At 63.1% G+C, this 57,671-nt stretch carries 48 protein-coding genes (1 of these 48 running past the window's edge); 35 read left to right on the plus strand and 13 right to left on the minus strand.

Annotation, left to right across the window (positions count from 1 at the left end; translation table 11 throughout):
• Positions 1–168: 168 nt before the first annotated feature.
• On the minus strand, positions 169–561 hold the full coding sequence (locus D1Y85_RS13445) for a lysozyme inhibitor LprI family protein (RefSeq protein WP_124151566.1): 393 nt from the start codon (positions 559–561) through the stop codon (positions 169–171).
• A gap of 529 nt (positions 562–1,090) precedes the next feature.
• Positions 1,091–1,936, minus strand: a complete 846-nt coding sequence (locus D1Y85_RS13450) for a hypothetical protein (RefSeq protein WP_124151567.1) — start codon at positions 1,934–1,936, stop codon at positions 1,091–1,093.
• Positions 1,937–2,543: 607 nt separating this feature from the next.
• On the opposite strand from D1Y85_RS13450, the gene D1Y85_RS13455 reads away from it, so the two are divergent.
• Both D1Y85_RS13455 and D1Y85_RS13460 read left to right on the plus strand, forming a co-directional pair.
• Positions 2,544–3,713: a DUF2167 domain-containing protein gene (locus D1Y85_RS13455; protein WP_221410284.1), complete on the plus strand. Its 1,170-nt coding sequence runs from the start codon at positions 2,544–2,546 to the stop codon at positions 3,711–3,713.
• Positions 3,714–3,723: 10 nt separating this feature from the next.
• Positions 3,724–4,446: a site-2 protease family protein gene (locus D1Y85_RS13460; protein WP_124151568.1), complete on the plus strand. Its 723-nt coding sequence runs from the start codon at positions 3,724–3,726 to the stop codon at positions 4,444–4,446.
• Positions 4,447–4,601: 155 nt separating this feature from the next.
• Here the strand turns inward: D1Y85_RS13460 and D1Y85_RS13465 are convergent, their stop codons facing one another.
• A complete protein-coding gene (locus tag D1Y85_RS13465; protein ID WP_124151569.1) occupies positions 4,602–5,489 on the minus strand; it encodes a hypothetical protein in 888 nt (295 codons plus the stop codon).
• 747 nt (positions 5,490–6,236) lie between these two features.
• On the opposite strand from D1Y85_RS13465, the gene D1Y85_RS13470 reads away from it, so the two are divergent.
• Genes D1Y85_RS13470 through D1Y85_RS13505 form a run of 8 tightly spaced genes read left to right on the plus strand, consistent with a single transcriptional unit; the run spans position 6,237 to position 14,119 of the window.
• The gene (locus D1Y85_RS13470; RefSeq protein WP_246024905.1) at positions 6,237–7,406 is read left to right on the plus strand and encodes a fatty acid desaturase family protein; all 1,170 of its coding nucleotides are present in this window, start codon (positions 6,237–6,239) and stop codon (positions 7,404–7,406) included.
• The gene (locus D1Y85_RS13475; protein WP_124151570.1) at positions 7,399–8,400 is read left to right on the plus strand and encodes a 3-oxoacyl-[acyl-carrier-protein] synthase III C-terminal domain-containing protein; all 1,002 of its coding nucleotides are present in this window, start codon (positions 7,399–7,401) and stop codon (positions 8,398–8,400) included. Before D1Y85_RS13470 ends, D1Y85_RS13475 begins: the two co-directional genes overlap by 8 nt.
• Positions 8,397–9,410, plus strand: coding sequence for an NAD-dependent epimerase/dehydratase family protein (locus tag D1Y85_RS13480; RefSeq protein ID WP_124151571.1), 1,014 nt, complete (start codon positions 8,397–8,399; stop codon positions 9,408–9,410). The genes D1Y85_RS13475 and D1Y85_RS13480 overlap by 4 nt, the downstream gene beginning before the upstream one ends.
• On the plus strand, positions 9,388–10,194 hold the full coding sequence (locus D1Y85_RS13485) for an MBL fold metallo-hydrolase (protein WP_124151572.1): 807 nt from the start codon (positions 9,388–9,390) through the stop codon (positions 10,192–10,194). Before D1Y85_RS13480 ends, D1Y85_RS13485 begins: the two co-directional genes overlap by 23 nt.
• Complete coding sequence (locus D1Y85_RS13490) at positions 10,191–11,477, plus strand: F390 synthetase-related protein (protein WP_124151573.1); 1,287 nt, start codon at positions 10,191–10,193, stop codon at positions 11,475–11,477. The genes D1Y85_RS13485 and D1Y85_RS13490 overlap by 4 nt, the downstream gene beginning before the upstream one ends.
• Positions 11,477–12,127: a phosphatase PAP2 family protein gene (locus D1Y85_RS13495; protein ID WP_246024906.1), complete on the plus strand. Its 651-nt coding sequence runs from the start codon at positions 11,477–11,479 to the stop codon at positions 12,125–12,127. The genes D1Y85_RS13490 and D1Y85_RS13495 overlap by 1 nt, the downstream gene beginning before the upstream one ends.
• A gap of 5 nt (positions 12,128–12,132) precedes the next feature.
• Positions 12,133–13,260 carry a sterol desaturase family protein gene (locus D1Y85_RS13500; protein WP_246024911.1) on the plus strand — a complete coding sequence of 376 codons (1,128 nt, stop codon included), beginning with the start codon at positions 12,133–12,135 and terminating at the stop codon, positions 13,258–13,260.
• A gap of 13 nt (positions 13,261–13,273) precedes the next feature.
• The gene (locus D1Y85_RS13505; RefSeq protein WP_221410285.1) at positions 13,274–14,119 is read left to right on the plus strand and encodes a metal-dependent hydrolase; all 846 of its coding nucleotides are present in this window, start codon (positions 13,274–13,276) and stop codon (positions 14,117–14,119) included.
• A 211-nt stretch (positions 14,120–14,330) separates the two neighbouring features.
• Here the strand turns inward: D1Y85_RS13505 and D1Y85_RS13510 are convergent, their stop codons facing one another.
• Positions 14,331–14,864 carry an NlpC/P60 family protein gene (locus D1Y85_RS13510; RefSeq protein WP_124151575.1) on the minus strand — a complete coding sequence of 178 codons (534 nt, stop codon included), beginning with the start codon at positions 14,862–14,864 and terminating at the stop codon, positions 14,331–14,333.
• A gap of 347 nt (positions 14,865–15,211) precedes the next feature.
• Here D1Y85_RS13510 and creD point away from each other — a divergent pair, with 347 nt between their 5' ends.
• From creD to purF, 20 genes are all read left to right on the plus strand, one after another.
• Positions 15,212–16,699: a cell envelope integrity protein CreD gene (gene creD, locus D1Y85_RS13515; protein ID WP_221410286.1), complete on the plus strand. Its 1,488-nt coding sequence runs from the start codon at positions 15,212–15,214 to the stop codon at positions 16,697–16,699.
• Between the two features lie 182 nt (positions 16,700–16,881).
• Positions 16,882–17,391 carry a hypothetical protein gene (locus D1Y85_RS13520; protein WP_124151576.1) on the plus strand — a complete coding sequence of 170 codons (510 nt, stop codon included), beginning with the start codon at positions 16,882–16,884 and terminating at the stop codon, positions 17,389–17,391.
• A 50-nt stretch (positions 17,392–17,441) separates the two neighbouring features.
• Positions 17,442–17,936 (plus strand): hypothetical protein, encoded by a 495-nt coding sequence (locus D1Y85_RS13525; RefSeq protein ID WP_124151577.1) that lies wholly within the window; start codon positions 17,442–17,444, stop codon positions 17,934–17,936.
• A gap of 127 nt (positions 17,937–18,063) precedes the next feature.
• The gene (locus D1Y85_RS13530) at positions 18,064–18,528 is read left to right on the plus strand and encodes a DUF2628 domain-containing protein (protein WP_221410287.1); all 465 of its coding nucleotides are present in this window, start codon (positions 18,064–18,066) and stop codon (positions 18,526–18,528) included.
• A 337-nt stretch (positions 18,529–18,865) separates the two neighbouring features.
• The gene (gene leuC, locus D1Y85_RS13535) at positions 18,866–20,275 is read left to right on the plus strand and encodes a 3-isopropylmalate dehydratase large subunit (protein WP_124151578.1); all 1,410 of its coding nucleotides are present in this window, start codon (positions 18,866–18,868) and stop codon (positions 20,273–20,275) included.
• 4 nt (positions 20,276–20,279) lie between these two features.
• On the plus strand, positions 20,280–20,420 hold the full coding sequence (locus D1Y85_RS13540) for a lipoprotein (RefSeq protein ID WP_124151579.1): 141 nt from the start codon (positions 20,280–20,282) through the stop codon (positions 20,418–20,420).
• A gap of 79 nt (positions 20,421–20,499) precedes the next feature.
• Positions 20,500–21,150: a 3-isopropylmalate dehydratase small subunit gene (leuD, locus tag D1Y85_RS13545; RefSeq protein ID WP_124151580.1), complete on the plus strand. Its 651-nt coding sequence runs from the start codon at positions 20,500–20,502 to the stop codon at positions 21,148–21,150.
• Between the two features lie 50 nt (positions 21,151–21,200).
• A complete protein-coding gene (leuB, locus tag D1Y85_RS13550; protein ID WP_124151581.1) occupies positions 21,201–22,268 on the plus strand; it encodes a 3-isopropylmalate dehydrogenase in 1,068 nt (355 codons plus the stop codon).
• Between the two features lie 373 nt (positions 22,269–22,641).
• Positions 22,642–23,763: an aspartate-semialdehyde dehydrogenase gene (asd, locus tag D1Y85_RS13555; RefSeq protein ID WP_124151582.1), complete on the plus strand. Its 1,122-nt coding sequence runs from the start codon at positions 22,642–22,644 to the stop codon at positions 23,761–23,763.
• 155 nt (positions 23,764–23,918) lie between these two features.
• Positions 23,919–26,228: a FimV C-terminal domain-containing protein gene (locus tag D1Y85_RS13560; RefSeq protein WP_124151583.1), complete on the plus strand. Its 2,310-nt coding sequence runs from the start codon at positions 23,919–23,921 to the stop codon at positions 26,226–26,228.
• A gap of 19 nt (positions 26,229–26,247) precedes the next feature.
• On the plus strand, positions 26,248–27,063 hold the full coding sequence (gene truA, locus D1Y85_RS13565) for a tRNA pseudouridine(38-40) synthase TruA (RefSeq protein WP_124151584.1): 816 nt from the start codon (positions 26,248–26,250) through the stop codon (positions 27,061–27,063).
• A gap of 55 nt (positions 27,064–27,118) precedes the next feature.
• Positions 27,119–27,796, plus strand: coding sequence for a phosphoribosylanthranilate isomerase (locus tag D1Y85_RS13570; RefSeq protein WP_124151585.1), 678 nt, complete (start codon positions 27,119–27,121; stop codon positions 27,794–27,796).
• 65 nt (positions 27,797–27,861) lie between these two features.
• Entirely contained in the window at positions 27,862–29,055 is a 1,194-nt protein-coding gene (gene trpB / locus D1Y85_RS13575) for a tryptophan synthase subunit beta (RefSeq protein ID WP_124151586.1), read from the plus strand.
• Between the two features lie 11 nt (positions 29,056–29,066).
• A complete protein-coding gene (locus D1Y85_RS13580; RefSeq protein ID WP_124151587.1) occupies positions 29,067–29,996 on the plus strand; it encodes a DNA-methyltransferase in 930 nt (309 codons plus the stop codon).
• 52 nt (positions 29,997–30,048) lie between these two features.
• Complete coding sequence (trpA, locus tag D1Y85_RS13585) at positions 30,049–30,864, plus strand: tryptophan synthase subunit alpha (protein WP_124151588.1); 816 nt, start codon at positions 30,049–30,051, stop codon at positions 30,862–30,864.
• A gap of 128 nt (positions 30,865–30,992) precedes the next feature.
• Positions 30,993–31,865, plus strand: a complete 873-nt coding sequence (accD, locus tag D1Y85_RS13590) for an acetyl-CoA carboxylase, carboxyltransferase subunit beta (protein ID WP_124151589.1) — start codon at positions 30,993–30,995, stop codon at positions 31,863–31,865.
• 213 nt (positions 31,866–32,078) lie between these two features.
• Positions 32,079–33,389, plus strand: coding sequence for a bifunctional tetrahydrofolate synthase/dihydrofolate synthase (gene folC, locus D1Y85_RS13595; protein ID WP_124151590.1), 1,311 nt, complete (start codon positions 32,079–32,081; stop codon positions 33,387–33,389).
• A 106-nt stretch (positions 33,390–33,495) separates the two neighbouring features.
• On the plus strand, positions 33,496–34,467 hold the full coding sequence (locus D1Y85_RS13600; protein ID WP_124151591.1) for an SPOR domain-containing protein: 972 nt from the start codon (positions 33,496–33,498) through the stop codon (positions 34,465–34,467).
• A gap of 7 nt (positions 34,468–34,474) precedes the next feature.
• The gene (locus tag D1Y85_RS13605) at positions 34,475–34,969 is read left to right on the plus strand and encodes a CvpA family protein (RefSeq protein ID WP_124151592.1); all 495 of its coding nucleotides are present in this window, start codon (positions 34,475–34,477) and stop codon (positions 34,967–34,969) included.
• Positions 34,970–35,085: 116 nt separating this feature from the next.
• Positions 35,086–36,633 carry an amidophosphoribosyltransferase gene (gene purF, locus D1Y85_RS13610; protein WP_124151593.1) on the plus strand — a complete coding sequence of 516 codons (1,548 nt, stop codon included), beginning with the start codon at positions 35,086–35,088 and terminating at the stop codon, positions 36,631–36,633.
• Positions 36,634–36,687: 54 nt separating this feature from the next.
• Here the strand turns inward: purF and D1Y85_RS27035 are convergent, their stop codons facing one another.
• Positions 36,688–36,939 (minus strand): hypothetical protein, encoded by a 252-nt coding sequence (locus D1Y85_RS27035; protein WP_185218978.1) that lies wholly within the window; start codon positions 36,937–36,939, stop codon positions 36,688–36,690.
• Between D1Y85_RS27035 and D1Y85_RS13615 the strand changes: the two genes are divergently transcribed.
• The 3 genes from D1Y85_RS13615 (at position 36,938) to D1Y85_RS13625 (ending at position 39,691) form a co-directional block, all read left to right on the plus strand.
• Complete coding sequence (locus D1Y85_RS13615) at positions 36,938–38,134, plus strand: O-succinylhomoserine sulfhydrylase (RefSeq protein WP_124151594.1); 1,197 nt, start codon at positions 36,938–36,940, stop codon at positions 38,132–38,134. The genes D1Y85_RS27035 and D1Y85_RS13615 overlap by 2 nt on opposite strands.
• Positions 38,135–38,232: 98 nt before the next feature.
• Positions 38,233–39,093 (plus strand): MOSC domain-containing protein, encoded by an 861-nt coding sequence (locus D1Y85_RS13620; RefSeq protein ID WP_124151595.1) that lies wholly within the window; start codon positions 38,233–38,235, stop codon positions 39,091–39,093.
• Between the two features lie 76 nt (positions 39,094–39,169).
• A complete protein-coding gene (locus D1Y85_RS13625) occupies positions 39,170–39,691 on the plus strand; it encodes a DUF2867 domain-containing protein (RefSeq protein WP_124151596.1) in 522 nt (173 codons plus the stop codon).
• A 64-nt stretch (positions 39,692–39,755) separates the two neighbouring features.
• Here D1Y85_RS13625 and D1Y85_RS13630 read toward each other — a convergent pair whose 3' ends face one another.
• Positions 39,756–40,568: an AraC family transcriptional regulator gene (locus D1Y85_RS13630; RefSeq protein ID WP_124151597.1), complete on the minus strand. Its 813-nt coding sequence runs from the start codon at positions 40,566–40,568 to the stop codon at positions 39,756–39,758.
• A gap of 35 nt (positions 40,569–40,603) precedes the next feature.
• Positions 40,604–40,957, minus strand: a complete 354-nt coding sequence (locus D1Y85_RS13635; RefSeq protein ID WP_124151598.1) for an FKBP-type peptidyl-prolyl cis-trans isomerase — start codon at positions 40,955–40,957, stop codon at positions 40,604–40,606.
• Positions 40,958–41,142: 185 nt separating this feature from the next.
• Here D1Y85_RS13635 and D1Y85_RS13640 point away from each other — a divergent pair, with 185 nt between their 5' ends.
• Positions 41,143–41,904, plus strand: a complete 762-nt coding sequence (locus D1Y85_RS13640) for a sensor histidine kinase (protein WP_124151599.1) — start codon at positions 41,143–41,145, stop codon at positions 41,902–41,904.
• 157 nt (positions 41,905–42,061) lie between these two features.
• Positions 42,062–43,414 carry a hemolysin family protein gene (locus D1Y85_RS13645; RefSeq protein WP_124151600.1) on the plus strand — a complete coding sequence of 451 codons (1,353 nt, stop codon included), beginning with the start codon at positions 42,062–42,064 and terminating at the stop codon, positions 43,412–43,414.
• A 25-nt stretch (positions 43,415–43,439) separates the two neighbouring features.
• Here the strand turns inward: D1Y85_RS13645 and treY are convergent, their stop codons facing one another.
• From treY to treS, 6 genes are all read right to left on the minus strand, one after another.
• Entirely contained in the window at positions 43,440–46,319 is a 2,880-nt protein-coding gene (gene treY / locus D1Y85_RS13650; RefSeq protein WP_124151601.1) for a malto-oligosyltrehalose synthase, read from the minus strand.
• Positions 46,316–48,556 carry a 4-alpha-glucanotransferase gene (gene malQ, locus D1Y85_RS13655; protein WP_124151602.1) on the minus strand — a complete coding sequence of 747 codons (2,241 nt, stop codon included), beginning with the start codon at positions 48,554–48,556 and terminating at the stop codon, positions 46,316–46,318. Before malQ ends, treY begins: the two co-directional genes overlap by 4 nt.
• Positions 48,553–50,478, minus strand: a complete 1,926-nt coding sequence (gene treZ, locus D1Y85_RS13660; protein ID WP_124151603.1) for a malto-oligosyltrehalose trehalohydrolase — start codon at positions 50,476–50,478, stop codon at positions 48,553–48,555. The genes malQ and treZ overlap by 4 nt, the downstream gene beginning before the upstream one ends.
• Positions 50,479–50,516: 38 nt before the next feature.
• Positions 50,517–52,709: a glycogen debranching protein GlgX gene (gene glgX / locus D1Y85_RS13665; RefSeq protein WP_124151604.1), complete on the minus strand. Its 2,193-nt coding sequence runs from the start codon at positions 52,707–52,709 to the stop codon at positions 50,517–50,519.
• A 66-nt stretch (positions 52,710–52,775) separates the two neighbouring features.
• Positions 52,776–54,992 carry a 1,4-alpha-glucan branching protein GlgB gene (glgB, locus tag D1Y85_RS13670; protein ID WP_124151605.1) on the minus strand — a complete coding sequence of 739 codons (2,217 nt, stop codon included), beginning with the start codon at positions 54,990–54,992 and terminating at the stop codon, positions 52,776–52,778.
• On the minus strand, positions 54,985–57,671 hold the 3' portion of the coding sequence (gene treS / locus D1Y85_RS13675) for a maltose alpha-D-glucosyltransferase (protein WP_124151606.1). Its footprint extends 775 nt past the window's final position; only the last 2,687 of its 3,462 coding nucleotides appear in the window; its start codon lies beyond the right edge, outside the window; the stop codon is at positions 54,985–54,987. Before treS ends, glgB begins: the two co-directional genes overlap by 8 nt.

Raw genomic sequence — 57,671 nt, forward strand, 5'->3', positions numbered from 1 at the left:
CATCGCTTGATGTCTTCTTCCATCTTCACGCTCATCGCCACGTTCCTTCAATTATGACTTGAGCAGGTTTTCACTGGGTCAATACAGTGCCGGCATGTACGGCCGTTAGACATGCCAGCCACGCAGCAAGCAGCACACGGCACCAGACGGCGGTTGCCGTACGGTGAATCAGCGCCATGACTGCTTCGCGATTTCCTCGTCGCGGCAGGTGCCGGCTTTGCATTCACGCAAACGGTCGCGCAGGTATTCAGTACGTTCGCGATTCACGCGATAGTTACAGGCTACGTCGATCGTGCCCTCTTGCGAGCAGGATGCGTCACGATACTGTATCCATGCCATTTCCGTGCTCTTGAGCCGCTTCTGCACGTCCGCTTTGATGACCTTGCTCAGATCACCGTAAGCCTGATTCAGCTCCTTGTCCGATTCGAGAAACAACTTCGAGAAACAATAGGTTTGGTCATAAGCGCTTTTGTACCGGTCGCATTCACCTTCCGCGTGAGCCACGAACGACGCGAGTCCGAGCGTTGCGAGGAGCAGTGCGGGAAGAAGATTTCTTTTCATGGGTTGTGTAAATGTAAAATGATTTGAACATCAGTAATAAAATAAATTCACGCTACTAATTATTGGAATTCGTCGTGAAATTATGCTTTTTTGTAGTTCGAAAAAGTGGGGCGACCTACTAAACGATTAGCAGAAGATTGGCTTGCAGATTACCCGGGACTCTGCCGAATACGATACCTATGCTGAAGCGATTCGACGCCATCTCAAACAACAAGGGAAATGCGTCTTGATGGACATCAAGCTCATACGGTATGTGCAGCCGGAGGTTGCAAAAACACTACCACCAATCCACGGGTATCCAAATCGGGTACTCGAACTTTGCCTCGCATACACGCGAATACATCGACGAACGCAAGGGTGGGTTCGATGCCGGGCGATGAGGGCGGCGCTTGCGTGAGTATCCTGGAGTGTTTCACTTCATAGTCTTCGATGTTTCGACGCCCGGACATCCTGCCAACCTGACGTCAGGTTGGCGAAACCAGATCTTTCGAATCCGAAGGCGTGAGACGTGCGACCAGTTCGTCGTAAATCAGTGCTGGCATGAGTACTTTATTGACAACCGAAGCCGTACGTTTTTTCCTTTGGCATTCGTGTAGTGTTCAACCGACATCAGATCAATCACACGCAATTGAGGATCATCGGGGTCATCAATCAGTGTGATTTCATAACACTTGCGTTCTTCGCCATTCGCATTGATTGCGGGGGCAAAATACGGAACTGCAGCGTCCAATACCGAAAAATCTCCGTGCTCGAGGGCAATACGCAACTTGTCCGGCGTGTCGACGATTCCACTGATCTCGATTTTTAGACGTTGCACAGCCCAACGTTTCATTTTCTCGGAGTAGACACGGTCACGGAAGCTCATCGAGGAAGTCAACAATGCTATTCCGACAATGAGGATTGCCTTGATGCTCCACTTCAGGGCAAACTCCGTCGGCGTCGTGGGAGCGGATTTACTGCCTGCACCGAAATAGCGGCTGACGGTTTCATATCGGTGGTGTGCCAGCCAATCCAGAAAGCCGTACCACTCGGTTGGCGTTGCGCGAACCATCTCCATGGATTGATCCACGCCATTCTCAGACGATAGTGCTATCCAGATCAGCCACGACACCCATAAAGCAAAAATCCCGAGAACAAGCGCGCTAGCCAGATCAAATGCGACGGAACGTGAGTGACAAGCTTTGCCGAAGGATTCGGTGATAGGGCCAATGCAAACGCCAAACAACAACGTGGCCACAATAGAAAAATAGATGAAAGGGTTATAGCGAATGAACAGTGCGTATAGACCGGCCAAAACGATGATCACCGGAACGCCGACGAACAGCAGATGCTTTGGTGAGAGTGGACCGATGCGTCCGGTATATCTATGGTGCATAGTATATTCTTCTGCTAATAGAAATTCAGAGAGTTATTAATCGCTATGAACTTCCAGCGCGGAGTCATACAGCAATAGTCATCATCTACAGCTAGACTTGACGGTCAGCATCGTGTCTTCCAGGCGCTTGCCGCAACGGAGATATGTCCAGGGCAAGAACGACCATTGACAGTAGCCACGGTCAAGATTTGGTTGCGCAGCGATGCGCGCATCCCGGGAATATCTCGGATTTGTGCCCTGCTGACTCTCTTGATGCGACTCAAAGGTTGTTGAACAGATCGCCCTGACCGTTTGGAGTGACCCTCGGCGGCGATTCGCGTGTCATTCAGGCGGATAAATCTCATTTTTCTGTGCCGGGTAGATCGCGCACGAGATCTGGCTCTTTTCGATTTTGTGGGCGCACGAACACACCATGGTCTGCGCTGGAATAAATGTCGGGTGCAAATTTAGTATGCCAGATTAATGGAAATGTAATATTGCCGACCCTTCGAGGAATGTCAAATAATTGAGATGCGTGGAGAATGCCACGGATCGCGGAATGCAAAATGCTTAGAAGTATTTTTTGGTGGTGAAGGATCATTTCCGAGATCGGAAATGAAACCACGCGATGGCATCGTCATTCGAGGTAGTGCGATCGCGAGCGTCCGCTGCGTGTTACGTTGGTTTTCAGCAAAGCGTACAAAATCTCGAAGGCGGCGAATTTGGCGGCGTAATTGCCAACTACTCTGGATATTGGAGGAAATTTATGGTCCGAAAACTATGGGTACCAGTGCTTGCGATTGCAGCACTTTTCGTGTTCGCATCGCCAGCATGGTCAGCGTCTGATGATGCGAATGCCGGCACAGAAATGACAGCAGAGCAATTTGTGGCGTCGCTGCACCCGATCACGGGGAACGTCCATATTGCGCCGGCGAATGCAACACTGAAGATGGGTACCAGCTACAGCTATCTTGAAGCAAAGGATGCGCAGCGTGTGCTCACGGATCTTTGGAATAATCCGCCTGACAAGGACGTGCTGGGCATGATCTTGCCTGGCACGGACCCGCACGTTGTGCTCAAGCAGGATGCCTGGGCCGTGATTGTGTACTTTGTCAACGACGGATATGTGTCGGATGAAGACGCACATAAAATCGACTACGACGAAATGTTGCGGGACATGCAAAAAGGCACGCGGGATTCCAACGCGGAACGGGTCAAGGAAGGCTATCCGGCTCTCGAACTCCGGGGCTGGGCCGAACCGCCTCACTACGATGCCAAGGCCCACAAGCTGTACTGGGCGAGTGACCTGGCGGTCAAGAAGGAAGACGGTTCGCTGTCGGCCGGTACCCTGAACTATGGGATCCGTGTGCTTGGTCGCAAGGGCTACCTGTCGCTGAACGCCGTGGCCCCGATGGACCAGCTTGCCAACGTTCGTGCCGATATGCCACAAGTCCTGGCCATGACGGAATTCGACGACGGCGAGCGTTACACCGACTACAAGGCTGGAACAGACAAACTCGCGGCCTATGGTCTTGGCGCGCTGATTGCGGGTGTGGCGGCGAAAAAACTCGGGTTGCTGGCGATCATCGCGGCATTCGCGGCGAAGTTCTTCAAGGTTGGGATAGTCGCCCTCATTGCGTTCGGTGCGGGGCTCAAGCGTCTGTTCTCACGCAAGCCGAAGGCTGATGCCTCGCCAGCGGCGACGCACGAGTCCACATCGTTACCCGAAGAGTACAAACAGCTGGCGCAGAGCGAAACGACCACTTCGTCGTCAACTGAGTTACCAGAACGAAAGTGACCGGTGCATTGTGACGAAACTGTTTCTACTGCTGATCGGTGGTCTGAAGTTCGGGAAGATCCTCACGACCACCGGCACGATGTTGTTGTCGATTGCCGTGTACGCGATGTTTTATGGCTGGCGATATGCCGTTGGGTTCGTCCTGCTACTGCTGGTGCATGAGTCGGGTCATTATCTGGCGGCCCGGCGACGGGGACTCAACGTCGGTATGCCGACTTTTGTTCCTTTCGTCGGTGCGTGGATTCAGTTGAAGGATATACCGCACGATGCCGAGACCGAGGCTTATGTCGGTCTTGCGGGACCACTCGCGGGTACGCTCGGCGCAGTCGCCTGTTACTTTCTTGCGCGCCGGTACGACAGTAACTTGATGCTTGCGCTGGCCTATTCGGGATTCTTTTTAAATCTGTTCAATCTGATCCCGTTGTCGCCATTCGATGGAGGCCGGATTACCGCTGTCCTGTCGCCACGCATCTGGTTTGCCGGCGTTCCCGTGTTGATCGGTCTTTTCTTCTATCACCCGAGTCCGCTCCTCGTCGTAATGGCTATCCTTGCGCTTCCGCAATTGAAGCAGGCGTGGAATCACAATCCACGGGCTCCGGAAAATGTGCGCTACTACGCGCTGGCGGTTTCCGTGAAACTGTCCTACGCGTTCTATTATCTGGCGTTACTGGCCTTTCTGGCGATGATGACTTTCGGTGTTCACGATATGCTGGAATCGGTTCATGGGAGATAAAGCCGGATCCGCAGAGATTGGTCGTGGTGTGTCGCGTGGATCTGGGCTTGCCACGTCGCAGCAGTCGTTTGCGAAAAACTTGCTAGGGCCCGAGTAGCTGCCGCTTAGGGGCGACTCAGCGGCATTGTGATAAATGTTTGCTCATTGCATTCGGATTATTCGATGGGCTGCATTTCCCCGTTCGCGATATCTAGTGCGTCCGTTTGCATTGCTCCAGTCGCCCGGTTTACCTCGAACGAGAACAAACGGGGTGACGTAGCTGGATCACCGCCGCATTTGGCGTCGTGGTGCTCGAAAACGTCGACCGAATAGCTCTGCGTGGTTTCACCTGAGACGCGTGTCTCCATACATTCGGCTGGCAGTGAGGTCAGGTGATGTTTTCGGATTATGTTGAAGACGCGATCGATCGCAGCCGGATATTCGGCGGGGGCCGAAGCGTTGACCCTTGACGCCTGCGGCGAATTTCCCCGTGCGGCCACAGCGGACTGCTGAGCGTTGGCGATCGCGGCAATTATGTCGTTGCGTGCGGTAATGTCGCGACCCGAAACGCGGCAACCGACTTGGGAAAGTTTCTCGGCAAGCCCTTCACCCACAGCGACGGCGTGCCATCCATCTGCCTGCTTTCGTAACCCCCACATACCGACATCGAAGTCTTCATCGGTACGGCTCAGTTGTCCGCTTACCTGGAACAGTGCGCACAGATATGCGGCATCGCCGTCCTTGATGAGTCTGCGTACCAGAAACTCAAGCTTTCCGTCCCACTTGGCTGCTTCGAGCCTGCGGACGGCATCCAGGATTGACCGCCGGTCTGGATCGTCCTTGGGAAGGTCGCATGCGTGCGATGCATCGCACGGTTCCGGTGCCTGAGCGGCCGGAGGCGGCTCCACAGAGACATCCTTGTCCGAGCAGCCCGCAAGCGCGAGCAGCGAGATAAACACGAATCCAGCGAGTCGCATCGGCGGTGCCGCCGACGGCCGGACTGACGATGGGTGCTCTGTTTGGCTTGGTGAACGCGAACGAGACACGGGCTTGAGAAAATTCATGATATTGCACATTTATTAGCTCAAGGGACTGCACCTCCCCGAGCGGAATCGCGGGCGTTTGCGACCGACGGCCACGCGGCGAGCGCGCTCCGCTGGCCTATATCAATTCACCTTCACACGCGAGGCGTCGTTCACCCAGAACACGCGTTCACACTCTTGCCGCTAGAGCCATACAGGGTCGCATCGAAAACCGCGCGTGCGGATCGTGTCTCGTCGCGCGTTGAGAGTAATTTCAGCCTGTGCGCAAGACCTTGATGTGCAGCCATCATGGGGGAGGCGGCTGGATTTTCGTTCACGACCATGTAGTCGGATTTCGCGGGGTGTCCATTGGGATGGAAATTATGGAGGATAACTATCCATAAATAAATCGTGTTTTTTGGGATGCGAATTATCAACCAACCGATATTGCTCACTCAAATATTTTGTGAATGAATGGCAATTTTAGGACCGGTCAGATTGCCTCCGCGGGCAACATATGCTGATATCGCATAACCGAATATTGTCAGGGGATATCTGGTGAACTGCATGATGGTCGATCTCGCGGAGAAACAACTTCGAGACCTCACCATTCACCGAAAATGCGGAACAGCGGCCGCGTGCCGCGATCTTTCCCGATGCTGTCGATGCATACAGTCAACAGCACAAGCCGCAGGCACATTCCCTACGAAACTCGTGGCGGATCGATTCGTGTGGTGAACGCTCACGCAAAGACATTCGTAACCGAAGCCGACAACTTCGGAAACAGCCATGTGGTCACGAACAAAGCGGGCATCACTTAAGCACGGCAGTAAAGCAAGACTCAACAAGTCCATGCAGCAAGAACTCCTCATCAAGCCGGCGTTCCTGACGTCACGACATTCCTCCTTCGCCGATGAGCTTCGTGTGGAAGCAGGAGCCTATCTAAAAGGGCGCGCAGATCATCGTTATGGCAACACTGTGACTGCGCTCAAGGCCGTGATGTTCGGCATTTTGGCTCTCGTACTGTTTTTCGTGTCCCTGAGATCGACGAGCGGCGTCGTCTTCGTTTGCGTCTACGTTGGTTTTTACGTGTCGGCCGTGCTGCTTTCTGTGAATGTGTCGCATGACGCCGCGCACGGCGCGCTTTTTCCTTCGAGAACACTGAATGGCATCGCGATGCGAGTCGTCACGCTTCCGCTCGGCATCGAACCGGTGTACTGGAAAGTGCGTCATGTTCGCTATCACCATCCGAATGCGAATATCGAACACCACGATCTCGACACGGAAGCGAACCGGTTTCTGCGCCAGACACCGTTTCAGGCGTGGTATCCACAGTTTCGCTTCCAGCAGTATTACTGGCCGCTCGTCGCCGGGCTTTCGATGCCGTATATCGCCTGGATTTTCGACTGGTCGGATCGGCTCGGGTTGACGCCGCTCGCGAAGGACCGATTGTTGCCGGGTTTGGGCGGGTGGTTGAAGTTTGTGGGCTCGAAGCTGGCCCACCTCGGCCTGTTTCTGATTTTGCCGCTCGTCGTGGTCGCCCCGTCAACGGGGTATGGGCCGGTAATTGCCGCGTATGTGCTGGGTCAGATGGCGGCGTCCTGTCTGGTGGTGATGCTGATCCTTGGCACACACTGGGCCGATACCCACTTCTACGACGTTAGCGACGGTGCACCGTTGCCCCACACGCGGGAAGAGCATGCTTTCCTGACCTGTTGCGACTGGGCCGCGCGTCCGCACGTGCTCAATGGCTGCCTCGGCGGGCTAAATCTTCACCTGACTCATCATCTCTTCCCGATGTTCAGCCACCGGCACTACCCCGAACTCGCATCAATCGTGGAGAGACTGGCGAAGCGCCACGGCCTGCCATACCGCTGCCTGCGCTACCGAGAACTCCTGGACGCGCAGCGCCGTTTTCTCGAATCGATGGGCAAACGGCCCGACACTCAGAATGATTAGTACAACAAAACCGTCCATCCTGCCCGTCACGATCCTGTCGTCCGGAAAGGTCCTCCCGGGGCGCAAGATTTCTTCGGCTGAACTCGACGTGCGGTTGTCGAAACCCGCTGGCTGGGTGCAGAAGCGCTCCGGTATTGAGTACCGCTTTCACGCCCACAACCACGAGAGTCAGTCGGTTATCGCTGCAAAGGCGCTGCATGACGCCCTCGCGCGCGGCAAAATCGAGCCCGACTCGATCGATCTGCTGATCTCCGCCTCGGGTGTGCAGGAGCAGTCGTTGCCGTCGACTTCGGCGCTCGTTCTCGACCATGCCGGGTTGCGGCCCGGTACACCCGGACTCGACGTCAACGCGAGTTGTTTCAGTTTTCCCGTCGCTTTGCATGTCGCGGCATGCCTGCTCAATGCATCGACGTACCGGCGTATTGCGATCGTCTCTTCGGACCTGGCGTCGCGGGGCGTCGACTGGAACAGCGCCGAGTCTTCGCTGATTTTCGGGGACGGGGCAGCCGCTGTGGTCGTCGAGCGTGGCGATGGCACACGCGGCATCGAGGGCTATCAGCTCCGGACCTATCCCGAAGGCAAGACCTACTGCGAGATCCGCGCGGGGACGCTGCGCAATCCGCGCCTCGGCGCGTGCGAGTCGGACTTCCTGTTCCAGATGGACGGCAAGCGTGTCTTCAAACTCGCGGCGAGCGTGATGGACAGCCTGCTCGAGGACCTGCTGGGCGAGGCACACCTGTCGCTCGACGATGTCGATGCGATCCTGCCGCACCAGGCGAGTCATCTGGGCATGCGTCACGTTGCCGAGCGTTTGCGCGTGCCGTCGGAAAAGATTGTTGATATCTACGCAACGCACGGCAACCAGGTTGCGGCTTCCATCCCGACTGCGCTACACGAGGCGTTCGTATCGGGGCAGGCCGCGCCCGGTCGGCGCATGATGCTGATCGGTACCGCAGCGGGCGTGACAGTCGGCGGCATGATCCTCAAGCTATGACGACGCTTGTGACAGGAGCCACAAGCGGGCTCGGCAAAAACGCCGTGACGTTTCTCGCTGCGCGGCAACAGGCTGTGCGTGGCACCGGGCGAAACCTGCGCGCGGGCGCGGCACTACGGGCGCAAGGCGTCGAATTTCTTCCGGCGGACCTCGCGACCGCGCGGGAGGGCGAGTTCGACCGTCTGCTCGATGGCGTCGATAACGTCTGGCATTGCGCCGCGTTGTCCTCTCCGTGGGGCCGCTGCGACGACTTCTACGCGGCAAACGTGGTTGCGACTACGCGGCTCGCGCATGCGGCTGTGCGGAGCGGCGTGCGCCGGTTCGTCCACATCTCGACGCCGTCACTCTATTTCGACTACCGGCATCGCATGGGCATCCCAGAGACGTTTCGCCCAGCGCGCTACGTCAACCACTATGCGAACACGAAAGCGCAGGCTGAGGAGGCGATTCGCGCCATCGCTGCCCAGCATTGCGCGACCACGTTCGTTATGTTGAGGCCACGCGGCATTTTCGGTCCGCACGACCGGGTGTTGATTCCACGCATCCTGCGGGTCCTGCGAGAGCGGGGTGGCCGCTTGCCGCTGCCGCGCGGAGGTGACGCCAGGCTCGACCTGACGTATGTCGACAACGTCGTGCACGCGATGCAACTCGCGACGATGCGGGAGAACCTTCCCAGTGGCGAGGCGTTCAACATCACAAATGGCGAGCCGGCGATCCTGCGCGACATTCTTGAGGCAATGCTTAGGCCGCTTAGGATTCCTTTCCGGTTCGTGGGTCTGCCGTACGCCTTTCTGGATGCCGCAGCGCGCGTCATGCAGTCCGGCGCCGCCCTGACTGGACGGGAACCGGCGTTCACGCGCTACAGCATCGGTGCGTTGCAGTACGACATGACACTCGACATCGAAGAAGCGCGGCGTGTGCTTGGCTATCGGCCGATTGTGTCGCTTGCGGACGGAATCGATTCAACCGTTCAGTGGATAAAGGCGCATGGCGACGATTACGGTCTTTGAGGCCGGATACTGTACGCACGCGGCGTGTATGGCGCTGCGCGGCGCCGGTATGAACACCTGCCGCTTTCCCGCCCGTGCGTACCTGATCGAAACAGCCCGCGGCCGCTGGCTATGGGACACGGGTTATGCATCGCATTTCATCGACAGCACGCGCAGCGGCGTGTTCGCATGGTACCGGCGTGTGACGCCCGTGCACTTCGACGAACGGGAGGCGATCGTAAAGCAGCTGCACGAGCGCGGCATACATGCTCGGGATCTCAACGCCGTGATTCTGTCGCACTTTCACGGCGACCACATCGCTGGATTGCGCGATCTGCAGGGTGCACCAACCTGGTTGTCCGGCACCGGTTGGGCTGCTACGCGATCGCTGCGCGGCATTGGCGCGTTGCGCAAGGCATTCGTGCCTGGTCTTATTCCACCGGATTTTGAGTCGTCGGTGACGGCGGTCGAGCGTTTCGATCAGGTCGAACTGCCCGCTGAACTCGCGCCGTTTACGCACGCCTACGCGGCACCGGGCGCGAGCGGTGAGTTGCTGATCGTCGAACTGCCTGGGCATGCTGCGGGTCATCTGGGCGCGTTCGTCGCAACCGAAAGGGGTTGGGTTCTGCTCGCATCCGATGCCGCCTGGTCGCCAACGAGCTATCGCGAACTGGTTGGTCCGTCACGGCTCGCTAACTTCATCATGGACGATTCGCGTCAGTACTACGAAACGATTCGCAAACTGAACCAGCTATACCGACGCGGAAGCGTGAGCATCCAGCTGACGCATGAGGGTGACCTGTGATCCGCCTCGTGAACGTGCTCTACTCTTACTGGAAGGCGAAACAGCTCAGATTCGAGAGTCGAGCGGCGCTCGAGCATCATCAGCAGCGCAGGTTGCGCGAATTCGCTTCGACGCGACTCGTGCGCAGCCCTTACTTCGCGCCTTACGTCGGACAGCCGCTCCACACATGGCCGACGATGACAAAAGCGCTGATGATGGAGCACTTCGACCGGATCAACACCGCGCAACTCAAGCTCGCTGACGTGCTGGAGTGTGCGCTGCAAGCCGAGCGCACGCGCGATTTCTCGCAGACGGTCAAGGGCTACAGCGTCGGACTTTCATCCGGCACTTCCGGCTCGCGCGGGGTGTTCGTGGTAAGCCCTACCGAACAGGCGAAGTGGGCCGGGGTAATGCTGGCACGGCTGCTGCCGGGTGGACTCTTCGCCGGCGAGCGCGTGGCTTTGTTTCTGCGTGCGAACAACAATCTTTATTCCGCCGTGCGCAGCCCGTGGCTCACGTTCGAGTTCTTCGACCTGATGTCGCCGTTCGCGCAGCAATTCGAGCGCCTTGAACGATACGCGCCCACGATCGTGGTCGGCCCGGCGCAGGCGTTGCGTGCACTGGCCGAGGCGACCCTGGCGGGCCAGCTCGCAATCCAGCCACGCAAGGTCATCTCAGGCGCGGAGGTACTGGAACCGTTCGATCGTGAATTCCTTGCCCGGTCACTCGGACCTGTAGGCGAGGTCTATCAGGCAACCGAAGGTTTTCTCGGTTCGACGTGTTCGCACGGGACGCTGCATCTGAACGAGGCGCATATCCATATTGAACCGCAATGGCTGGATGAACACCGCTTCGTGCCGTTGATCACCGATTTCACACGCACCACGCAGCCGATCGTTCGCTACCGGCTGGACGATATCCTGGTGAAGCGCGCCGACCCTTGCCCGTGCGGCTGTCACGAGATGGCGCTCGAGCGGATCGAGGGGCGTTGCGACGATCTTCTCCGTCTGCCCGGACACGATGGACGCATGGTCGACGTATTTGCAGACGGACTTTCGCGTGCGATCGCGCAGGTGCTGCCACTCGCCGCCGACTATCGGCTGGTGCAGACGGGCAGGGCACATCTCGCGCTTTACGTTGAGGGGCTGCACGAAGGACTCGACACCTGCAAAACGCATCTCGACCATTTTCTCGCGCGTCAGGGCGTAGAAACATCGCAACTTGTCTGGACGTTGAGTTCGACGCTGCCGCACGTCGATTTCGGCGCCAAGCGGCGACGCATCGTGCGACGCGAGGATCTTTGATGAACTACGCCGTCACGCAGGTTCCATTGCGCGCGCGCATGACGATGATGTTGGCGGGTTGGGGCACCGTCGGCCTGTGCTACGCGGTTGGCCGGATAACGTCCGGCGTTCCGCACATCCTGCATGAAAACACGCTCGATCTGCTCGTGCCGTTCGACGCGTCAGCGATCTGGCTGTACCTGTCGTTCTTCATTCTTGTCCCTGCCGCTTATCTATGCGCTGCGCCAGAGCGGCTCAGGCCGGTCACCCGCGCGATGCAGCTGTCGGCGGTGGTGGCCGCCACCGTCTTCGTGGCGTGGCCGACGACGCTGGTCTACCCCACCAGTCCATCCGGGACGGCGAGCGCCATCGTGCTGACGCTGCTCACCCGATTCGACTCGCCGCAGAACTGCCTGCCATCGCTGCACGGCGCGCTCACGTTGCTCTGTGTGGTCGCACTGTGGCAGCGGGACCGGCCGTGGCGCAGTGCCTTCGTTGTCGTGTGGGGGCTTGCCGTCATGTGGTCGATTGTTGCGGCACGGCGCCATCTTTCCATTGATCTCGGCGCAGGCGTATTGCTCGGCGCTGTCTGCGCGTGCCTTGTCACACGCCGCGCCGGTGCAACCGGCACTCAATCCGAATTCGATAACAGTCCGGAGTTTCATCCGTGAATGCAATGGCCCTTCCGTTACTCGGCATGCTTGCCTTCGTGCTAGCCGAACTGTTTGCAGCGAGGATGTGGAGCGGCCGTCCTATCCCATGGCGCGATGTGGTGCTGAATCTCGGCTCCGGCCACATACTGATGTGGCTCTTTCGCGGCGTCGAAATCGCCGTCTATGCATGGGTCGTCGCGCATGCCAGCCTGCACTGGGCCGAAACTTGGCCAACGCTCGTGTTGTGGGGTTTCGCACTGTTCGCGTGGGATCTCGGTTTCTACTGGATGCACCGGATACATCACGTGCTTCCCGTTTTGTGGAGCGTGCATGTGGTGCATCACGAAGGCGAGCACTTCAATCTTTCGCTCGGCATTCGTAACGCGTGGATCTCGTCACTGACGACGCTGCCGTTCACGTCGATTCCGCTCGCGCTTATTGGCGTGCCGTTGCCGGTGTTCATCGCGGTGTCGACGCTTCACTACACGGTGCAGTTCTACAACCACAACAGCATCGTCGCGCGCTCGGGGTGGCTCGAACGCTTCTTTATCACGCCGGCTCACCATCGCGTGCATCACGGGCAAAACCGCGAGTATCGCGACCGGAATTTCGGCGGCACGTTTCTCCTCTGGGACAAACTGTTCGGCTCATTCCAGCCGGAACTGCCGGGCGTCCCTGTGCATTACGGCGTGGCTCGCCCAACGCCATCGACAAATCCGCTCTGGGCCAACGTCGTGCCGCTGCTGCGCTATGCGGGGCTGCGCGTGCCGCGCATCGAGAATGACGCGTACCGCAAGACCCTGCCGGACATTGCGATCGGTACAGGCGGTCTGCTGCTCTTCTGCGTTGCCGCCTACTATGTTCATCGCGACGGCACCTGGCCCGCGTGGGGCCAGTCCGTATTCTTTGCGCTGATCTTTGCCTCGACGCTGGCGCTGGGCGGCATGTCGGACGGACGTGCGTGGGGGCTGCCATGCTGGATCGCGCTCGGGTGCGCGGGGATCGTGGTGTTGCCGCTGGCCTTCGGACTAAGCGATCCACCAGGCGTGATCGCGCTTGCGCTTCTGCCGTTGCATGGATTGGCCACCCTGCGCTTCGCGCGGGCTGGTTCGGTCGTTCCATCGCCCGTGCCGGATCGTGACAGTCCATAAGGCAACGAGTCCGATGACTTCACGGCTCGCCATGCGTTTCCATCGGCGCGATATTGATTTCGGCATGGGCGCACCGATCCCCACGCACTGGCTCGGCGGAGATTGTCATCTCACGCGTTTTTATGACGCGATGTCGATCATGTTTCCAGAGGGGGAGCGCGCGTTCATAGAAACCGTGCAGCACTATCGCAGCCGCATTAGTGCCGATGCGGAACTTGCGTATGCCGTGACGGAATTCATCGCGCAGGAGGCGATACACACGCGCGAGCATGTGCGTTACAACCGTCGCCTTCAGGCGCAGGGGGCGCCCGTCGAGCACATCGAACGCAGCGGCGCCGCACAACAGGAGTTTGCGCGCCGTTATCTGCCGCCGATTGTGCGTCTCGCCATTACGACCTGCCTCGAACATTTCACGGCCATGTTCGCTGACCAACTCCTGAGCGAGCCGCGCGGTCTCGACGGTGCCGATCCTGCGATGGCCGACATCTGGTTCTGGCATGCACTGGAGGAAACCGAGCACAAGGCTGTCGCATTCGACGTTCTGACCGCGGTGATGCGCAAACCGCTGCGCCGGTACGCGCTGCGTTGCGCGGCGATGCTGTTCGTCACCGTGATCTTCTCGATGCTTCAATGGCAGATGACGTTCCAGCTGGTGAGGCACGACAGGCGCGCCACCGATATACGGGGATGGTTGCGTCTGCTGCGCGTTCTGTTCATCAGTCCGGGGCCGCTTACGCGAATGTTGCCGCACTGGTTTGCATGGTTCCGGCCAGGGTTTCATCCGTGGCAGCGAGACAATCGCGCGCTGGTCGAACGGTTCAGCCAACGATTTGAGTCGAAATATCGTAAGGCCGGTTAGCTGGATGCGTGGCGGAATGTAATTCAAAATCGCGCGTTGTCGAATCGCCCGAAGGTTGCAGGCACTGGTTTCCGCAGCGCACAGCGCGGCACCCGGCGCGATCGTCAGGTGATGACGCCTGCTTATTCCACAAAACCGATGAAACGTGCACGACGCGCTCCATGCATCGGTGAATTCTCACGTGCCATCTCGACGCAAGCTCGCATCATCATTATTTTGCGGAGCGGTCATGCTCGTCCGGTCGACGCGCGTAGGCGAAAACAGAGCAAACCCGGCTCACGGTATTGGGCCGGGGTTGGCCTGACCACAAATCGTTATCCACGGTACGGTTGCCGCCCGTAGAGATGCCGACATGCCAGTGAGTCGTACCGCATAGGCTGCCTAACACAGGTACGCGTCGCGGCTTCCAGAACACCACGTCCCCTGGTTGCAGGGCGTTGGGCTCGGAAATCTTTGTCCATCCGGACAAAGCTGAGTCAACCTGACGAACCGATGCCAGCCGGCCGACCGGATACCCTGCCTCACGCAGGATCGCGCTTACTGTATAGGCACACGAAAGCATTCCGGGGAATTTCACGCCAAGGAATGTTCCCTGCGTTGAAGCATTCCAGCGAGTCATGCCATAAAGGGAGCCATCTGGTTGCGCCGAGGCCGGCGCGTTCATCGCGGCATCGGTTAGTCGTTGTGCCAGAGGGCGAACCGGTTCATCCGCCTTCGCAAACTGCAAGACCAGCAGCAGCGGCAAGACTGATCCAGCGAACCGTGCAATATATCGACGTCTACCGTTTCGTTTCGTCATAGGTTGGAACACGCGTTATGCCGCAGACATGCACGCCCTGCTTCCTCGGGGTCTTTTCCAGGCAACCCTTCGCTCCTTTGAGCCAATCCAGAATGTGTCGACGCGCAAACTTCGTGCAGCGCTTTGTGTCGTTCAAAATCTCTGCGAATATTCTCGGCCCTGATTATTGCCAGCTACATGGACCGGCAATAACGCATATCCGATCCTGATCGAGACAGGCAAGAAATTGCGAAGTAGTTTGCTGGGCTAGCGCATATTTAACGCAGTTATCCTGAAAAAAATGATCTGGCGCATTGAGCAAACGCAAACGACCTGCATTGCTCACAAGATTTTCGGTTTCCTGCTTAACGCTGTGGGTGTTGGCATCCTGTAACCTGCGTTTTCACGCAGAGGCAACCGATTCGAGGCAGGCAATGACAGAAGTTGTTAGAAATATGAACCCAGCGCGGACACCGGCTTTCAAATTTGGCCTTATCGTGCTGTTGGGCGCGTTGCTTGCCGTGCCGCTTTTCTCGGTTTATCTGCTTGTCTATGATCGGCAGTCGCAATCGGATACGGCCAGGGCGGGGATTGTCGCGGGCTGGGGTGACCGGCAGACGGTGTCCGGCCCATTTCTCATCATCCCGTTCACCCGCGTGGAACAGGTTACCTCGACCGAGGCCGGCAAAACAGTCACACGCCAGAAACTCAACGATGAGTCACTGGTCGTCTCGCCGACGCAGGTGGCGATCGATACGCGCCTCGATCCGGAATTGCGCAAGGTATCGATCTACGAGGCGGTGATCTATACCGCCAATATGCACATGCAGGGTGGCTTCACGTTGCCCGATCTCGCCGCGCTCAATATCGACCCAGGCTGGGTGCACTTTGATCAGATGCGGATTGCATTGGGAATCGACAATTCTCGCGGATTGGCGGGTTCCCAGCCCAATGTCGCGGTGAACGGAAAGACGCTACCGCTGATTCCCGGTTCGGGTCTGAATCAGAATTCGGGTAACGGCTTTAGTGCCATGCTTCCCGTTGCGCCCGCTCGGGGATTGCCACTACCGTTCGACATCAGCTTCCAGCTGCGCGGCCACGACACGATCACGGTCGTGCCGTCCGCGCAGGACACCCGGTGGCATGTGTCGTCCGTCTGGCCCAATCCGAGTTTCCTTGGCGGCTTCCTGCCCGCGTCTCGCAAGGTGACGCCGCAAGGCTTCGAAGCAGACTGGCAAATCGGGAATCTCGCCCTCAACCGGCCAACGGTGTCGATCGGGGAGCAGCAGCCGAACAGTGATGCCCAGGTGAGCGTGGCATTGATCGACACCGTGGATTTCTACAGTCAGGTGAGCCGTGCGGCGAAATATGGCTTTTTGTTCATCGGTTTCACCTTTGTCGCACTTCTGATGTTCGACATCCTGTTCGGCGTGAACGTGCCGGGGCCAGCCTATCTGCTGGTGGGCGTGGGGCTGATTCTGTTCTTCGTGTTGCTACTCGCTTTCGCCGAGGTGATTGGTTTCTCGCTGGCCTATCTGGTGGCCAGTGGGGCGATCGTCGCGTTGCTTTCCTGTTATTCGGCTGCGATTCTGAAAAGCTGGCGACGCTCGATAGTGATCGCCGCAATGCTTTCTGCCCTGTATGTCGTGCTTTACGTGTTGCTCAGTCTTGAGGCCTGGTCGTTGATGATCGGTTCGTTGCTGATCTTCGCGGCGCTTGCGGCGGTGATGTACATCACGCGTAATGTGAACTGGCGCCAGATCGAGCAGCCAACGGCTACCGACGCGAACCTGGCCGAGTAATGGTGGCATTTTATGTGCGCGGCTCCGGAGTTCGGCCGGAGCGTGCGCATTTGAGGCCCGCAAACTACGCATTAATTGGCTATCTATAACGATGGTCTTTTCGTTTTACGTTGCCAGTTAGTTGAACACGCGTGGGTCGACCGACGTTTTGCGGGCAGGCGTATGTTGAGGGTTGGAACGGTATGGCAGGCGGGAAAAGAGATCTTGTCGTCCACTATGACGAAGCGCGCCAGGAGATCGTTTTTTACTCGACGGATTCCAGCAAGACCGAAGCCATCCGGGCGGCGGAGTTCGGTGGGTGTCGCATACGCGTGTCTCATCTAAAGGAGAAGTCGCCGTCCGATGCCGAACAGACAGTCGGGGGTACGGTGCTTGCCATCCTGGATCAGGCTGCGACCGCCAAGACCGGAATCCGTGATTACGCAGCGGAAGCGGAAAAGGCGGCGGTCGAGCACCGCGCGATGCTTGAGCGGCAGGTGCAGGTTGGGGATGTCGAGGCCAGCTACCACCTGGCTATCGAACTACATTACTCGGCGATAAAGCATGGTTCGGCCGCCGATCTGGAGCGGGCAGGGGCGTTGTTTGATGCAGCGGCGCGAGCCGGACATCCTGATGGAATCAGGGCAACGGAAAACTGGCCGGACATGAGAGATAGCGCGTTACGGTTAATCCAGCGTCGCAATCGCGGCTAGACAAGCCTGCAAGTTATGGCGCGGTTTTGATCGGCATGGCGTGAAAGCCAATGAAAAAATCCGTAAAACAAAGCCTCTCGATGGGGTTGCTGTGTCTTCCTTTCGGCGTGATGGGCGGTCTCGTATTCGGTCTTCGTCCCGGTTCGAGTCAAGACCTGGACGTGAGCGAAATCGCGTTTGCACTCGTGGCGGCGGTTTCCTCGCTCGTGTCCGGCATGCTGACATGGTTCCTGATGGTGATACGACGACGCCATTTAAAAGTGTGGCGCGGTATGTTGGCAGGCGCAGTTGCCGTGATTTTCGCGCATTGGCTCACGCTGGAATTGATGCTCATCGCGAGCAATTTATCGCGGGTCGTCGGTAAAGGCGATCCACACAGAATGTTTAGTATTTTTGAACTAACGTTCGGCAATATCGGCCTTACTGTCCTGTCGCTGCTTGTCGTTGGCTGGTGGCTAACCATCCCCATCGGCAGCATCCTCGGCGGACTACTCATCTTGTTGCAGCGGCGTGCCTTGTCGCGTGTGCCCGATACACCTGCGTGACAACGAAGCCTGGACGCATCAGAAATGTCTCGTCAATTTCAGGTGTGCTGATGATGTGCAACTTTCCGACGCTGCAAACAAGGAAGATGTCCCTGCGCCATGGCTACCCTTCTTATATCGATACAGAGTGAAGACCAATCACATGACCGAGAGGATTTCAATGTCTGACCGTCTCACCACTTCTGCTCTGCCATCCAATCTGAAGCCGAAATGGCGTGAGCGTTTCGAGTTCTTCGAGCAATACGGCGAGCCTTCCTCGCCGGAGTTCAAGGCTGCGTACAAAAACCTTCCGACCGGGAAGAGACTTCTGATCGGTATTAACTGGGTCGGTTTCTTTTTTGGCCCGCTCTACTTGCTCGTATTGGGGATGTGGCGGCGCACCTTGACGTGGTTTGCGATAATTTCCGCGTCGGTCATAGTGGAAGGTGTGTTTGCGATTGCCACTGGCATCGACATTCCTGATGCGTTCGATGTCGGTATCAGCTGCGGTCTTGCGATGCTGGTCGCAATAACCACCAACTACTCGTACTACCTGAAGACCATGAAGGGCGACAACGGCTGGAATCCGTTCAGCGGGATGCGCTGGTTCTGATCGCGCAGGTTCTGGCTGATCGAACTGCACCCCAAAAGCTGGGCATCGATCCAGCTTTTGGGGTGTTTTTCATGGCGAGGCGCAACGAACGGTTCCCGTCCGGGCCTGTGCGTCAGCGAGTGGAATACCCGGTCCGTTTCTTCGCGCGCGCAGCCCATGCTTCTAACGCAACTGGCCACGCCACCCCTGCCGGGTAACACCGATACAGGTATCGCCACTACCACCCAACCTACTGTTTTTTATCGGTTTTTCCCAGTGGAATCAGCAAGGGGCGGGGTTCGCGTGGCATAATCGCGAAACACCGTATTGCCCCGCAGTCATTCATTCCCCGCATATCATGGCAAAGACGCTCTACGACAAATTGTGGGACTCCCACGTGGTCCACACGGAAGACGACGGCACGACGCTTCTCTATATCGACCGTCATCTGCTGCACGAAGTCACCAGCCCGCAGGCCTTCGAGGGTCTGAAGATGCACGAGCGCCCGGTCTGGCGCATCAGCGCAAACCTGGCGGTCTCCGACCACAACGTGCCCACCACCGACCGCAGCCACGGCATCGCCGATCCCGTTTCGAAGCTGCAGGTCGACACGCTCGACGCAAACTGCGACGCCTTCGGCATCACGCAGTTCAAGATGACCGACCAGCGTCAGGGTATCGTCCACATCGTCGGTCCGGAGCAGGGCGCGACGCTGCCGGGCATGACCATCGTCTGCGGCGATTCGCACACGTCCACGCACGGCGCGTTCGGCGCGCTTGCGCACGGCATCGGCACTTCGGAAGTCGAGCACGTGCTCGCTACGCAAACGCTCTTGCAGAAAAAGAGCAAGAACATGCTCGTGAAGGTCGAGGGCCAGTTGCCGCGCGGCTGCACCGCGAAGGACATCGTGCTCGCGATCATCGGCAAGATCGGCACGGCGGGCGGCACGGGCTACGCGATGGAATTCGGCGGCTCGACGATTCGCGCGCTCACGATGGAAGGCCGCATGACCGTGTGCAACATGGCGATCGAAGCGGGCGCGCGCGCCGGCATGGTCGCCGTGGACGACACCACGGTCGACTACCTGAAGAACCGTCCGTTCTCGCCGCAGGGAGCGGAATGGAACCAGGCCGTCGAATACTGGAAGACGTTCCGCTCCGACGAAGGCGCTCACTTCGATCGCGTGGTCGAGTTGAACGCCGCTGAAATCGTGCCGCAGGTCACGTGGGGCACGTCGCCGGAAATGGTCACCTCGGTCGATGGCCGCGTGCCCGATCCCGAGCGCGAGAAGGACCCGGTCAAGCGCGATGCAATGGAACGCGCGCTGCAATACATGGCGCTCGATCCGAACACGCCGATCGAGTCGATCAAGGTGGACAAGATTTTCATCGGTTCGTGCACGAACGCGCGCATCGAAGACATCCGCGCCGCCGCTTATGTCGTGAAGAAGCTCGGTCGCCGCGTGGCGTCGAACGTCCGTCTTGCGATGGTGGTGCCGGGCTCGGGTCTCGTGAAGGCGCAGGCCGAGCGCGAAGGGCTCGACAAGGTGTTCGTCGATGCGGGCTTCGAGTGGCGCGAGCCGGGCTGCTCGATGTGCCTCGCCATGAACGCCGACCGGCTGGAGCCGGGCGAGCGTTGCGCGTCCACGTCGAATCGTAATTTCGAGGGCCGTCAGGGCGCAGGCGGACGCACGCACCTCGTGAGCCCGGCCATGGCTGCTGCGGCGGCCATCGAAGGTCATTTCGTCGATATTCGCAAATTGGGATAAAGCCATGAAAGCAAGCATTTTTATGCGTCGTGTGGCGCTCCTTTCGCTGGCGGGCGCACTGCTCGCGCTGACGGGCTGCAACACCGTGGCCGGTTTTGGCCAGGACATCAGCAGCTCCGCTCGCACGGTGCAACGCGCGCTCTAATTGCGCCTGAAGCAGCGGCCGGGCAACGCGGACGGCGTCCGCGGCCCGGAACGCCCAGCATCCTTCTGGATCACGGATCATGGATAAATTCATCGTACACACCGGCGTAGTGGCGCCGCTCGATCGCGAGAACGTGGACACGGACGCGATCATTCCGAAGCAGTTCCTCAAGTCGATCAAGCGCACCGGCTTCGGCCCGAACGCCTTCGACGAATGGCGTTATCTCGACCACGGCGAGCCGGGTCAGGACAACTCGAAGCGTCCGCTCAATCCGGACTTCGTGCTGAACCAGCCGCGTTATCAGGGCGCATCGGTGCTGCTTGCGCGAAAGAACTTCGGCTGTGGCAGCTCGCGCGAACACGCGCCGTGGGCGCTTCAGCAGTACGGCTTTCGCGCGATCATCGCGCCGAGCTTCGCGGACATCTTCTATAACAACTGCTTCAAGAACGGCCTCTTGCCGATTCAGCTGACCGAGCAGCAAGTGGATCAGCTGTTCAACGAGACCTACGCGTTCAACGGCTTCCAGCTGACGATCGATCTCGACAAGCAGGTCGTGCGCACGACCGATGGCGCACAGGAGTTTCCGTTCGAAGTGGCAGCGTTCCGCCGCTACTGCCTGTTGAACGGGTTCGATGACATCGCACTCACGCTGCGCCACGCCGACAAGATCCGCCAGTACGAAGCCGAGCGCCTCGTGCGCCAGCCGTGGCTGAACAACCGCGTGCTCTGAACTGACGCGCGCGAACCAGCGAACAACGAAATAACGCGAGGAAAAACAGGATGAAGATTGCAGTGCTGCCGGGCGACGGCATCGGTCCGGAGATCGTCAAGGAAGCCGTCAAGGTGCTGAATGCACTCGGCGAAAAGTTTGAGATGGAAGAGGCGCCGGTCGGCGGCGCGGGCTACGAGGCGAGCGGTCACCCGCTGCCGGAAGCGACGCTCGCGCTGGCGAAGGCCGCCGACGCGATCCTGTTCGGTGCCGTGGGCGACTGGAAGTACGACTCGCTCGAACGCGCGCTGCGCCCCGAACAGGCCATTCTGGGCCTGCGCAAGCATCTGGAGCTGTTCGCGAACTTCCGCCCGGCAATCTGCTATCCGCAGTTGACGGGCGCGTCGTCGCTCAAGCCCGAGATCGTGTCGGGTCTCGACATCCTGATCGTGCGCGAGCTGAACGGCGACATCTACTTCGGCCAGCCGCGCGGCACGCGCGAAGCGCCTGATGGCCTCTTCAAGGGCGCGCGCGAAGGCTTCGACACGATGCGCTATTCGGAGCCTGAAGTGCGCCGCATCGCGCACGTTGCGTTCCAGGCGGCGCAAAAGCGCCAGAAGAAGCTCACGTCGGTGGACAAGGCGAACGTGCTGGAGACGTCGCAGTTCTGGAAGGACATCATGATCGATGTCTCGAAGGAATATCCGGAAGTCGAGCTGTCGCACATGTATGTCGACAACGCGGCGATGCAGCTCGTGAAGGCCCCCAAGGCGTTCGACGTGGTGGTCACGGGCAACATGTTCGGCGACATTCTCTCGGACGAAGCCGCGATGCTCACGGGTTCGATCGGCATGCTGCCGTCGGCCTCGCTCGACAAGAACAACAAGGGCCTGTACGAGCCGTCGCACGGTTCGGCACCGGACATCGCCGGCAAGGGCGTGGCCAATCCGCTGGCGACGATCCTCTCGGCCGCGATGATGCTGCGCTATTCGCTTGGCCGGGCCGAACAGGCTGACCGCATCGAGGCCGCCGTGAAGAAGGTGCTCGAACAAGGCTATCGCACGGGCGACATTCTCACGCCGGGCTGCCAGCAAGTCGGCACGGTGGCGATGGGCGACGCAGTGGTCGCCGCGCTGTAATTGCAGTGTGAAAGCGGGCATGTCCACGGACATGCCCGCTGCGTTTCAAGGGTGCGTCGAGCTACCCATCCGAATATTGAGATGCGGTGTCGAGTCGCACGTCTCGCCGTAGATGGCGAAACATGCGGTTCGTTACCGCGCGAATTGAAGGTTTTCGTGTAGACTGTGCCGATGGCGACGATCCCCCAGATCAAGACTGTTTCGAAAATCCACGGCACTGCCCGTGTGATTTCGCTCGCCAATACCACGATTAGCACGAAAACGATTATTAAAACGATCACCACTCGTTGATCGCTCGTCGTGCCCGCTCATCTTCCCCGCGCGGCCACGCCGGGCGAGCGAAGCGGGGAAGTGTTCATTTCAAGGGTAAGTCATGAATGTAGGTCTCGTAGGTTGGCGCGGCATGGTCGGCAGCGTGCTGATGCAGCGCATGCAGGAAGAACGTGATTTCGACCTGATCGAACCGGTGTTTTTCAGCACCAGTAACGCAGGCGGCGCGGCACCGTCGAACGCCCGAAACGAGACAAAGCTCAAGGACGCGAACAGCGTCGACGAGTTGAAGAAGTGCGACATCATCATCACGTGCCAGGGCGGCGACTACACGAACGACGTGTATCCGAAGCTGCGCGCGGCGGGCTGGAAGGGCTACTGGATCGATGCGGCGTCGTCGCTGCGCATGAAGGACGATGCGGTCATCGTTCTCGATCCGGTCAACCTCGACGTCATCAAGGACGCGCTCGTCAAGGGCCAGAAGGACTTCATCGGCGGCAACTGCACGGTCAGCCTGATGCTGATGGCGCTCGGCGGTCTGTTCCGCGAGAACCTCGTCGACTGGATGACGGCCATGACCTACCAGGCCGCCTCGGGCGCGGGCGCGCAAAACATGCGCGAGCTGCTCTCGCAGATGGGCGCGCTCAACGGCGCGGTCAAGGACGATCTGGCGAATCCGTCGTCGGCGATCCTCGACATCGACCGCAAGGTGCTCGCCACCATGAACGGCGACGCCATGCCGACCAGCCACTTCGGCGTGCCGCTCGCCGGCTCGCTGATTCCGTGGATCGACAAGGATCTCGGCAACGGCATGTCGAAGGAAGAGTGGAAGGGCGGCGCTGAAACCAACAAGATCCTCGGCAAGCCGGCCATGGGTCAGGCGGGCTCGATCCCTGTCGACGGGCTGTGCGTGCGCATCGGCGCAATGCGCTGCCACTCGCAGGCGCTCACGATCAAGCTGAAGAAGGACGTGCCGCTCGACGAAATCGACGGGATCCTCGCTTCGGCCAACGACTGGGTCAAGGTCGTGCCGAACCAGCGCGAAGCGTCGATGCGCGATCTGTCGCCCGCCGTGGTGACGGGTACGCTGACGGTGCCGGTCGGCCGTCTGCGCAAGCTGGCGATGGGCGGCGAGTACCTGTCGGCGTTCACGGTCGGCGATCAGCTGCTGTGGGGTGCCGCAGAGCCGCTGCGTCGCATGTTGCGCATTCTGCTTGAGAAGTGAATGAATTAAACTACGCGGCTAATGACGCGTAGCATGATGGAAAAAGCGCCGCGCCAGTCGCGGCGCTTTTTATTTCGACCGCGCGACCGGTTTTTCATCCTGCAGCCCGTACCCGATTCGTCGACAGCCGCGTAAGCGGTATGCCAGGACATCTGATGATCGTTCGATTTGATTCTGTACCCGTTGCCATGAAGCGGCGGGCAGCACACGCTGCCATCGCTGCGGTGTTTTTTGCGTTGAGCGGCGTTGCCAGCGCGCAGGGCGGCAAAGCGCCGACAGCCGCCTCGGCGGAGGCGCCGGCCTTTCCTGTCGTCGGCCAGTATGCCGTCAAGCCTGGCCAGTCGCTGCACGACATCGCTGCCGAACTTACGCAGTCCAACGACAAATACGTGCTTGCGCACGTTAGCCGGGCGCTCTTTGAAGCGAATCCGACCGCGTTCACCAAGCACGATCCTAGCCGGTTGAAGATCGGCGCCGTGCTCGACGTGCCTGGTGTGCCGGGTGTCGTGGTAAGCGCGCCGCACGCGGCGGCACCAGCGCCTGCGTCGGCGGCTGCGAAGGTGACTGCGGCCTCAGCGCCGGCTGCGGCGAGCGCGCCGGGCACGGTGGCTGCGCAGGGTGCGCCTGCCAAGGCGGCTGCGCAGGGCGCTTCCCCTGTTACTGCGGCGAGTCCCGCCACTGTTGCAGCTGCAACAGCGAGCGCCATTGCACCATCCACCGCGCCTTCTCCTGCGTCCGCACCTTCTGCGACCGTCGGTGCTACGGCTAGCGCCGCCGTTGCGGCAAGCGTCCCTGCAGCAGCAAGCGGTGCGAGCGCGGCAGCCGTTGACGCGGCGGCGCAGGCGGCGGCACTTGCGGCCTCGGCAGCCTCGGCCAGCGCAGTGGCGAGTCAGCCTGCCGCGGCTACGTCGCCCAGCGATGCCCACGTGTGGAGCGGTGCGGTTCAGGCGGCACCGGCGGGCGGTGCGGCATCGGGCGCGCTGGCGCAGGGTGCATCGGCCGCAAAGGTGCCCGTGACTGTGTCCAGTCTCCAGCAATTGCTCGCGCTGAAGAACCGCGTGCTCATGGCGTTGCAGAAGCACGGCATTGGTCAGTCGTCGCAGGGGCCAGCCAACGGCGGCGGTAAATCGGCGACTGTGGCCGGTGCACCGGGCGCGAACGTTCCGGGAGGCGCTGCGGGGTCTCGCGCAACGGGCGGTCAGTTTGAGTTGTCGCCGCTGACGATGAGCATTGCGGCGGCGATCGTCGCCGCAATGCTCGTGCTGATTTTCGGTCTGCTGCTGCGCAAACGCAAAAAGCCCGCAAAGACGGCGGCCGAAGCGGCGCCCGAGCAAGTCGAGCCGCCGGTTCTCGACACGCCGCTGCGCGCAGTCGAGACACCTGCTGTCGAGCCCCGTGCAACCGCTGTGCCGGCGACGGCCGCTGCTGTGTCTGCTCCGGCGCAACGAGACGAAATTCTCGATCAAGCGACGCGGGCGGCGGGCCTTGCTGCCGCTGCGACGCTGGGCGGCGAAGCTTTGCCGCCGGCGCAATTCGATGCACCGTCGGATGAACTGACGCACAGCGGCTCCGCTGTACGACATGATCGCGTGGAACAAGGCGTGACGGCGCGTGGCGTCGAACGGGGTGAGCCCGAAACGCTCGCCGACGCGAGCGAGGCGGCCAGCTTCGCGGCTGCGGCGGAACTGGGTGCCCCGGCGCTGCCGCCGGAGCCTGCGCAAGTGCAGCGCACGGAGGGCGAAGCCGGGAAACTGGCACGCGAAGCTGAACTGGAGCCGGTGCCGGGCCAGCACGAAGCTGAAGCGGCTCGCGGGAACGATGCGCCGGTTCATGCCGAACCCGAAAGCGCTGTACCGCACGTCACGCCCGAACCGGAAGCACTTGCACCGCAGGCTGCAGAGCCGCAACCGGCTCATGTCGAAGAGCCGGCGACCGCTGCCGCACAAGTAGAAGCCGAAGTCGCGAAAAAGGCCGAAATGCCGGGCGAGTTCCCGCAAGATGCCATCAATGCGCTCGGTGGTATCGACATGACATTGCCGCCGCGCGTGGTTGAGCCGATCGCGCAGAGTGCGCCACTCTCCACGCAGCCGGTGGCGTCACCCGAGACGACCGCAGCGCAGGCGGTGCCTTTGTCCGAACCATCGGCGCCGCGTGTGGCCGAAACCTTCGCGGCGGGCACGGCAGGGCCGGGCGCGACTGCGGGCCTCGGAGCACCGCGCTTCGGCGCGCTGACACTCGATTTCGACCTCAACCTGCCGCCCGATTCCGCCGAGCCGTTACCGGTCTTCACGCCGGAGCAACTGGCGCGGATCGCGCGCAACAAGCTCGAACTGGCGCACGAGTACATCGGGCTGGGCGATCTTGGCGGCGCACGCGCGCTGATCAACGAGGTGATCGAGTCGAACGATCCTGCTACCCGCGCAGACGCGCAGACGCTGTTGTCGACGCTCGCGCCGCTGTCGTGATCGAGGCACCGCAATCCGTATGCGTATCGCGCTAGGAATCCAGTACGACGGGGCCGCGTTTTGCGGCTGGCAGTCGCAGCCGCACGGCAAGACGGTGCAGGACGAACTCGAGCGGGCCCTGCGCGAGTTCGCCTGCGTGCCGCTGCAGACCGTCGTGGCAGGGCGTACGGATACGGGCGTTCACGGCCTCGGTCAGGTCGTCCATTTCGATACCGGGCTGGACCGCACACCGTTTTCGTGGGTGCGCGGGACCAACGCGTTCCTGCCGCACACGGTGGCCGTGCAGTGGGCGCAACCGATGCCCGAGGCGTTCCACGCACGCTTTTCCGCGTTCGAGCGCACGTATTACTACGTGCTGTACGTCAACGCGGTGCGCTCGCCGATGCTGGCGGGCCGCGCGGGCTGGATCCACACCCCGCTCGATGTCGACGCCATGCGCGAGGCCGCTGCATACCTGATCGGCGAGCACGATTTTTCGGCGTTCCGCTCGTCGGAATGCCAGTCGAAGACGCCGGTCAAGCACCTGTACCAGATCGACATCCGGCCTCAGGGCGACTTCATTCACTTCCGTTTTCGCGCCAATGCGTTCCTGCACCACATGGTCCGCAACCTGATGGGCTGCCTCGTGGCAGTGGGGCGTGGACGCTATCCGGTGTCGTGGATGGCCGAGGTGCTGGCGGGCCTCGACCGCACGAAGGCCGCGCCGACTTTCATGCCCGATGGCCTCTACCTTGCTCAAGTAGGCTATCCTGACGAGTTCCTGGTACCCGCGCCGCATACGGCCAGCGTACCGTGGAGCGCGATCTGGTCCGACGACTCAAACATCGCCGCCTGACACACACCACGGCGCACTATCAGAACCATCGCAAGGGCAATCCGCTTCCTCAGTCATGACTTCAGCCGATCAATCCGCCGTGCACCGCACCCGCATCAAACTGTGCGGCCTGTCGTCGCCTGAGGCGATTGCGCACGCCATCGATCTGGGCGCCGACGCGATCGGTCTCGTGTTCTATCCGCCGAGCCCGCGATCGGTGAGCGTTGCGCAGGCGGTTGAACTCACCCGCGACATTCCTCCGTTCGTTTCGGTCGTGGGACTCTTCGTGAACGCCACGCCGCAGTGGATCGGTGAGGTGGCGAGCAATGTCTCGCTCACGCTGCTGCAGTTCCACGGCGACGAAACGCCCAGTCAGTGCGAGGCACTTGCCGCCGTTGCCGGTTTGCCCTGGTTGCGTGCGTTACGGGTAGCGGCGGATACTCGCGAGGCCGATTTGGTAGAATCGGCGAATAGTTATTCATCAGCAAGCGGCCTGCTGTTCGACACACATGTCGACGGTTACGGCGGCAGTGGAAAGGTCTTCGATTGGTCACTTATTCCCGCAGGGCTCGCGCGTCGGGCCGTTTTGAGTGGTGGCTTGAACGCGCAAAACGTCGGTGATGCGATTCGCCAGGTGCGTCCGTATGCCGTCGATGTCTCCAGTGGCATCGAGGTCCCGGGCGCGCGGGGCGTGAAGGATCACGCCCGCATGGCGGCGTTCGTGCGCGCAGTGCGCGAAGCGGACGCGGGATGAACCCAATGGCCGACGCCCGTCCTGCGCAACGCAGGACACTCCGAGGCGGGCCGAGCGAGTGACTTATGTACAACTTACCCGATGAACGGGGCCACTTTGGCCCATATGGCGGCATCTTTGCTGCCGAAACCCTCATGCAGGCGATCGACGAGCTGCGCGACGCCTACGCGAAATACAAGGACGATCCCGACTTCGTCGCCGAATATCAGCGCGAGCTGACGCATTTCGTCGGCAGGCCGTCACCGATCTATCACGCGGCGCGCTGGAGCGAAATGGTCGGCGGCGCGCAGATCTATCTGAAGCGTGAAGACCTGAACCACACCGGCGCGCACAAGATCAACAACGTGATCGGCCAGGCCTTGCTCGCCAAGCGCATGGGCAAGCCGCGCGTGATCGCCGAAACCGGCGCGGGCCAGCACGGCGTCGCCACCGCAACGATCGCCGCGCGCTTCGGCATGGAGTGCGTGGTCTACATGGGTGCTGAGGACGTGCGCCGCCAGGCCGCGAACATGTATCGCATGAAGCTGCTCGGCGCGAAGGTCGTGCCGGTGGAGTCGGGCTCGCGCACGCTCAAGGATGCGCTCAACGAAGCCATGCGCGACTGGGTCACCAACGTCGAGAACACGTTCTACATCATCGGCACCGTGGCGGGCCCGCACCCGTACCCGATGATGGTGCGCGACTTCCAGCGCGTGATCGGCGACGAATGCCGTGTTCAGATGCCCGAGATGACAGGCCGTCAGCCCGATGCCGTGATCGCGTGCGTGGGCGGCGGCTCGAACGCGATGGGCATCTTCTACCCGTATATCGACGATAGTTCCGTGCAGTTGATCGGCGTCGAACCGGCCGGCGACGGCATGGAGACGGGGCGCCACGCCGCCTCGCTCACGGCGGGTACCGTGGGTGTGCTGCATGGCAATCGCACCTATCTGCTGCAGGACGAGAACGGCCAGATCATCGAGACGCATTCGGTATCGGCGGGCCTCGACTATCCGGGTGTCGGTCCGGAGCACGCGTGGCTCAAGGACAGTGGCCGCGCGCAGTACGTGACGATCGACGACGAGGAAGCGCTCAAGGCGTTCCACGACTGCTGCCGCATCGAAGGCATCATTCCCGCGCTCGAATCGAGCCATGCGCTCGCGTACGCGGCGAAGCTCGCGCCCACGTTGCCGAAGGACAAGATCCTTCTGGTGAACCTGTCGGGCCGGGGCGACAAGGACATGCACACGGTCGCTGAGCGATCGGGCATTCAGTTCTGAGCGCCCGCACGATGCGTGACGAGTTCGACGAGCCGCAAGCCCCGGCCCCCGTGAGCGACCTTGCGGCTGAAGTGGCCGAACAGGTTGCCGCAGATACGCCCCGCGCACGGCCTGCGAAGGCCTCCGCGCCGGGCGCGGTCGCCACGGTGCCGGACAACATCCGGCTCTTGAACCGCGATTTTCTGACCGATGCAGCGAACGTACCCGACGCCTCGATCGACCTGATCGTGGCCGACCCGCCGTATGGGCTCGGCAAGGACTACGGCAACGACTCCGACATGCGCTCGGGCGAGGACTTCCTCGCCTGGACGCGTGAGTGGCTCGATCTGGCTATTCCCAAGCTCAAGCCGAGCGGTTCGCTCTATGTGTTCTGCACCTGGCAGTACGCGCCGGAAATCTTCGTCTTCCTGAAGTCGAAGCTCACGATGATCAACGAGATCGTCTGGGACCGGCGCGTGCCGAGCATGGGCGGCACGACGCGCCGTTTCACGTCGGTGCACGACAACATCGGTTTTTTCGCGGTGTCGAAGAATTACTACTTCGATCTCGATCCCGTCCGCATCCCGTACGATGCCGTCACGAAGAAGGCGCGTTCGCGGAAAATATTCGAAGGCAGCAGGTGGCTGGAGCTCGGCTACAACCCCAAGGACGTCTGGTCGGTTTCACGTCTGCACCGGCAGCACGCGGAGCGCGTCGATCACCCGACCCAGAAGCCCCTGGAAATCGTCGAGCGCATGGTGCTCGCGAGCTGCCCGCCGGGTGGTCGCGTGCTGGACCCGTTCATGGGCAGCGGCACCACGGCAGTCGCCTGCGCACGCCAGAACCGCGAATTCGTCGGCTATGAAATCAACGAAAGTTACTGCGCGATCGCGCGCGAACGCGTGAGCGCGGCAGCTGCCGCGCCGGCGTCCGCCGTCCAGGGTGTCGCGGCGGGCGCCTGAGGCGCCGCCGCCATCCGCACGCAGTGACGTTCCAAATTTAGAGGACCCTGCCATGTCCCGTATCAAAAGCACGTTCGAAGCGCTGGCCGCCCAGCGCAAGAAAGGCCTTATTCCGTTCATGACCGCCGGCGATCCCGATCCCGCGCGCACCGTCGAATTCATGCACGCGCTCGCCGCCGGCGGCGCGGACGTGATCGAACTCGGCGTGCCGTTCTCGGACCCGATGGCCGACGGCCCCGTGATCCAGCAGGCCTCGGAGCGGGCGCTTGAAAAAGGTGTCTCGTTGAAGAGCGTCCTCGCCGACGTCAGGCGATTCCGCGAGACCAACGACAAAACGCCGGTCGTGTTGATGGGCTACGCGAACCCGATCGAGCGCATGGGTGCCGAGGCGTTTGCCGTCGCGGCCAAGGATGCGGGCGTCGATGGCGTGCTGGTCGTCGACTATCCGCCGGAAGAATCGCTGGATTTCGCCGCGAAGATGAAAGCGGCCGCCATCGATCCGATTTTCCTGCTTGCGCCTACCTCCACCGACGAGCGCATCGCCGAAGTCGGCCGCGCCGCGAGCGGCTATGTCTACTACGTGTCGCTCAAGGGCGTGACGGGCGCCGCCAATCTGGACGTCGCGAGCATCGCGAGTAAAATGCCGGCGATCAAGTCGCGCGTACCGCTGCCGGTCGGTGTCGGGTTCGGCATCCGTGATGCGCAGACCGCCGCCGCCGTCGCTGCTGTGAGCGATGCCGTCGTGATCGGCAGCCGTATCGTGCAACTGCTTGAGCAAACGCCGCCGGAAGCCGCAGCGCTTACCCTCACGCAGTTTGTCGCGGGCATTCGTGCCGCGATTGACACACCGGCTGGCGGCAACCGGTAACACCTGCGGTAAAATCCACTTTTCGCCATGCGCGGTCGGGGTCAGAACCCGGTCAATATTGCCGGATTCGGCGTCCGCCCGCGCCGCGCGCGCATGAAGACATCGCGAAGGTCAAGGAAGGAAACTAAATGAGCTGGCTCGACAAACTGCTGCCGCCGAAGATCAAGCAAACCGATCCGAAAAGCCGCAAGAGCATTCCGGAAGGGCTGTGGATCAAGTGCCCTCAATGCGAAGCGGTGCTGTACCGCAACGACGTCGAGGCGAATCTCCACGTCTGCCCGAAGTGCGATCACCACATGCGTATCGGCGCGCGCGAGCGGCTTGACGGCCTGCTGGATGCGGAAGGTCGCTACGAGATCGGCCAGGAGATCGTTCCGGTCGACGCCCTCAAGTTCAAGGACAGCCGCAAGTACCCGGATCGCATCAAGGAAGCGATGGACGACACCGGCGAAACCGATGCCATGGTCGTGATGGGTGGCGCGATCCACACGCTGCCGGTCGTGGTGGCGTGCTTCGAGTTCTCGTTCATGGGCGGTTCGATGGGCTCGGTGGTGGGCGAGCGCTTTGCGCGCGGCGCGCAGAACGCGCTGGAGCAGCAGGTGCCGTTCATCTGCTTCACGGCCTCGGGCGGTGCGCGCATGCAGGAAAGCCTGCTCTCGCTCATGCAGATGGCCAAGACCACGGCGATGCTGACGAAGCTCTCCGAGGCCAAGCTGCCGTTCATCTCCGTGCTGACCGATCCGACGATGGGCGGTGTATCGGCGAGCTTCGCGTTCCTCGGTGACGTCGTGATCGCCGAGCCGAAGGCGCTGATCGGCTTCGCCGGCCCGCGCGTGATCGAGCAGACCGTGCGCGAGAAGCTGCCGGAAGGCTTCCAGCGCGCGGAGTTCCTGCTGCAGAAGGGCGCGGTCGATATGATCGTCGACCGCCGCAAGCTGCGCGAAGAACTCGCGCAGCTCATTGCGATCCTCTCGCGCCAACCCGCCGACGCGGTGGCCTGAAGCCGTGGGCCTGCCGGTGCGAACCGGTGGCCCTCGCGACATCGCGCCGCCGACGCGGCGCAGACCGCATTCCCCCGCGCGCCGCCAGCGTAAAGCTGCGGCGCGTTGTCATTTCCGCGATAATGCCGTATTTGCAGCGGACATTTCACATGACCGGCGCACACGCCCGGCGCCTCGCGCCTCGTCCGCGCGCCGCATGCTACGAATCATTCGATGAGTACCTTTCCCTCCCTCGACGCGTGGCTCACGCACCTTGAAACAGCGCATCCGGTCGGCATCGACATGGGGCTCGGCAGGATCCGGCAGGTCAAAGACGCGCTGCAACTGAAGTTCGAGTGCCCGATATTCACGGTCGGTGGCACGAACGGGAAAGGCTCGACCTGCGCGATTCTCGAAACGATCCTGCTGAAGGCCGGCTATCGCGTCGGCTGCCATACGTCGCCGCATCTGCTTTCGTTCAACGAGCGCGCGCGCGTCGGCGGCGAGCAGGTCAGCGACGCCGACCTGCTACCGCATTTCGAGGCCGTCGAAGCGGCTCGTCTCTCGCTCGCGCAGCCGGTCACGCTGACGTACTTCGAATTCACGACGCTCGCGATCATGCACCTGTTCGCCTCGCGCGCGCTCGACGCCGTCATCTTCGAAGTGGGTCTCGGCGGCCGGCTGGACGCCGTGAATGTGCTCGACACCGACTGTGCGATCGTCACGAGCATCGACATTGACCACACCGAGTACCTCGGCGACACGCGTGAGAAGATCGCCTTCGAAAAGGCCGGTATCTTCCGGCCAGGCAAGCCAGCGATCTGCGCCGATCCGATGCCGCCGAAGACGCTCGTCGACCATGCCGAGGCCATCGGCGCCGATCTGTGGCTGTTCGGCCGCGATTTCCGCTATGAAGGGCAGGCGGGCAGCGAGCGCCAGCAGTGGACCTACGCGGGCCGCGCGCAGCGCCGCCCCGCGCTCGCGTATCCCGCACTGCGCGGCGCGAACCAGTTGATCAACACGTCGGCGGCGCTCGCGGCGCTCGAAGCCATGCGCGACCGCGTGCCGGTCTCGGCGCAGGACATCCGCCTCGGCATTGCGAACGTCGAACTGCCGGGCCGCTTCCAGGTGCTGCCGGGCAAGCCTGCCGTGATTCTCGACGTCGGCCACAATCCGCATGCGGCGGCCGTGCTGGCGCAAAATCTCGGCAGCATGGGCTACTTTCCTTACACTTACGCGGTGTTCGGCGCGATGCGCGACAAGGACATTGCGGGCGTGCTGCACAACATCTCGGGCGAGATCGACCACTGGTGCGTCACCGACCTGCCGGGCACGCGTGCGGCATCGGCCGTGGAGCTTGAAGCTGCGCTGCGCGCGGCGGGCGTTGAGGACGGCCCCGACAGCAGCGTGACGCGCTACGAATCGCCTGCCGCCGCGTTTGAAGATGCGCTAAAACGCGCAGGCGAAAATGATAGAATTATCGTTTTCGGAAGTTTCTTGACGGTCGCTGGCGTGATGGCCTGGCGAAAGTTGAAACACAGTTAAAAAGACCGCAGTAAAAAACAGCGGTCTTGGCAGCACTGAACGCACGGCATCCTGCACGCCGCCACGCAGATATTCGGCCAAAACCAGGCCAAACGCGCAGCCATACATGGGACTTTTCTCGTTCGGCAAGAAAGACGACACGGCGCCGCGACGGCGTGGTGCCGAAGCGGGCTCGGAACGGCGTAGCAGCCAGGGCACGCGTGTGGAGCGGCGAAGCCGCCGGCCCGACCGGTCGAGCGACGCCGAAGCGATGCTCCTCGATCCCACCCTGCCTGAAAAGCAGCGTGCGCGGCGGCGCCTCGTCGGCGCGATTGCGCTGGTGGTGGCGGCCATCGTGATTCTGCCGATGGTGCTCGATTCGCATCCGAGGCCCGTCACCGACGACATCGCCATCGATATCCCCAGCCGTCCGTCCGCGACCGCTGGTGGACCCGCGGCTCGCGACGACGCCGCGGACACCCAGGCCGGCGTCGCGCCGGATAATCCTGGCGCGTCGGACCTCTCAGCGGCGGCGGTGCCTGGCGCGTCGGCAATCGCTTCGGCTGCACCAGCCGCGCCGACGCAATCCGCGCAGAACTCGGTTAGCACGCCTGCCACAGCCGCTTCGGCGACGTCGGGCAAGACGACGCAAACCGCGCAGACCCAATCTCAGCCGCAGCCTTCGCCCACGAGCAAGCCTCCCGCGCAGCCGTCGGCCAATACTGCGGCAGCGGCAGTTGCTTCGCGCAATGCGCACGCTGATGCGACGAGCCAGTCCAGCCCACAGGGCCAGAAGGGTGTCTCGAGCGCGGACAACACGATCGCCGCTCCCGGTTCCACCGCGCCGGCGACGCCGCCGGGTGCGCGCTACGCAGTGCAACTGGGCGCGTTCTCCAATGAGGCGACCGCGCGCAACTGGGTGACGAAGTTGAAAGCAGCCGGCGTACCCGCATATACCGAGCAGCGTAAACAGGCCGACGGCTCGACGCGCACGCTTTTGCGCGCAGGCCCGTTTGCGGATCGCGCAGCGGCCTCGGAAGCAATCGCGAAGGTGCGCGGTGCAGGGCTGATGGCCGGTTCCAACGGCGCGGCGGAATAACCCGCGTATGCTCACTGCATTCGACTACGCTGTAATGGCGGTAATCGCTGTGTCGGCGCTGCGCGGGGCGTGGCGCGGATTCATCGGCGAAGTCTTTGGATTGATAGGCTGGGTCGCCGCGTTTCTGGTGGCGTGCCGCTACGTGGAACACGTGGTGCCGTGGATGCCGGCACACTGGCCGGGCGGTACCCTGACGCAGTGGCTGCTTGCGTTCGTGCTGATCGTGATCGGCGTCGTTTTTGTTGCCGGTATGGTCAACGCGCTGCTTGGCCGGCTGGTGCAGGTGAGCGGACTGTCCGGCGTGGACCGGTCGCTCGGATTGATGTTCGGGCTCGTGCGAGGCGTCGTGCTGGTGCTGATTCTGGTTGTCCTTGGCGGACTGACCGAGCTGCCCCAGCAGGAATTCTGGCGCGATGCACTGCTCTTGCCCTATGCGAAGCAGGGCGTGCGCGAACTGAAACCCATGTTGCCCGAGACGCTCGCTTCATACGTCCACGTTTAACGTCATGTAACGTGGTGTGACGATGGCGCCCCGGCGCAGCAGCCCAGCACCTTTGCGGCACAGGACCGGCACTTGCCATCCGCCGCTATCGATTTCGCTTTTTTGAAGGACCTGCCATGTGCGGCATCGTAGGCGTAGTTTCCCGCTCTCCCGTCAACCAGCTCCTCTATGACGCGCTGCTGTTGCTCCAGCACCGCGGTCAGGACGCGGCCGGCATCGCCACCGCGAACGGCAGCACGTTCCACATGCACAAGGCCAACGGCATGGTGCGCGACGTGTTCCGCACCCGCAACATGCGCAGCCTGCCGGGCAACAGCGGCATCGGCCAGGTGCGCTACCCGACCGCCGGATCGGCGTCGAGCGAAGAGGAAGCCCAGCCGTTCTACGTGAATGCGCCGTTCGGCATCATCCTCGCGCACAACGGCAACATCACGAACGTTCCGCAACTCAAGGATGAGATGTTCCGGATCGACCGCCGGCACATCAATACCCACTCCGACACCGAAGTGCTGCTCAACGTGCTCGCGCACGAAGTGCAGACGGCCACCACGGGCCTCGAACTCGATGCCGCGGCGCTCTTCAAGGCCGTGTCGGGCGTGCACCGGCGCGTGCGCGGCTCGTACGCGGTCGTTTCGCTGATTTCCGGCTGCGGCTTGCTCGCGTTCCGCGACCCGTTCGGCATCCGTCCGCTGTGCATCGGCAAGCTCGAGACGCCCGAAGGCACCGAGTGGTTGCTGGCGTCGGAATCCGTGGCGCTGGAGGGCATCGGCTTCGAATTCGTGCGCGACGTGGCGCCGGGCGAGGCGGTGTTCATCGACTTCGAAGGCAATTTCCACGCGCAGCAGTGCGCGGTGTCGCCGAGCCTCAATCCCTGCATCTTCGAACTCGTGTACCTCGCGCGTCCGGACTCCGTGCTCGACGGCGTGCCGGTCTATAACGCGCGTCTGCGCATGGGCGACTATCTCGCCGAGAAGATCAAGCGCGAGCTGCCCGGCGTGAAGATCGACGTCGTGATGCCGATTCCTGATTCGTCGCGCCCCGCTGCGATGCAGGTGGCGGCGAAGCTCGGCGTGGAATACCGCGAAGGCTTCTTCAAGAACCGTTATGTGGGTCGCACCTTTATCATGCCCGGCCAGGCCATGCGCAAGAAATCGGTGCGCCAGAAGCTCAATGCCATGGGCATCGAGTTCAAGGGCAAGAACGTGCTGATCATCGACGATTCGATCGTGCGCGGCACGACCTCGCATGAAATCGTGCAGATGGCGCGCGACGCGGGCGCGACCAAGGTGATCTTCGCTTCGGCGGCGCCGCCCGTGAAATTCCCGAATGTGTACGGCATCGATATGCCGACACGCGGCGAACTCGTCGCACACGGCCGCACGGATGAGGAAGTGGCGCGCATCATCGGCGCGGATCACCTCGTGTATCAGGACGTGGACGCGCTCAAGCAGGCAGTGCGCGACATCAATCCGGAGATCAAGCGCTTCGAGGCTTCGTGCTTCGATGGCGATTACATCACCGGCGATATCACCACTGCGTATCTCGACAACATCGAGAGCGCGCGCCTCGCACCGCAGGCCCAGTCGGACCGCGACGCGGCGAGCGAAGCGCTGGACGGCGGCATGACGCGTTCGCAACTGCATCTGCAACTCTCGGTGGAGTGACGCGTGCGCAGCGCGCTTGCCCGTGTTAGCATGAGCGCTTGCGTCGATTTGATCTCAGCTTGCGGACGCGGGGCAACCCAAAACAGCTAAAGCGAAACGGACGAAAGCGGCGGAAGGAATCGGAAGAAATCGAACCGCAATCGCCCGATTTCCGATACGCTGCGCTGCTGCCCCGAACACCCGAAAGCCCGCTTCTGCCGACGCAAAGCGGGCTTTTTTGCGCCCGGCTTTTGCCTGATTTGCGCCCGACGGTCTCGCGACCGGACGGCCATTGAACGTGAAACGAACAGGAAACCACGCGAACATGGACGACACCCTCAACTTCGATACGCTCGCCGTGCGCTCGGGCACGTTGCGCAGCGAGTTCAACGAACATTCGGAAGCGATCTTCCTCACATCGAGCTTCTGTTTTTCGAGCGCCGCCGAGGCGGCCGAACGCTTCAAGAACGCCGAGACCGCGTACACGTATGCGCGCTTCACGAACCCGACCGTGACGATGTTCCAGGACCGGCTCGCCGCGCTCGAAGGCGGCGAGGCGTGCATGGCGACGGCCTCGGGCATGTCCGCGATCCTCTCGGTCGTGATGGCCGCCCTGCAGGCGGGCGACCATATCGTCAGCTCGCAGAGCATCTTCGGCTCGACGGTCGGCATGTTCTCGCAGATCTTCGTCAAATTCGGCATCACGACCACCTTCGTCGATCCCAGCGATCTCGATGCGTGGAAGAACGCCGTGCGTCCCGAAACGAAGATGTTTTTCCTCGAAACGCCGTCGAACCCGCTCACCGAAGTGTCGGACATCGAAGCAATCAGCAAGATCGCGAAGGCCGCGAACGCGCTCTTCGTGGTCGACAACTGCTTCTGCAGCCCGGCGCTGCAGCAGCCGCTCAAGCTCGGCGCGGACGTCGTGATGCATTCGGCCACCAAGTTCCTCGACGGCCAGGGCCGCGTGCTCGGCGGCGCGCTCGTGGGCTCGAAGGAATTCATCATGGGGAAGGTGTTCCCGTTCGTGCGCAGCGCGGGACCGACGCTCTCCGCGTTCAACGCGTGGGTGCTGCTCAAGGGCATGGAGACGCTGTCGTTGCGCGTCGAGAAGCAGTCGGCGAACGCGCTGGAAATCGCACGCTGGCTCGAAGCGCATCCGGCCGTCAAGCGCGTGTTCTATCCGGGCCTCGAATCGCATCCGCAACATGCGCTCGCGATGCGTCAGCAGAAGGCGGGCGGCGCAATCGTCTCGTTCGAGCTGAAGGGCGATACGCCCGAAAAGCAGCGTGAGAACGCCTGGCGTGTCATCGACAACACGAAGGTCTGCTCGATCACGGGCAATCTCGGCGATACGCGCACGACGATCACGCACCCCGCGACGACCACGCACGGCCGCATTACGCCGGAAGCGCGCGCGGCGGCGGGCATCACCGAAGGACTGATCCGCCTCGCGGTGGGGCTCGAGAACGCGCAGGACATTCGAAGCGATCTCGCGCGCGGACTCGACGCGGCGGCCTGAGCGTCCGCTTTGTAGTTCGGTTTGCGTAGTATCCTTGCAGTTCGCAGTTCGGGCCGTTCGAAGCGGCCCGTTTTTCTTCATCTCACAGGTTGACCGTCATGGCCGTCATTCGCGCGTTGTTCGTCTATCCCGTCAAATCGCTCGGTGGCATCGCACTCGATCAGGCACAACTCCTCGCCGAGGGACTGAAGTGGGACCGCAACTGGATGGTGGTGGACGAGACAGGCCAGCTCGTCACGCAGCGCCAGAACGCGGCGCTGGCGCGTGTTGTGTGCGCGTTCGTCAAAGGCGGTGTGCGTCTTTCGACTGATGGCATGGCGTCGTCGCTCGTGCTGCCCTTCGAGCCGCGAGGCGACGAGCGCCGCGTGCGCGCGACGGTCTGGAATGACACGGTCGACGCTTTCGACGAGGGCGACGAAGCCGCTCAGTGGATCACGAAGGCGGTGGGCGTGCCGTTGCGGATCGTGCGATTCGCACCTGACGCCACGCGATATGCGAACAGGAAGTGGACGAATGACGAGGACGTTCCAACCCATTTCGCGGATGCCTTCCCGCTGCTCGTGACGAACGAGGCATCGCTCGCGGACCTCAACGCGCGGCTCGCCGCAAAGGGTGCGCCGCCGGTGCCGATGACGCGCTTCAGGCCGAACATCGTGGTGGATGGCGAGGAGGCGTTCGACGAGGACTTCGTCGAAACGATGTCGATCGACGGGACAGACGTGGTGCTGCGTTTCGCGAAGCCGTGCGATCGTTGCCAGGTCACGACGATCGATCAGCTCACGGGCGAGCGCGACGCACAGTGGCCCGCCGAGCCGCTCGATACGCTGATGACGTTTCGCGCAGACCCGCGCGTGAACGGGGGCCTCACGTTCGGTGTGAACGCGACGGTCGTGTCAGGTGCGGGCGAGCAGGTGGCCGTGGGGGCGCCGGCGGAGTGGGAGTGGCGTTTCGACGAATGAGCGTCGGGCGTCACGGCGGTGAATTCGTGAGGCACGTCCACACGTTCGACGTACACGCGTATCAGCAGGTGCAGGCATGAACAGCAAACCCGCGAGTCTGGAACTTCCCTCGGGCGCACGCCTCGTTGCCGAGCCGGAGCGTTTGAACTATCTGCATACGGCTTGTCGGCGGTTGACCCGGAACATGACTGCCTTCGAGGCGTACTGCGCGTCGACTGCGCGTCCATCGGTTCCGCTTCAGGTGGCCTTTCTCGTGCGGGACAAGATTTCCAGCCTGTTCGGTGTGCAGACGATTCGCGGCTTTAAAGGGGCGAGGCCGCGTTCCGCGCCGGCTGTCGGAGAGCGGCTCGATTTTTTCACGGTCGAGGCGGTCGCGGACGATCAGCTCGTTCTGACTTCGAGAGACACGCATCTCGCCGTCATGATATCGATCGACATGACATCTTCACCGTCCGATCCGGCTGCGCGATGGTGTCACATCACGGCCTCTGTGGAAACGTATAACGCCTTCGGAAAGCTGTACATGCTGCCAGTCGCGCCGGCGCATAAGCTCATCGTGTGGAAGATGCTGAAATCGCTCGATGCAGCGTCGACTTGATTCGCAATTGGCGAATCGTGCGATTGCCTGAACCCTTCAACCAACGGCGAACCGGAGTGACGCGTCAGCAGTGCGCGTGATCCGGCAACGCCCGCCATTGCCCCGGCGCGAGCCCAAAGCGGCGTGTAAAAGCGTGCGTGAACGCGCTCTGGTCGCCAAACCCCACTTCGAGCGCAACGTCCACGAGTGTGCGGCGCGGATCCGCGAGCAGCGTGATAGCCGTATCGAGGCGCAGCCGCTGCAGATAGCGATGCGGCGTTTCGCCGAAAGCCTCGATGAAAAGCTGATGAAAGCGCCGCATGCCGAAACCGCAATGCGTGGCGAGATCCGCGATGCGCAACGGCTCGGCGAGATGTGCGCGCAGCCAGCGGTCGATGCGCGCGAAGTCGAGACCTGCGGCAGCATCGGACGATGTGCTGCCCGCGATGCCGGTTTGCGCGATGAAGGCGGCGCACAGTCGCGCGGATGCGTCCCAGTGAAAACGCCGCGCGCGCGCGTCTGCGCTTGCGTCCGGCGGCGTCGCTTGTGCGGCGCGTTGCGCGATCTGCTGCACGAGTTGCGTGAGCGCGGGATCGATGCGCACGGCGCGTGCCGCATCGAAGAGCCGCTCGGGCACGGCGAGCGACGCGGCGGGCAGATCGACCACGAGCTGGCGGTTCTCGCCGATGCCCGCGTAGTCGTGCCGGGCGCCGGCGGGAATCAGCCAGGCGGAGTAACAGTCGATGCGCTCGCCGACGCCGTCGACCGTCATCTCCATCGCACCGTCGAACCCGAGCACGATCTGGTGAAAATCATGCAGATCGGTCTCCTCGACTGCGCCGTAGCGGCGCAGTTCGACGCCGGGCGCAGTGACGGGTGCGTGGTGATGCGGATTCATGACGGAAAATGACCGTGAGGCGAGCGCGCGAGGCCTTAGACGTCGAGCAGTTCCACTTCGAACACCAGCGTGGCGTTCGGTGGAATCACGCCGCCCGCGCCGCGTACGCCGTAGCCGAGTTGCGGCGGGATCGTGAGACGGCGCACGCCGCCCACTTTCATGCCCTGCACGCCTTCGTCCCAGCCCTTGATGACCATGCCGCCGCCCAGCACGAAGGCGAACGGATCGTTGCGGTCCTTGCTCGAATCGAACTTCTGGCCGTCCGTGAGCCAGCCGGTGTAGTGCACGCTGACGGTCTGGCCCGCACGCGCTTCGGCGCCGGTGCCTTCGGTCAGGTCCTCGTATTTGAGGCCGGATGCGGTGGTCACCGCCTTGTTCGCGTCAGACATGAAAGACTCCTGGATCGGAAGGAAAAAACGCTATTGTAGGGGTTTTGTACGGTCTGCACGCGGGCGAAGCGCGCCCAGTACGGGCGATTTAGCGTCTACCTATAATTGCCCACTGACCCGGCACGCCGGGTGCTAATCAGAAGTATCCGCAGAAATACCCGCCACGAGCGCAGAAGAGGACACCGATGGCGCCAACTCCCGATACAAGATCCGAACGCATTGCGCGGCTGTGCGCGGAGACCGCACTTTTCATGCGCGATCACGTGCTGTCGCGCGTGTCGCATGACCTGCGCAGTCCGCTCAACGCTATTCATAGCTGGGCATACGTGCTCGAACGCAAGATCGATGCCGTGGACGCGACAGCGCAGCGTGCGCTGGGCGGAATTCGCACAGGTGTCGAGCAGCAGGTGCAACTGCTCGAAGCCCTGGTCGACAAGACGCGTGTCGAGACGCGCACGCTGCGCATCGACCGTGCGCCATTCGCGCTCGACGCGTTGATCGACGAAGCGACAGACGACGTACGTGTGGCGCTCGCAGACGCGCGCGCCGTGACGTTGACCGTCCAGTGCACGCCGACGGGCGCCACGGTCGACGGCGACCGCGAACGGATCGTGCAGGCGCTCTGGCTCATGCTGATGTTTGCGGTGGAGTCGAGTGCGCACGACGGGGGCGCGACGCTCGACGTGAGCGCGACGGCCGCTTCGGCCCATTTCGACGTGAAGTGGACGGCTGCACCGCAGGCGCTGACCGACGAGGCGTTACCGCATCTGCTCGAACCGTTCGCGCGTGCGCAGGCGCGCGAACCGCTGGAAGTGGGGCGTGCGGCGTGGGTGCTGTCACTGTGCCAGCGCGTGGCCGAGGCGCACGGCGGCCACTTCGAACAGCAGCCGCTGACCGAAGGCGAGACCACGGCGCTCGTATTGACGCTGCCGCTCGCGCCCGCGTGACGCGCGAAGGCGCGCGTGACACGCAAACGCGTCATGCCCGCTCGTTCGCCGTGAGCGCATTCAGACGCGCCAGACAGCATGGGGTCGTCCGCGGTATTGCTTTCATCGGCCTTTCGCCGCTTATACTGACCGCTTCGCTTTACCGGAGCCTCCCGTCTTGATTCAGGTTTTTGCCCTCGTCGGCGCACTGTTGCTGGTCGCCCTCAACGGATTCTTCGTGGCCGCCGAATTCGGCCTCGTCAAACTACGGCAGACGCGCGTGCAGAGTCTCGCGACGAAGCACGGCCTGCGCGGCAGACTGCTCGCGAAGGTGCACGGCCAGCTCGACGCCTATCTCTCCGCGTGTCAGCTCGGCATTACGCTCGCGTCGCTCGGCCTCGGCTGGATCGGCGAGCCCGCCTTCGCGCAGTTGCTCGCGCCGCTGTTCGAACTGCTCGGGGTGCAGTCCGCGAGGCTGATTCACAGCATTTCGCTCGCGTTCGCGTTCACGGCGATCTCGTTCCTGCACATCGTCGTGGGGGAACTGGCGCCGAAGTCGCTCGCGATCCGTCAAGCCGAAAAGATTTCGCTGTGGACCGCCGCACCGCTCTACGGCTTTTACTGGGCCATGTACCCGGCGATCTGGACGCTCAACACGAGCGCGAACGCGGTGTTGCGCCTCGCGGGCCTTTCGTCCGACCACGGCTCCGATGCCCAGTATTCAACGGAAGAACTGAAGCTGATCCTGCGCCGCCGCCGCGCCGCCGCCGGAGCCGCCGTGCCCCAGCCCGCCGCCGCGAATGCGTACAGCGCGGACGAATGGAACACGCTCGCGCATTCGCTCGACTTCTCGCGCATGACCGTCTCCGATCTGATGCGGCCCGCGCGCGAGATGGTCGGCCTGCGGCGCGACCTGCCGCTGCACGAGAACATGCAGATCATCGCGCGGCACCGCTTCAGCCGCTATCCGCTCTTCGAGGACGCCACGGGCGAACGCATCGCGGGGCTCGTTCACCTGAAGGACGTGCTGCTCGCGCGCGAGGCCGGCCACGCGCTCGACGATCTCGGCAAGTTTGCGCGGCCCGTGCAGTACGTGCTGCCCGAAACACCCGCTCTCGTGCTGTTCCGGCGCTTTCGCAAGGGTGCGCCGCATTTCGCGCTGGTGGGGCGCAAGGGCGCGCGGCCCACTGGCTTTCTCACGCTCGACAACATGCTCGGCGCGCTGGTGGGCCAGATTCGCGACGAGTTCCATCAAGGCGGCACCGGCGGCTGGACGCGGATGGACGACGGCACGCTGATGGGCCGCGGGAGTTTGCCCGTGGTGTCGCTGGAGCAGATGCTTGGGATCGACATCGACGAAGGCCGCGCCGAATCGGTGGGCGGTCTCGTGATTCACGCGCTCAACGATTTGCCGTCCGAAGGCCAGCGCGTCTCGTTCGAGCACTTCGATATCGTCGTGAAGAAGATGAAAGGGCCGCGCATCGTGCTCGTGCGAATCTATCCGCAGGATCTCGAAGACGAAGGCGGCTGAGCGCCGGGCGCGGCCTTGATGGCCCTCATGCATGCGCTCGCGCGAGGTTCGACAGCACCGCGACCGGCATCGCCGCGAGCACGTCGCGCAGGGGCAGCGTGTTTTCGCCGTCCGCGGTCCTGACTGCATCGCTGAGCCAGTCGTGCCATTGCGGCACGTTCCAGCCGTTCGGCAACACGATCGCCGTATCGCCCCAACGCGCTGACGCGACGAGCGGCGCTTGCCCTTCGATGAGCGTTGCCGCCAGTCGCGTGCCGACAATCACGGCACAGGCATCACCTTGCCGACGTGCGAACGCGATGGCGTGTTGCGCGAGTGCGCCGCGCACTTCGAGCGGCAGATAGCTGCCTTCGCGCAGCAGTTCCGGCGAGCGCGAGCGCAGCGCGAGCAGCCGGCGAACGATGGCGAGTTTCACCTGCGCGTCGCGCCAGTGCGGCAGTTTTGCGGCGGGTGGCGCGTCATCGAGTGCCGCCGCGCGCAACGCGTGGTCGACCGGCCGCCGGTTATCCGGCTCGACGAGGCTGAAATCCCACAGTTCGGTGCCCTGGTACAGATCGGGCACGCCCGGCGATGTAAGGCGCAGCGTCGTCTGCAGCAACGCGTTGAGCGCGCCAGCAGGCGCGACGCGCGCGACGAAGCCAGCGAGCGCGTCCAGGAAGCCGTCGCGCCGTTGCGGCGCCAGGATATCGAACAAAAATGCCTGGCAGTCCGATTCATAAGATTCATCGGGGGCCAGCCAGTTCGTGCGCTGTTTCGCTTCCCGAAGTGCTTTCAGTTGCCATTGCGCGACCCGCTCGGCGAGCGCGCGAACACCCGCTTCGTCGCCGGGATCGAGATCGGTCGGCCAGCAGCCGACGAGTGTCTGATATAGCATCGCCTCGGCCATGGGGCCCGGCGCCCAGTCTCCTGCATTGACGGCGGCCACGACGTCGTTGCGGCGGTGCGGCTGGTTCAACGTCGACCATGCCCGCAATGCAGCACCCCATTCCGTGGGCAGCTCGCTCAATACAGCGAGGCGCGCGCGCGTATCCTCGCCACGTTTGTGGTCGTGTGTCGCGGTGGTGAGCAGCGCGTGGGGAAAGCGCCGCTGACGCTCCCGATTCGCCGCGTGAAAGTCATCGACGCTACGCGCGAAATCGTCGGGGTCGGAGCCCACTTCGTTGCGCGACAGCAGGCGGCCATAGCGGTAGTACGCCGTGTCTTCGGCGGCCTTCGCCGCTAGCGGCGCCGTGAGCTGCGAGAAGAGCGCCAGTGCCGTGCGCTGCGCGATGAGCGCGTGGCTGAGCGGCGCGTTGGGCGGGCCGTTTTGTACGCCGGTTTGTGCAGTGCTTTGCGCGTCACGCACCGCTCGCGTTGCCTTGTTGTTCGCGGCCTGCGCGTCGGCGTCCGGCGTCCGGCCACCTAGCCACGCATCGACCTGTTCCAGCACGGCGCGGCTTGCGCGCGGCAGGGCGCGCCGCGCGGCATCGCGTGCGATGTCGAAATAGCGGTTGTCGAGCGGCCCGCGCAGCCCATTCGCCGGATAGATGCGATACACCGGGAAGTGCAGGGCGAGCTGCGCCACGGTGCGATGCACGCTCGCGTAGGTGAAGTCGCGCGTGGCCGTCTGCTCGCGCGCAATGCGGTGCAGCGCGCGCGCTGCGTGGTCGAGTTCGGCGCACAGATACGCGGCCAGCACTTCGCGCCGCGCATCGAGCTGCACCTGAGCGAACGACGCCCGCGTTCCCGCGATGCCAGCCCATATCTCTGCAAGCGGCTCCGCGCCCGCCGGATCGTGCAGCAGCGCGCCCACGTCGTTCATGAAGTCGTAGCCGGTGGTGCCCTGCACGGGCCAGTCGTCTCGCAGCGCTTCGCCGTGCGCGAGAATCTTTTCGACGACGATATAGGGCAGCGCCGCGCGCAACGGCACGAGCCGCTGACGCAGGCGCTCGCAGTATTCGCGCGGATCGGCGAGTCCGTCGACATGATCGACGCGCACGCCGTCGATTACGCCATCGGCGTAAAGCCGAAACACGAGCTTGTGCACGGCCTCGAACACATCGTGCCGTTCGACGCGCACGCCCGCGAGTGCGCTCACGTCGAAAAAGCGCCGCCAGTTCACTTCGTCGGTCGCGGTGCGCCACCACGCCAGCCGGTAATGCTGGCGCTCGAGCAGCCGGTGCAGGCGCTCACGCGCGATCGGGTCCGCGCCCGCATACGCTTCAAGTACGAAGTCGATTGGAGCGGTGCCGTCGCGTTCGACGAAGGCGAGAAGTGCCTTGCGGGCGTCCGTGGCGCGCTGCTGGTCGTCGGGCTGCGTCGTAAGACCCTGGAATGGTGCCGCGAGCGCGTCGAGACCGGCACGGTTTGTCGATTGGAGCAGCGCCGCGTAGTCGGTCGGGCAGATCGGGCACGCGTGCGGACCATACGCGACGTAAAAGCGCGCGTCGCGCGCGTCGAACTTCAATTCGATGCGGCCCGCCGCGAGTTCTTCGCCATATTGCGCGTTGAGAAACGGCATCAGCACCTTGCCGCGCAGCGCGGGGTCGGGTGAGTGCCAGTCGACGTCGAAGTGTCGCGCGTAGGCGCTGTGTCGCCCCCATTCGAGAATGTCGCGCCACCAGGCGTTGTGCGCGCCGCCCACGCCCATGTGGTTCGGCACGATGTCGATGATGAGACCCATGCCGCGCTCGTGCAGTTTCGCGGCGAGTCTGCGCAGACCCGCTTCGCCACCGAGCTCCGCGCTCACCGTGCCGTAATCGACGGTGTCGTAACCGTGCGTCGATCCAGGCTGCGCCGTCGTGATCGGCGATGTGTACAGATGACTCACGCCGAGCGCCACGAAATAGTCGAGCTGCGCGAGCGCGTCGTCGAATGTGAAGCCCTGATGCAGCTGCAGTCGCAGCGTCGCGCGGGGAATGGTCATGGCGTCGGCGCTGCGGGGGGAACAGCGGGTGGCACAGCAGGAGTCACGGCGCGCGCGCCGGGTTCGGATGGCTCGCCCACCGCGGGCCCCTGCGTGGCGGCAACGCGCGCGCGCGTGACGACATCGATACGGGCCGCAAACGCCGGATCGGCGTAGAGCGCATCGACGGGCAGCGGCAGGCGCTGGCGCCAGTTCGGGTGTTCGTCGATCGAGCCCGGCAGATTGGGTTGCTCCACGAGCGCGAGCAAGTCTTCGAGCGGACACATCACGAGCGGGCTCGCACTCGCTGCGACGTAGCCAAGCGCGCCTTCCACAGGCGCATGATTGCGTGGCGGTTCCGCGGCGTTGCGCGGCGCACAGCCGTTTTGCTGCAGCGCGTGCCACAGCGCCGTGCGTTCGACCGCGCGCTGCGCGTGTTCGAGCGCGACGGGATCGCGTTTGTCCGCGCGCGGCAGAGTCTGGCCGATGCGATTGCGCCAGTCGATATCGATCCCTTGCCACCAGCCCGCGATGGTGGGCAGATCGTGCGTCGACGTCGTCGCGATACCGTGCGTGTCCCAGTGCCGCGGCGCGAGGAATGCGTCGCCTTCGCGCTCGAACCACAGCACGCGGATGCCGTAGAGTCCGTGCCGCGCGAGCCGTTCGCGCAGGCCGGGTGGCACGACGCCGAGATCCTCGCCGATCACGATCGCGCGATGGCGCCACGATTCGAGCGCGATGAGCCGCACGAGGTCCTCGAACGGATAGCGCAGATACGCGCCGTGCCTCGCGCTTTCGCCTTCTGGCACGAGCCACAGCCGTCGCAGGCCGAGAATATGGTCGATGCGCACGCCGCCCGAATGCGCGAACGCGGCGCGCAGCATGTCGATGAACGCGCGAAAGCCGTTGTTGTGCATCGCACGCGGCGAGAACGTAGTGAGGCCCCAGCTTTGGCCGGCCTGGTTGAAGATGTCGGGCGGCGCGCCCACCGACACTCGCTGCAGCATGTCGTTCGGCAGCGCCCACGCATGGCTGCCCGCGCCGTCGCAGCCCACCGCGAGATCGGTGACGAGACCGATCGACATACCCGTTTCGCGCGCGTCGCGTTGCGCGCGCGCGAGGCCTTTGGCCGCGAGCCATTGCAGGAATCGATGGAAATCCACTTCGTGACGGTGTTCCGCTGCGAAGGCTTCGACGTCGGGGCTGCGCGGGTCGCGCAGGCCGGTGGGCCAGTCGCGCCAGTGACGCTGACCGTCTGGACTGCAAAGTATCTGAGCCTGCAGCGCCTCGAAGCGCGCGTGATCTTCGAGCGATTCGCCACCGTGCGCGCAGAACGCTTCGAACGCGGCAGCACGCGGCGAACCACTTGCACGTTCGTCCTTGTCGAAGCGCTCGAACAGTGTGCGCAGAATCTGTAGCTTGAGCGGAACGACGCGCTTCCAGTCGATCAGCGGCAGCGATTCGAGTTCGTCCCAGGCGGCTTCGGCGTGAACGGCGGCGATCGCTTCGCGGGCCGCCTGCGCACCGAACATCGCAGCCGGATCAATATGCGCGACATTCAGCCAGAGCCGCGACGACGGCGAATACGGGCTGAAGTGACCCGCTTGCGCGCTGAACATGGCATGCGTCGGACTGACTGCGAGCGCCTGCGCGCCATGCTTCGCGCTGTGTGCGGCGAGTGTCGCGAGCGCGGTGTAATCGCCGATGCCGCCGTCGCCCTTGCGGCGCAGCCCGTAGAGTTGCGCCGCGACGCCCCACAGCGCGCTCACGCGCGCGTGCTCGCCGTGGGTGGCGCGCCATGCGTCGGCGACGGTATGGCAGCGCGGCGGCGCGACGGCGAGCGTCAGTTGATGCTCGTTCACCGTGAGCGTGTGATAGCCCGGCTCGGTGAGAGGCGCGAGCAGTGCGGGGGCGCCTTTGGGCGCGGTAAAGCGCCCCTCGATGTGCTCGCCGCTTTCGAGGTCGATGCGATAGCGGGCGCCCGCACGTACCGCGGCGACGGGCAGCGCAATCGCGCTTTCGCACTCGGCGGTGATGAGCGGCGGCAGGTGCCGCACCGAGCGCTCCGCGTTGACCATCGCCGCGCTCTGACGCAACTGCGTGGCGCTATTGCACGGTAGTCCCGCGCATTCGAGCAGCGCTGCAAGCGTGTTGTCCGCCACGCGCTGCATGTTGCCGTGGGCATCGATCCATTCCACCTCGAAGCCCACGCGTTCGGCGAGGCTCGCGACCGTTTCCGTGCGGCGCGCCGTGCTCATGCTTGCGGCTCCACGCGATGGACGACGCGCGCGTCATGATGGATCGCGTAGTCGGGTACATCGCCGGTCAGCCACGCAACGCACGATCGCGCCGGCAGCACACCGTTGTCGATGCGATCGCGCGCGCGGGCAGGCGTTTCGAAGACCACCATCCCGTCGGGCTCGTGATTGAGCGGCACGCCTTCGCGGCCGAGATTGAGCGCGAGCGTGAGGATCGCGCCATCGTCGAGACGCCACCGCGCGACGAGCGCCGCGAGATCGTTGCCGGTGTCGTCGGCGAGGACGGTCGCACCGAGCGCGTTCGCGCGGCGCAGGCGCGGCGTCAGGAGACGCGCGCGCACCGCAAGCGCCGATTTGTAGAAGTGCATCCATTCGAGCCTGTCGCCGTCCTGGCGCGTGTCGAGCGGCGGCGACGAGTTCGCGAACGTCCTCACATCGTTGGGATCGGGAATCCGTTCGCGTCGCGCCGGATCGCTGAACGCGCTGAACGCTGCGAACTCGCGCCGGCGTCCTTCGCGCACCGCATCCGCGAGATCGCCCGTGTAAGCGGTGAAGTACTGGAACGGCTGCGTCGAGCCGTACTCCTCGTCCATGAACAGCAGCGGAATTTGCGGCGTGAGAAGCTGGAGCGCCGTCGCGGCGCGCAACGCGTCGTCGTCGTCGCAGAGCTTGCGCAGCCGCTCGCCGAATGCGCGGTTGCCGATCTGGTCGTGATTCTGCAGGAACACCACGAATGCACTCGTCGGCAGATGCGCGCTCGGTTCGCCGCGCGGTTGCCCGGCGTGCGCGGGCGACGCTTCCCCCTGGTACGCGAAGCCTTCGGCAAGCACGCGCGCGAGCTTGCGGATCGGATGCGCTGCATAGGAACGGTAGTAGCCCTCGTTTTCACCCGTCAGCAGGACGTGCAACGCGTGATGGGCGTCGTCGTTCCATTGGGCGTCGAAGTGCGTCTCCAGCAGATTCGCCGCGTTGCGGTCGTTCTCCAGCACGAGATGAACGTGACGGCCGGTCTCGATGCGCGCATGCACATGATCGGAAAGTTCGCGCAACCAGGGCGCGTTGCCGATGGCGTGCGCGGCATCGATGCGCAGGCCGTCGAAGCGGTATTCGGTGAGCCAGTACAGCGCGTTGTCGCAGAAGAAGTCTCGCACTTCGAAGCGATCGAAGTCGGGCGCGACGCCCCACGGCGTTTTCACGTCATGGCGGAAGAACGGCTTCGCATACTCGCCGAGCCAGTTCCCGTCCGGGCCGAAATGGTTGTAAACCACGTCGATGAACACTTGCAGGCCGAGTCCGTGCGCCGTGTCGATGAGCCCTTTGAGTTCGTCGGGCGTGCCGTAAGCCGCGTGCGGGGCGTACAGCAGCACACCGTCGTAGCCCCAGCCGCGCTCGCCCGGATAGTCGTTCAGCGGCATCAGTTCGATTGCCGTCACGCCGAGTTCGGCCAGCGCGGGCAGGCGTGCGCTCACGCCGCCATAGCCGCCCAGCGCGCCCACATGCAGTTCGTAAATCACCGTCTCTTCCCACGGCCGCCCCATCCAGTGCGCGTGCTGCCACGCATAGGCGCGTGGATCCAGCACGGCGCTTGGACCGTGCACGCCCTGCGGCTGGAAACGCGAGGCAGGGTCGGGAACCTCCTGCCCGCCGTCGATGCGGTAGCGATAGAGCGTGCCCGGCCCGCACGGCGCCTGCGCCTCGAACCAGCCGTTCCCGGTGGGTGTCATGTCGAGCGGCGCGAAAGGCGCGCCACCATCGCCAGCATCGGATGCGGTCTCGAACACCACTTGCACGGCCTGGCACGACGGCGCCCAGAAACGAAAGCGCGTTTGCGGCTTCCCGCGCGCCGCGCCACTCAATTGCGCGCCGAACGGCAGGCAATGCATATAGCGGCGGGCATGCGGATCGTGCATTGGCGAGGACATGGCGGATTCCAGTGGTTTCCCGTGCCGATGAGCGCCGGTCAGTAAGGGACGATGCGCGCGCTCGGCGGCATCCCTGGATCAGACGGCGACGGTGTTGCATCGCCTCGCGGCCCGGCCTCGTGCACGCTTTCGCGCGTGGGCCGCGCGCACAGCACCACGAGCGCATGCGCTGCCACCTTGAACGTGATGCAGGGCAACGCGCGCGGCGAGGCGTCGGGATGCGCGCTGTCGAGCAGCACGTCCCACTGCATGCGCGGCTTCGGCACCGCAAAAGTGATGTCGTCCGGCGAAGCGTTCAGCATCATTAACAATACTTCTATTTCGCCATCGAGGCCGGGGCCGGCGCGCCGCAACGCGAACGCGCGCGCTTCGGGGTTTTGCCACACTTCGGGCGACAGCCATTCGCCGCGTTCATCGAACCACTCGACGTCGCGGATATCCGGCAGCATTTCGTGCTCGCCGTACAGGAAACGTGTTTCGCGCAGCAACGGATGATCATGCCGCAGCGCGATCGCGCGCGCGGCGAATGCCGTCATCGTTTCGCCCTGCGGCGAGGCGGCCAGGGTCCAGTCATTCCACGTAATCTCGTTGTCCTGGCAGTACGCGTTGTTGTTGCCGCGCTGCGTGCGGCAGGCTTCGTCACCGGCGAGCAGCATCGGCGTGCCGAGCGCGATGAAGAGCGTCGCAAGCATCGAGCGTGCCACGCGCGCGCGCGTCTCGTTGATCGCCGGGTCGTCGGTCGGGCCTTCGACGCCCCAGTTCGCGCTGCAGTTCTCGTTGTGGCCGTCGCGGTTCTCTTCGCCGTTGGCCTCGTTATGTTTGCGTTCGTAGGTGACGACGTCGGCGAGCGTGAAGCCGTCGTGCGCCGCGATGAAATTGATCGTCGCCCACGGGCGCCGCCTGCGTTTGTCGAACAGATCCGCTGATCCGGTGAGCCGCGCGGCAAGTTCGGCGCGCTGACCGGGGTCGCCGCGCCAGAAGCGGCGCACGCTGTCGCGAAAGCGGTCGTTCCATTCGGAGAACCCCGGCGGATGATGGCCCAGCTGATAGCCACCCGGCCCCACGTCCCAGGGCTCGGAGATCAGCTTGCACGACGCGAGTACCGGGTCCTGGCGCAACACGTCGAAAAAGCCGCCGTTCGGATCGAAGCCCGAGGCCTCGCGCCCGAGCGTTACACCGAGGTCGAAGCGGAAACCGTCGATACGGTACGAAGTGGCCCAGTAGCGCAGCGAGTCGACCACCATTTGCAGCACGCGCGGATGCGAGAGATTCACCGTGTTGCCGACGCCCGTGTCGTTGATGTAGTGGCGCGCGTCGCCGGGCACGAGGCGATAGTAGCTGGCGTTGTCGAGCCCGCGCCACGAGATCGTGGGGCCCGTTTCGCCGCCTTCACAGGTGTGGTTGTAGACGACGTCGAGGAAGACTTCGATGCCCGCCGCGTGCAGTTGGCGCACAGCGATGCGCATCATGTCGGGGTCGTAGCGGCCGAGGTACGAGGGCTCAGGCGCGAAGAATGCCGCAGTGTTGTAGCCCCAGTAGTTGCGCAGGCCGCGCTCGACGAGAAAGCGCTCATTGACGAACGCATGCACGGGCAGCAGCTCGACGGCGGTGACGCCGAGTCTCTGGAGGTGCTCGACGAAACGCGGTGTGGCGAGCGCGGCGAAGGTGCCGTGCGTGTGCGGGCGCGGGTCGTCGCGCAGGATCGAGATGCCGCGCAGATGCGTTTCGTAGATCACGGTCTTGTCCCACGGCACGTTGGGACGCACGTCATGCGACCAGTCGAAGCTTTCCGACACGACCATCGCCTTCGGCATGGCCGGCGCCGAATCGCGCCGCTCGATCGAGAGGTCGCCGCGGGAGGAGTGGGCGCGAAAGCCGTAGAGCGTGTCGGACCAGCGGAACCGGCCGACGAGCCGGCGCGCGTAGGGATCGAGCAGCAGCTTGAATGGATTGAAGCGATGGCCCGCGTGCGGCTGATACGGACCGTGCGCGCGCAAGCCGTAAACCGTGCCCGGATGCGCGCCGGGCAGATAGCCGTGCCAGACTTCATCGGTGCATTCAGGCAGCGTGTAGCGCGCGTATTCTTTGCGTCCGGTTCGATCGAAGAGGCACAGCTCGATACGCCAGGCATTGGCGGAGAACACCGCGAAATTCGTGCCGAGCCCGTCCCACGTCGCACCGAGCGGACCGGGCGACCCCGGTAAGAGTTGGTCGGGCATGCCGTTAGCCATGGCGATGCTCCTTGTGTTGTTCTTCGTCGTGCATCGGAGTCCTGATGTTTTATGTTCTCGTCCACGCTATCGCCGCAGGCGGAAGTAAAGCGTGCCGAGCGGTGGCAGAACGAGCGACGCCGACTGCGGCTTGCCGTGGCTCGCCACCGGCTCCGTCGAGATCAGGCCGCCGTTGCCCATGTTCGACCCGCCGTAGACCGACGCATCCGTGTTCAGCACTTCCTCCCACTGGCCTGGCTGCGGCATGCCGATGCGGTATCCGTGGCGCGGCACCGGCGTGAAATTGCAGATCGCCACCATCTCGCGGCCCGCGCCGTCCACGCGGCGCCATGCGAGGACGCTGTTTTCGGCATCGTCCCCGACGAGCCATTCGAAGCCGGCAGGCTCGGCGTCGAGCGTGTAAAGCGCGGGCTCGGCGGCATAGAGGTGGTTGAGGTCGCTCACGAGCTTCTGCACGCCGTGATGCAGCGGGTCGTCGAGCAGGCTCCACTGCGGCGTGCCGTCGTGGTCGAACTCGGCCAGTTGCCCGAACTCGCCGCCCATGAAGAGCAGCTTCTTGCCCGGATGCGCCCACATGAAGCCGAAGTACGCGCGCAGATTGGCGAAGCGCTGCCACCGGTCGCCGGGCATCTTGCCGAGCAGCGAGCCCTTGCCGTGCACGACTTCGTCGTGCGAGAGCGGCAGCATGAAACGCTCGGACCACGCGTAGACCAGCGCGAACGTCATCTGGTGATGGTGATAGCGGCGATGGATCGGGTCTTCCTGCATGTAGTGCAGCGTGTCGTGCATCCAGCCCATGTTCCATTTGAACTGGAAGCCGAGGCCGCCGTCCTCGATGCGTGCGGTGACGCCGGGCCACGCGGTCGATTCCTCCGCGACGGTCATCACGCCGGGGCGTTGCGGCACGTACTGCGTTTCGTGGTTCAGACGCTTGAGGAACGCAATCGATTCGAGGTTTTCGCGGCCGCCGTAGATGTTCGGTATCCAGTCGCCCGCGCTGCGCGAATAGTCGCGGTAGAGCATGGAGGCGACGGCGTCCACGCGCAGGCCGTCGATGTGATAGCGCAGGAGCCACGCGAGCGCCGACGCGATCAGAAAAGCACTTACCTCGCGACGGCCGAGGTTGTAGATCATCGTGTTCCAGTCGGGGTGATAGCCCTCGCGAGGGTCCACGTGTTCGTAAAGGGCGGTGCCGTCGAAATCGATGAGGCCGTGCGCGTCGTTGGGGAAATGCGCGGGCACCCAGTCGAGGATCACGCCAAGTCCTGCCGCGTGCGCGCGATCGACGAAGGCCGCGAAGTCGAGCGACGATCCAAGGCGCGCGGTGGGCGCGAACTGCGAAACCGGCTGATAGCCCCACGATCCACTGAACGGATACTCCGCCACCGGCATCAATTCGAGGTGCGTGAAGCCCATGCCCTGTGCGTAGGGGATCAGGCGATCGGCGAGCGTGGACCAGTCGCGGATGGGGGCGTCGGCGTCCTGCGCCGGCAGCCATGAGGGCGCATGAACCTCATAGACCGCCATCGCACTGCGCGCGCCCTGTTTTTCCCCGCGTGTCTGCAGCCAGTCGTGGTCGTGCCACGCGTAGTGGTCGATCGCGTCGACGTCCGCCACGATGGACGCCGTGGCGGGAGGGCATTCGGCCTGCAGCGCGCAGGGGTCCGCCTTTTGCGGCAGCACGTCGCCGCGTGCGCCGAGGATTTCGTACTTGTAGCGCGCGAGCGCTGCCACGCGCGGAATGAACAGCTCCCACACGCCGGCTTCGTGACGCAGCCGCATGGGATGGCGGCGGCCATCCCATGCGTTGAAGTCGCCCACGACAGAGACGCGCCGCGCATTCGGCGCCCACACGGCGAAGCGCACGCCGGGCACGCCGTCGCAGATGAGCGGTCGCGCGCCGAGGCATTCGAGCACGGCATATGGGTCGCCGTTCGCGAGCCGGTGCAGCGGTTCCTCGTGTAGTTGCGGGCCGAATGAATAGGTATCCTCTATTTCCTGGGTCACACCTTGCCAGTCGATGTCGAGGCGATACGGCGCCGAAGCGGTGAGCGGCCCGGCGAAGAGCCCCGCCGGATGAATGCGCGTGAGTTCGCCGAGCGCGTGCGCACCCTCGCGCGTCACCACTTGCACACGCGACGCGTTGGGCAGCCACGCACGCACATACGGCGTGCCGTTGATCTCGTGCGGGCCGAGCAGCGCGAACGGATCGGCATGCCGCGCGCCGACGAGCGCGTGGATGTCCTGTTGCGTGAGGCCTGCGTCCGGCGCGTGTTCAGCCATGAGTGCCTCCTGCCGGGGGCGTGCCGGATGTGCCGGGCGCGCCCGTGGAGCCGAGCACGCGTCCCGCGATCGCCGCGAGCCCACGTACCGGTAGCGCGAGCCACGTCGGCCGGTTGGCGGCTTCGTAGCGGATTTCGTAGGCGGCCTTTTCGATCAGGAACAGGTCGAGCAGATCCTGTTCGTGCGAGGCGCTCACGAGCGCGTACGGCGCGTCGGCGACGGCGGCGCGATAGTGGCTGAGGAACGCTTCGGCAGCGTAGCCGCGAAAGCGCTCGAACAGCGTGCGCTTGCGATCGGCGGTTTGCTGCGGGGCGCTTTCGGTCGTCGATTGCGCGGCTGCCGCAGCATAAGAAAGCGAACGCAGGAGACCCGCCACGTCGCGCAACGGGCAAGCCTTCGCGCGGCGATACTCGAGCGTCCGGGCAGGCTCGCCCTCGAAGTCGATCAGATATGCGTCGCCCTGGGAGAGCAGCACCTGGCCCAGATGGAAATCGCCATGAATGCGGATACGCCACGCCGAGACGTCGGGCGGCACGCGATGCTCGACGGCCGCAATCAGCGCATCGCGGCGCGCGAGCAGGCCGAGCGCGAGTTCGCGGGCGTCGTCGTCGAGTGGATGCAGGTCGGTCGCGGTCTGCCGTGCGAGGATGTCGAGCGCTTCGGTCAGCATCGCCTTCGTATCGGCGATCCAGCCGCGCACGTCGGCACGGGTCGCTTCTTCCGGCGCGAAGGCCTTATCGTCGGTTTGCGTGGCGAGCGCTGCATGCAATTCGCCGAGCCGTTTGCCGATCGCGCCGATCACCGTGCAATAACCCTGCTCCGCTTCTTCTTCCTGGGCACGATCGGCAGCGGCTTCGTCGTCGCCGCCGGAGTGCGCCAGTTCGTCGGTCATGCGCCGCAGGTAGTCGAGCGCCCAATCCCACGCGTTGCCCTGGTTGTCGACATAACCCTGCAGGATCGCGAGCGTGTGCGGGACGCCTTGCGGATCGACGCGCACCACTTCGCCGACGAGCGGCGCCGTGTTCGCGTAGCCGAGCTTCGTCAGATAGCGGCTCATTTCCACTTCGGGATGCACACCCGGCATGAGCCGGCGCACGAGCTTGAGCACGAGCATGTCGGCAATCACAAGCGAACTGTTGCTCTGCTCCGCGGCGAGCCAGCGAATTTCGGGTGTTTCGCCTGGATCGAGGGTTTCGAGGCGTGCCGTGGGCAGGAAGTGAATCACGCTCTGCTGAACCGTGGGCACCGCCGCATGTTCGCGCAGCTTGCGCAGCACGCCGTGGGCGAACCATGGCAGCGAGAACGCGTCGGTGAGGTAGCCGACGTTGCGTCCGCGGCGCACGCGCGAAAGTGCGAGCTGGATATGCAGCGGCGTCGTTGTTTCGGTACCCCAACTAATGGCGATCGGGAGCACGTAGCGCGCGCTCGTGCCGTCCCTGAACTCGGCTTCGACTTCCGTGAAGGCGAAGCCGGCGCCCTGGATCGTCGTGAGCGCGGCGAGGCGCACGCCCTTGAGCGACCGGTCCTTCGATGCGAACCAGCGTCGCCGCGACAGCCATGACGGCAGCACTTCCGATTCGAGCAGCCGCACGTTCTCCGGCGTGGGGCCCAATTGTCCTTCGCGGATCACGACGGTGACGAACTCGGGCAATTGTTCGGACGTGGGCTGGCTCCATGCGGGACGCTGGGTGCCCGGACACAGGAGGAACCACAGAAAGCCGTAAGGCGGGAACGTGAGCAGATACGGCAACTGGCCGATGGGCGGGAACACCGAGTCGGCCGTCATTTCGACGGGCGACGTGCCGATGTAGTCGGAAAGATCGAGTTCGACGGCCTGCGGCGCACGCGAGAGATTCGCGACGCACAGGATCGCCGGTTCGCCCGGCATTTCGCGCAGGTACGCGAGGATCTTGCGGTTCTCGGGGCGCAGAAAGCGGATCGTGCCGCGCCCGAAAGTCTGTTTCCCGCGACGCGTGGAGAGCATGCGGCGCGTCCAGTTGAGCAGCGAGTGCGGATCGCGGTTCTGCGCTTCGACATTGATGGCGTCGTAACCGTAGAGCGAGCCCATGAGCGGCGGCAGCACGAGTTGTTCGGGATCGGCGCGCGAGAAGCCGCCATTGCGGTCCGACGACCATTGCATCGGGGTGCGCACGCCGTCGCGGTCGCCGAGATGGATGTTGTCGCCCATGCCGAGTTCGTCGCCGTAGTAGATCACGGGCGTGCCGGGCATCGACAACAAGAGCGAGTTGATGAGTTCGATGCGGCGGCGGTCGCGCTCCATGAGCGGCGCGAGACGGCGGCGTATGCCGAGGTTCAGGCGCGCGCGCCGGTCGCTCGCATACGTGTTCCAGAGGTAGTCGCGCTCGGAGTCGGTGACCATTTCGAGCGTCAGTTCGTCGTGATTGCGCAGGAATACCGCCCACTGGCAACTGGGCGGCAGATCCGGCGTCTGCTTCATGATGTCGATGATCGGGAAGCGGTCCTCGCTCGCAATCGCCATGTAGAGGCGCGGCATCAGCGGGAAGTGGAACGCCATGTGGCATTCGTCTTCGTTGCCGAAGTATTCCTGCACATCCTCGGGCCATTGGTTCGCTTCGGCGAGCAGCATGCGGTTCGGGTAGTGCGTGTCGATAGCTTTGCGGATCTGTTTGAGGATCTCGTGCGTCTCGGGCAAATTCT

It is taken from the genome of Paraburkholderia dinghuensis (assembly GCF_003837865.1).
Classification (GTDB): domain Bacteria; phylum Pseudomonadota; class Gammaproteobacteria; order Burkholderiales; family Burkholderiaceae; genus Paraburkholderia; species Paraburkholderia dinghuensis.

Coding starts and splice junctions, on each gene's coding strand:
- leuB (WP_124151581.1), top strand. CDS start 21,201: ATGAAGATTGCAGTGCTGCCGGGCGACGGCATCGGTCCGGAGATCGTC.
- leuD (WP_124151580.1), top strand. CDS start 20,500: ATGGATAAATTCATCGTACACACCGGCGTAGTGGCGCCGCTCGATCGC.
- treZ (WP_124151603.1), bottom strand. CDS start 50,478: ATGTCCTCGCCAATGCACGATCCGCATGCCCGCCGCTATATGCATTGC.
- D1Y85_RS13505 (WP_221410285.1), top strand. CDS start 13,274: ATGACTTCACGGCTCGCCATGCGTTTCCATCGGCGCGATATTGATTTC.
- D1Y85_RS13635 (WP_124151598.1), bottom strand. CDS start 40,957: ATGTCTGACGCGAACAAGGCGGTGACCACCGCATCCGGCCTCAAATAC.
- D1Y85_RS13615 (WP_124151594.1), top strand. CDS start 36,938: ATGGACGACACCCTCAACTTCGATACGCTCGCCGTGCGCTCGGGCACG.
- D1Y85_RS13540 (WP_124151579.1), top strand. CDS start 20,280: ATGAAAGCAAGCATTTTTATGCGTCGTGTGGCGCTCCTTTCGCTGGCG.
- D1Y85_RS13600 (WP_124151591.1), top strand. CDS start 33,496: ATGGGACTTTTCTCGTTCGGCAAGAAAGACGACACGGCGCCGCGACGG.
- trpB (WP_124151586.1), top strand. CDS start 27,862: ATGTACAACTTACCCGATGAACGGGGCCACTTTGGCCCATATGGCGGC.
- D1Y85_RS13485 (WP_124151572.1), top strand. CDS start 9,388: ATGGCGACGATTACGGTCTTTGAGGCCGGATACTGTACGCACGCGGCG.
- D1Y85_RS27035 (WP_185218978.1), bottom strand. CDS start 36,939: ATGTTCGCGTGGTTTCCTGTTCGTTTCACGTTCAATGGCCGTCCGGTC.
- glgX (WP_124151604.1), bottom strand. CDS start 52,709: ATGGCTAACGGCATGCCCGACCAACTCTTACCGGGGTCGCCCGGTCCG.
- D1Y85_RS13465 (WP_124151569.1), bottom strand. CDS start 5,489: ATGAATTTTCTCAAGCCCGTGTCTCGTTCGCGTTCACCAAGCCAAACA.
- D1Y85_RS13525 (WP_124151577.1), top strand. CDS start 17,442: ATGAAAAAATCCGTAAAACAAAGCCTCTCGATGGGGTTGCTGTGTCTT.
- D1Y85_RS13570 (WP_124151585.1), top strand. CDS start 27,119: ATGACTTCAGCCGATCAATCCGCCGTGCACCGCACCCGCATCAAACTG.
- folC (WP_124151590.1), top strand. CDS start 32,079: ATGAGTACCTTTCCCTCCCTCGACGCGTGGCTCACGCACCTTGAAACA.
- D1Y85_RS13445 (WP_124151566.1), bottom strand. CDS start 561: ATGAAAAGAAATCTTCTTCCCGCACTGCTCCTCGCAACGCTCGGACTC.
- treY (WP_124151601.1), bottom strand. CDS start 46,319: ATGACCATTCCCCGCGCGACGCTGCGACTGCAGCTGCATCAGGGCTTC.
- D1Y85_RS13470 (WP_246024905.1), top strand. CDS start 6,237: ATGTGGTCACGAACAAAGCGGGCATCACTTAAGCACGGCAGTAAAGCA.
- truA (WP_124151584.1), top strand. CDS start 26,248: ATGCGTATCGCGCTAGGAATCCAGTACGACGGGGCCGCGTTTTGCGGC.
- D1Y85_RS13620 (WP_124151595.1), top strand. CDS start 38,233: ATGGCCGTCATTCGCGCGTTGTTCGTCTATCCCGTCAAATCGCTCGGT.
- purF (WP_124151593.1), top strand. CDS start 35,086: ATGTGCGGCATCGTAGGCGTAGTTTCCCGCTCTCCCGTCAACCAGCTC.
- D1Y85_RS13580 (WP_124151587.1), top strand. CDS start 29,067: ATGCGTGACGAGTTCGACGAGCCGCAAGCCCCGGCCCCCGTGAGCGAC.
- D1Y85_RS13630 (WP_124151597.1), bottom strand. CDS start 40,568: ATGAATCCGCATCACCACGCACCCGTCACTGCGCCCGGCGTCGAACTG.
- D1Y85_RS13450 (WP_124151567.1), bottom strand. CDS start 1,936: ATGCACCATAGATATACCGGACGCATCGGTCCACTCTCACCAAAGCAT.
- accD (WP_124151589.1), top strand. CDS start 30,993: ATGAGCTGGCTCGACAAACTGCTGCCGCCGAAGATCAAGCAAACCGAT.
- glgB (WP_124151605.1), bottom strand. CDS start 54,992: ATGGCTGAACACGCGCCGGACGCAGGCCTCACGCAACAGGACATCCAC.
- D1Y85_RS13480 (WP_124151571.1), top strand. CDS start 8,397: ATGACGACGCTTGTGACAGGAGCCACAAGCGGGCTCGGCAAAAACGCC.
- D1Y85_RS13605 (WP_124151592.1), top strand. CDS start 34,475: ATGCTCACTGCATTCGACTACGCTGTAATGGCGGTAATCGCTGTGTCG.
- malQ (WP_124151602.1), bottom strand. CDS start 48,556: ATGAGCACGGCGCGCCGCACGGAAACGGTCGCGAGCCTCGCCGAACGC.
- D1Y85_RS13520 (WP_124151576.1), top strand. CDS start 16,882: ATGGCAGGCGGGAAAAGAGATCTTGTCGTCCACTATGACGAAGCGCGC.
- D1Y85_RS13625 (WP_124151596.1), top strand. CDS start 39,170: ATGAACAGCAAACCCGCGAGTCTGGAACTTCCCTCGGGCGCACGCCTC.
- D1Y85_RS13455 (WP_221410284.1), top strand. CDS start 2,544: ATGGCATCGTCATTCGAGGTAGTGCGATCGCGAGCGTCCGCTGCGTGT.
- asd (WP_124151582.1), top strand. CDS start 22,642: ATGAATGTAGGTCTCGTAGGTTGGCGCGGCATGGTCGGCAGCGTGCTG.
- leuC (WP_124151578.1), top strand. CDS start 18,866: ATGGCAAAGACGCTCTACGACAAATTGTGGGACTCCCACGTGGTCCAC.
- D1Y85_RS13640 (WP_124151599.1), top strand. CDS start 41,143: ATGGCGCCAACTCCCGATACAAGATCCGAACGCATTGCGCGGCTGTGC.
- D1Y85_RS13500 (WP_246024911.1), top strand. CDS start 12,133: ATGGCCCTTCCGTTACTCGGCATGCTTGCCTTCGTGCTAGCCGAACTG.
- D1Y85_RS13475 (WP_124151570.1), top strand. CDS start 7,399: ATGATTAGTACAACAAAACCGTCCATCCTGCCCGTCACGATCCTGTCG.
- D1Y85_RS13495 (WP_246024906.1), top strand. CDS start 11,477: ATGAACTACGCCGTCACGCAGGTTCCATTGCGCGCGCGCATGACGATG.
- trpA (WP_124151588.1), top strand. CDS start 30,049: ATGTCCCGTATCAAAAGCACGTTCGAAGCGCTGGCCGCCCAGCGCAAG.
- D1Y85_RS13560 (WP_124151583.1), top strand. CDS start 23,919: ATGATCGTTCGATTTGATTCTGTACCCGTTGCCATGAAGCGGCGGGCA.